The organism is Ensifer sp. Root558 (assembly GCF_001427045.1).
Classification (GTDB): domain Bacteria; phylum Pseudomonadota; class Alphaproteobacteria; order Rhizobiales; family Rhizobiaceae; genus Ensifer; species Ensifer adhaerens.
This window is the reverse complement of sequence record NZ_LMGC01000036.1, coordinates 286,900-339,457: the sequence shown is the minus strand read 5'-3', so window position 1 is coordinate 339,457 and position 52,558 is coordinate 286,900. Positions and strand designations below refer to the sequence as shown.

Genomic DNA, 52,558 nt, shown 5'->3' with positions numbered 1-52,558 from the left:
ACAGGTCCGGAAAGAACTGCGCAAGTGGCTGCGCGACATTCACGACCGCACCGGCCACACGACGATCTTCGTCACCCATGACCAGGACGAGGCGCTGGAGCTCGCCGACCGCGTCGTCGTCATGAGCAAGGGYGTGATCGAACAGGTCGGCACCCCCGACGAGATCTACGACCATCCGGTCTCGCCCTTCGTCTACGGCTTCATCGGCCAGTCGAACTGCCTCAATGTTACGCTGCAGAACGGCGAGATCTGGTTCGAGGATCGGCCGATCGGGCTGCGYGCSCCGTCCGAGCCCGACGGCCCGGCGAAACTGCACTTCCGCCCGCACGACATCGAGCTGATCGACGGCTGCGGCGGTTGCCTTGCCGGCCTCGTTGCCGCCAGCCGCCGCGTYGCCGGCACCCGCCATCTCGAACTTGACCTTGGCCGCAACCATCCGCATGTCGAGATCGAACTCTCGCCCGAACGCGCCGCTGCCGGCGACCACAGCCGCATCGCCTTCCGACCGACAAAGTGGAAGATCTTCAGGGANCTTGCCGGCCTCGTTGCCGCCAGCCGCCGCGTCGCCGGCACCCGCCATCTCGAACTCGACCTTGGCCGCAACCATCCGCATGTCGAGATCGAACTCTCGCCCGAACGCGCCGCTGCCGGCGACCACAGCCGCATCGCCTTCCGACCGACAAAGTGGAAGATCTTCAGGGAAGGTCGACCGGAGATGAAGATCGCTCCGGCCGGAGCCACGGAATCCCAGCGCCAGACGGCCGATGAGGCGGAATCCGTGCTCGCCGCTCAGGTCTCCTGGGCGACTCCCTAAGGAAGTTCAAGCGGCCAGACTTCGACCACGCCCTGAGCAACGGCGCAGGGTGTCTGCGAAACCAGGGCGATGGCTTCGTCGAGATCGGCCGCTTCGATCACCGCGAAACCGGCCACCGGCAACGGGGATGACAGGAACGGACCATTCTTGGTTTCGACCCGCGCCGCATCCGCATTGCGCACCTGCACGGGCGCGCCGGCAATCCCCATCAACACGCCATCGGCCTGAAGTCGCGCGTCATGCGCATGCGCCGCATCGCGCACCACCGCCGCCGTGCGATCGTAGCCGGCGCGATCGCCGTATCCGATGGTGATGAATTTCGGCATGAACCTCTTCCTTCAAGTTGCTCGATGAGAAACGCGTCTAGCTCTGACGGGCTAATTGACAGCCCGGCCTTCAGGCCGTTCCTTTGAAGGAACGCGGATGCGCCGGGAAAGTTGCGACGCCGGTGCACCGCGTCAAAAGAGGGAGGATCCGATGCCAACCATCATCGCCCATCACAACATTACCAAAGGCGCCGATCACTGGCTGAAATCGCCGAGACGCAAGGAACTCTTCGGCGCGCTCGGCATCACCAACATCCGGACCTTCGTCGATCCAAAGGACCCGACGCGCGTGGCCGTCATGATGGATGTTCCCGATATCGGCGCCCTCTCGCAGGCGATGCAAAGCCAGGCTGCGGCGGACGCCATGGCCTATGACGGGGTTGTGCCTTCGTCGCTTGTGATCCTGGTTGAATCGTAGCGCGCCTTCGCGCGGCGTGCCTCTGTACCTTGCCATGTAGGGTGAAAGACCGCGCTTCGGCCTCTCGCCATGGCGTCGAGATTGAGCCGCTACAATGCGGTACATATTGCGGCGAAGACCAACACATCCGGGATACCTCGCCTGAACAGATTGCGATCGTTGCCTCACGAACAGAAGAAGGAACGATCGCATGAGCCACCGCATCCTCCCGACCATCGCGCTTGCCTTGGCGACAAGCGTCGTCGCCTTCGCAGCGCAAGCAGCCGAGATCAAGAACATCGTCATCGTCCACGGCGCTTTCGCAGACGGTTCCGGCTGGAGAGAAGCCTCCGAAATCCTCGGGCGCCGCGGCTTCAACGTGACCGTCGTCCAGGAGCCGCTGACGTCGCTCGGCGCGGACATCCAGGCGACGAACCGCATCCTCGATCTCCAGGACGGCCCGACCCTGCTCGTCGGCCACAGCTATGGCGGCATGGTCATCACCGAGGCCGGACACCATAGCAAGGTCGAAGGCCTGGTCTATGTGGCCGCCTTTCAGCCCGACAAGGGCGAAAACCTTGCAACGCTCGCCGGATCGAAACCTGCGGCCGCCATGAGCGTGCGCGAAACCCCGGACGGCAAGTATCTCTATCTCGACCCAAAGGCGTTTCCGGCCGACTTCGCCGCCGATTTGCCTGCGGCGGAGGCGGCCTTTGCGGCGAAATCGCAGGTCCTTGCCGCCAAGGAGGTCTTCGCCGCCAAGGTCGGCGACCCCGCCTGGCGCACCAAGAAAAGCTGGTCGATCGTCGCGACCGATGACCGCGCCATCAACCCGGACCTGGAGAGAAGCATGGCCAAGCGCGCCGGCAGCCAGGTGACCGAAATCAAGGCCAGCCACGCTGTCTTTGCGTCGCAACCGGAGAAGGTTGCGGGCGTCATCGAGGCCGCAGCCAACGAGGCCGGCAAATAGCCCGAATGCCGTCCTCCGCGACCTGAGTGTGACCTTCGGCACTCAGGTCGCTTCCTTAACGGTAACCGAGATCTGACGCCAAAGACCTGTAACAATCCTTCGGTAGTTTGCCTCGGATCACGCCTCAGCGCGAAGCGCTTTCGCCATGTCCCGTAAAGTCGCCGCCGAAGCGCGGCTTGACAGCGTGCGGCCAACGGCGGCAAACTTTGCTGATGGGGGTGCGATCACCCCATGAGGCGCCAGCCGAAGCATCGCGTCCATAGAACCGCTCATCCGGAGGACGCGTCATGTCGTCGTATCTCGAAATATCATCCGAAAAACTCGCTCGCCTCATCGGCACGCCGAACTGTCCCGCGCTGATCGACGTTCGCGTCGACGAGGACTTCGACGCCGATCCACGTCTCGTCCCGGGATCCGTCCGGCGCGACTATCGCACTGTGCAGGACTGGACACACGACGTCGACAAAGCGTCGGCGATCGTCATCTGCCAGCAGGGCAAGAAGCTCAGCCACGGCGTTGCCGCCTGGCTGCGCAATGCCGGCATCTCCGCCGATGTGCTCGAAGGCGGGTTCGAGGCGTGGGTCGAAGGCGGCAGCCCCGCCGTGCCGTCTTCGGCTCTACCGGAACGGAACGCCCAAGGGCACACGGTCTGGGTCACCCGGGCGCGGCCGAAGATCGACCGCATCGCCTGCCCCTGGCTGATCCGGCGCTTCGTCGATCCGCATGCCGTTTTCCTTTACGTAGCGCCGTCGGAAGTGGAGATGGTCGGCGAGCGCTTCCGGGCGACACCGTTCGACATCGACGCGTCCGTGCGCTGGAGCCACCGCGGCGAGCGCTGCACCTTCGACGTCATGGTCGAGGAATTCGGGCTTGCCACGGCCCCGTTGCTGCGGCTCGCCACGATCGTGCGTGCTGCCGATACCGCCCGCCTGGAACTCGCGCCGGAGGCATCGGGCCTGCTTGCCGCCTCGCTCGGGCTCTCGCGCATGTATGCGGACGATCTGGAACAACTGGACGCCGGCATGCTGCTCTACGACGCCTTCTATCGCTGGTGCCGGGATGCTACCAACGAGACCCACAACTGGCCCTCGGCCAAGAAGGACGCCTGAGATGACCGACATTGCGGACAAGGCCGCGCCGGGACCGGCGCGGCAACGGGAAAGCCACGGCATCTCCTTCGGCGAAGCGGTCCGGGTCTGGGCGCGGATTGCGGCGCTGAGCTTCGGCGGGCCGGCTGGACAGATCGCCGTCATGCACCGCATCCTGGTCGATGAAAAGCGCTGGATCGGCGAACACCGTTTCCTGCACGCGCTCAACTACTGCATGCTTCTGCCGGGACCCGAGGCGCAACAGCTTGCCGTCTATATCGGCTGGCTCCTGCATCGCACCGCCGGCGGCCTTGTCGCCGGCATCCTCTTCGTGCTTCCGGGGTTCCTCGCGATCCTGGGCCTGAGCTACATCTACGCCGCCTTCGGCAATGTCACGGTCGTCGAGGGCCTTTTCTTCGGTCTGAAGGCCGCGGTGCTCGCGGTCGTCGTTCAGGCCGTCTTCCGCATCGGCGGGCGAGCACTGAAGAACAAGGTGATGATCGGCATTGCCGCAGCCGCCTTCATCGCCATCTTCGTTTTCCGGGTCCCCTTCCCGCTCATCATTCTTGCAGCCGGGGTGCTTGGCTACATCGGTGCACGTTCCGGCTCGGATTTCTTTCGCATCGGCGGAGGCCACAAGGCCGGCACGGGTCCGGTACTCAAGGACGAAGACTCCGCGCTCGGCGACGAAATTCCCGCGCATGCGCGCCCGAACCTCGCCTGGTCGCTGCGGATCTCGGCGATCCTGCTTGCCCTGTGGCTGGTGCCGCTGGCGTTGCTCGTCGCCATTCTCGGCACGGGCAACGTCTTCAGCCAGATTTGCCTCTTCTTCAGCCAGATGGCGGTGGTCACCTTCGGTGGCGCCTATGCCGTACTTGCCTATGTCGCCCAGGAAGCGGTGCAGCACTACGGCTGGCTGAAGCCGGGCGAGATGCTCGACGGGCTCGGCATGGCCGAGACGACGCCTGGGCCGCTGATCATGGTCGTCCAGTTCGTCGGCTTCATGGGTGCCTATCGGGATCCCGGCACGCTTTCGCCCATGGCGGCCGCGACCCTCGGAGCGATGCTGACGACCTGGGTCACCTTCGTTCCCTGCTTTCTCTGGATCTTCCTGGGCGCGCCCTTCATCGAGCGGCTGCGCAACAACGTCGCGCTGACCGGCGCCATGTCGGCGATCACCGCCGCTGTCGTCGGGGTCATCCTCAACCTTGCGGTCTGGTTTGGCCTGCACACGCTGTTTGCCGAAGTCGCCCCCTGGACGCTCGGGCCGTTGGCGCTCGATATTCCGGTCCTAGGGTCGCTGGTATTGCCGTCGCTGCTGCTGACGCTCGCGGCCGGCGTGGCGATCTTCCGCTTCAATGTGTCGGTCATAACCACGCTGCTTGCCTGCGCGCTCGCCGGCATGGCCTGGACGCTGGCAACGAACTGAGGGCGGAGCCGGCGCTCAGTCGTCGTAGACAGATTGCGGCAGGTGAAATCCCTCCGGCAATTGCGATCCGTATTGGCGCTCTTCCGGTGGCGGCGGCGGAGGCTCGCGGTGCTTTATTGCGCGAGCCGCAAGCACGGCCTTCAGCTGCACGGGCCGGTAGTGTTCGACAAGGCTCGGAAGTGTCTCTTGCTTGTCCGTCTGTCGCGACATCGCGGGCTCCTTGGAAAGGTCTCTCGCCACCGAGCGACAGTGCCAGTCAACCGACTGTGTTGCAACAGTTGCCGCGCGATCGACGGTCCCGAGGGGGCCATCGCCTCCGCCATACCAGCCGCGAGCGACCCACAAGATATTCGGGTAAACTGTGGCGCCTGCCCTTGCGTCCGTAACCGCTCACCCTACCTCTGCAGCGCTGCCAGATGGCAGGCAACACGCAGCGAGGACACGACTATGCAGGGCACCCTTTCGAAACTCGGCCTGAGACATCCCCTGATCGTCGCGCCGATGGCCGGAGGTCCTTCGTCGCCGGCGCTCGTGGCAGCCTCTTCCGCCGCCGGCGCGCTCGGCTCGATCGGCGCGGCCTATTCGAGCCCGCTGGCGATCGCAGAGTTCGCCCAGGCCGTGCGTGCCCGGACAGATTGTCCCTTCGCCATAAACCTCTTCATCCAGCATCCGCAACCGAAGATCGACGCCGCGGCGCTCGAGCGCGCCCGGCGCGCGACGGCGGGATACCGCGTCGAACTCGGCCTGCCCACGCCGGAATTTGCAGCGCCCTACGAAGAGGATTTCGACGCGCAGTTCGAGGCGGTGCTGCGGGCAAAGCCTGCGGCGCTGAGCTTCGTCTTCGGCGTTCTGCCCGCCGAGCACATGCGCGCTGCTCGTGACGCAGGAATGCTGATCATCGGCACGGCAACGACGCCCGAGGAAACCCTGGCACTCGAAGAGAGCGGCGTCGATGCCATCACGCTGCAGGGATACGAGGCCGGCGGGCATCGGGGCATCTTCGACCCGTCCGCGGAAGACAGCGAAATCGGCCTTGAAGACCTGCTCGCCTGGAGCCTGGGAAAGGTCAAGGTACCGCTCATCGCCGCGGGGGGGATCATGACGGGTTCCGACATCCAAGCCGTTCTGACAAAAGGCGCCAGCGCCGTGCAGATGGGTACGGCCTTCCTCGCGACCGCCGAAGCTGGGACGTCGGCCCCCTATCGCGCGGCGCTAGAGGGCACGGAGCGGAAGACGCGAACGACGCGGGTCTTTTCCGGCCGGTTTGCGCGCGGCGTCGAAAACCGTTTCATGAACGAGGTGGATGCCGCCGCCGTAATGCCCTTTCCGGCCCAGAACAAGTTCACGCGTGACATCAGAGCGGCGTCCACGGCGAAGGGGTCGCCAGACTTTCTGTCCTTGTGGTCGGGAACCGGCAAGGGCGAGCTTTGGCAGGGCTCCGCGTCCGATTTGATCGCTCGCCTCTTTCCGGCTTAGCTCAGAAGTTACAGCACTCTCCTATGCAGTGCTGTCGGCCCTTTACTTCCGCCGTCTTGCAGACGAATTCTTGCTTATTGACGTCATCTCTTGCGAAAGTCGGCAGAATGGATCGTATCGATGCGATGAAGGTCTTCGTCACGGCGATTGACGAAGGCAGCCTTGCGGGTGCGGCCCGTCGGCTGAAGCGATCGCCAACGGCCGTCAGCCGCGCGCTGAACCTGCTCGAAGCCCATGTCGGTGTCGAACTGCTGCACCGGACGACCCGCTCGCTGAAACTCAGTGAAGCGGGCCAGCGCTATGCAGCAGCCTGCCGGCGGGTGCTGGTCGATCTCGAAGAGGCCGATATGCTCGCAGGCGGCGAGCGCGCGGCTCCGCGCGGCACGGTAACGATCTCCTCGCCGCCGATCCTCGGCGAAGAGATGCTGCGCCCGATCCTCGACGACTTCCTCAATCTCTACCCGGCGGTTTCGGCCAGGTTGCTGCTGCTCGACCGCTTCGTGAACCTTGTCGACGAAGGCGTCGATATCGCGCTGCGCATAGGGCACCTCGCGGATTCTTCGCTGATCTCAACACGCATCGGCGGCGATATCAGGCGCGTCGTCGTCGCTTCCCCACGCTATCTCGCCAGTCATCCCCGCATCGACGAGCCGGCAGACCTCGCCAAGCACCAGATCGTCGCCTTCACCAATTTCGGCCTTGATTCCTGGGCCTTTACGCCGGCCGAAGGTTCGCTGATCCCGCGCACGGTACAGTTCACGCCGCGCTACATCGTCAACAGCGTGCGCGCAGCGGTCGATTCCGCCGTTGCGGGCACCGGCCTTACCCGGCTCTACTCCTACCATGTCGCGCGCCATATCCACGACGGACAGTTGAAGATCGTGCTGGCCGATGCCGAGCATCCGCCGATGCCGGTTCATCTTCTGGCACCGCAGGGCCGCATGTCGGTTCCCAAAGTTCGCGCCTTCGCGGATTTCGCCTTGCCGCGGCTCAGGACCGAGTTCGCACGCATGGCGATGGAAGCTGGTACGCTTGACTGATTATGCCGAATTTCGGTTGATTGACCGCCTATTATCGTCAATTCTCCCACAGCTCGGATGGGTCTAAATCTGATTGCACCAACGCCGAGGGCGAAGGACGGGCTGGACGAACGCCCGTTGCAATCGAAGAAGGATCACATCCATGAGCAACGAACAGAAGGTCGCCATCATCACCGGTGCATCGCAGGGTATCGGCGCCGCGCTGGTGCAGGCCTACCGCGATCGCAGCTACCGTGTCATCGCCACGTCGCGCTCGATTAGGGAGAGCGCGGACGCTGGCATCCTCGCCGTTGCAGGCGATATCGGAAATCCCGAGACCGCCGAGCGCGTCGTGCGCCAGGGCCTCGAACGGTTCGGCCGCATCGACACCCTGGTCAACAATGCCGGCGTCTTCACCGCCAAGCCGTTCACGGACTTCACCCAGGAAGACTACGAGCTGAACATGAGCGTCAATGTCGCCGGCTTCTTCCATATTACCCAGCACGCCGCCCGCGAGATGCTGAAGCAGGGCTCCGGCCACATCGTCAGCATCACTACCAGCCTCGTCAACCAGCCGATCGCCGGCGTGCCCGCCGCGCTCGCCTCCATCACCAAGGGCGGCCTGAATTCGGTAACCCAGGCGCTCGCGATCGAATTCGCGACTTCAGGAATTCGCGTCAACGCGGTTTCGCCCGGCATCATCAAGACGCCGATGCACGCGCCGGAAACGCATGCGGCGCTTTCGACACTTCACCCGGTCGGACGAATGGGCGAGATCCGCGATATCGTCGACGCCGTTCTCTACCTGGAGGGTGCCGGCTTCGTAACGGGCGAGATCCTGCATGTGGACGGCGGCCAGAACGCCGGACGCTGGTAGGCCCGTAACTCTCCAAACAAACGCGGCACCTTGGGTGCCATCAAGTTCCAGAAAGGAGACGGCAATGCCGATCGTAACAGTTCAGGTGACCCGCGAGGGCACCACGCCGGAGCGTCAAACGGTGACGGCGGAGGAAAAGGCCGAGATCATCAAAGGCGTCAGCCAAGTGCTGCTCGACGTGCTCAACAAGCCGCTGGAATCGACCTATGTGGTCATCGAGGAAGTCGACCTCGACAATTGGGGCTGGGGCGGCCTGCCCACCGCCCAGTATCGCGCGCAGATTGCTGCAAAAGCTAAAGCCTGACGCGATCAGCCACAGTTCCTACGACCCGCCGCTTGACAGCAAGCGGCGGGTTTCCTTTGTGAAATTGTGTCGAAATGTGTCTGCAGGCGCTTGCATTACATTCGCATGCAAGTCTGGATGTTGCGAACACACCGACGACATATCCAGAGCGTCAACCAGACGGAGCAAGTGGCACAGCCCCCTCGCCCAGAAGCGGCGGCACCATGCGAAGACCAAACCGACTTGAGGAGTTTGCTCGATGGAGCATATCGACCATGTGCTGATTGTCGACGACGACCGAGAGATCCGGGAACTCGTGTCGAGCTACCTGAAGAAAAACGGCCTGCGCGCGACCGCGGTCGCCGACGGGCGACAGATGCGCAGCTTCCTCGAAGGCGATACCGTCGATCTGATCGTCCTCGACGTGATGATGCCGGGCGACGACGGGTTGGTGCTCAGCCGCGAGCTGCGCGCCGGCAAGCATAAAGCGATCCCGATCATCATGCTGACCGCCCGCTCGGACGAGATGGATCGCATTCTCGGGCTCGAAATGGGTGCCGATGATTATCTCTCCAAGCCATTCTCCGCGCGCGAACTGCTGGCCCGTATCAAGGCCGTGCTTCGGCGCGCGCGCATGCTGCCGCCCAACCTGCAGATTTCGGAGGCCGGGCAGTTGCTGCGCTTCGGCCGATGGAAGCTCGACACGACGGCGCGGCACCTGATCGATGCTGATGGCACCGTGATCGCGCTGAGCGGAGCGGAGTATCGGCTGCTGAAGGTGTTCATCGACCACCCCCAGCGCGTGCTCAACCGCGACCAGCTGCTCAATCTCACGCAAGGCCGCGAGGCCGATCTCTTCGACCGCTCGATCGACCTGCTCGTCAGCCGGGTCCGCCAGCGACTCGGCGACGACGCCCGCGAGCCGGCCTACATCAAGACGGTGCGCAGCGAAGGCTATGTCTTCTCGGTGCCGATCGAGATCGTGGAGGCGCGCGAATGACCGCGAACGCTGCTGAAAGAGGCTTTCGACTATGGCCGCGCACGCTCAGGGCGCGGCTCTTTGTTATTCTGCTGGCCGGCCTCGCCATCGCACATGTGATGTCGTTCACAGTTCTGTTCTTCGAGCGCTACATGTCAGCCAAGTCTGTCATGTTCAACACGCTCGAAAACGACATAGCGACCTCGATCGCAATCCTCGACCGCCTGCCCGCGGACGAGCGTGCCTCCTGGCTCAATCGCCTCAGCCGCGACAACTACGGCTTCATTCTCGGACCGGGCGTGCCCGGCAACGCGTCGGTCGATCCGGCCACCGCGGAGCTCTCCGCCAACATCCAGCGCGCGACCGGCCCGAAATATCCGGTCACCGTCGAGACGATCCCCGGCGATCGCCGCCACGTGCAGGCGCATCTGACATTGAGCGACGGCTCGCCGCTGACGATCGACGTCTATCCCAAGGGGGTAATGCCGCTCGCCGATTGGCTGCCTTACGTGCTGCTGGCGCAACTCGCGCTTCTGCTTTTCTGCAGCTGGTTTGCCATGCGGCAGGCCGTCCGCCCGCTCGTCAACCTTGCCGCAGCCGCCGACACGCTCGACCCGAACCGCAACACGCCGCGGCTCAGTGAAACCGGCCCGATGGAGGTCGCCTATGCGGCAACCGCTTTCAATGCCATGCGCGACCGCATCGCCCAGTATCTTGAAGAACGTGTCCAGATCCTTGCAGCCATTTCCCACGACCTGCAGACGCCGATCACCCGCATGAAACTGCGCGCGGAGATGGCCGAGGATTTCGCCGATCGCGAGAAGCTGATCCAGGATCTCGGCCAGATCGAAAACCTGGTGAAAGAAGGCGTTGCCTATGCCCGCAGCGCCCACGGCAATGTCGAGAAATCGACGCGCGTCGACCTCGCCTCATTTATTGAAAGCCTCGTCTACGATTATCAGGACACCGGCAAGTCCGTCAGCGCCAGCGATATCGATGGCGGCACGGTCACAACCCGGCCGCAGGCGCTCAGGCGCATTCTCACCAACCTCGTCGACAACGCGCTCAAATTCGCAGGCAGCGCCGAGATCGAGGCACGGCGGCTTGCTGACGATACGGTGGTTATCAGCGTGCTCGACCGCGGGCCGGGCATCCCGGATGATCAACTGGGCGCCGTTTTGAAACCCTTCGTCCGGCTGGAGGATTCCCGCAATCGCGAGACCGGCGGGACCGGACTTGGTCTCGCCATCGCCCAGCAGTTGGCAGTCTCCATCAACGCGTCGCTGACCTTGCGCAATCGTGACGGCGGCGGCCTTTTGGGCGAGCTGGTGATCCGCCCTCAGTAGAGAGGAGTTTCATAAAACGCCGTATAATGCGATATAAAACAATCGAATATTTTATTTTCCTAATGTCACGATTGAGATCAAAAGCTCAAGAAGCCAAGGCTTACCGGGCTCGGCCAGCCCATGGCCGATGCAAAGAGCGGCGACCCTGATGGTCGCCGCTCCGGAGGTGACAAGAGGTAGTGCTGATCAGACGAGATTGATCGTCACGTCAATGTTCCCCCGGGTCGCCTTGGAATAGGGGCAGGTCTGGTGCGCGGCATCGACGAGCCGACGCGCGACGTCGGCGTCGATCCCCGGTAGGCTGACATTCAGCCGTGCCTTCAGGAAGTAGCCGCCGTCGCGATTCAGCAGATCCACTTCGGCATCAACGGCGACGTCGGCGGGAAGCGCGACCTTCGACTGGCCGGCCGCCAGACCGATCGCGCCGATGAAACACGCGGACCAACCGGCGGCAAAAAGTTGCTCCGGGTTCGTCCCCGGACGGGAACTGCCGGGCGTGGAAAGCTTGGTGTCCAGACGTCCATCGTCGCTGCGGGCAGCGCCGTCGCGGCCGCCGGTCGTGTGGGTCTTGCCGGTGTAGAGTATCTTTTCAGCGGCGCTCATGGTGTTTTCCTTTCGACAGGTTTGCCGTCCGGGCCCGATTGCCCTGCGACTGTCGAGACGCATCTAGCGCCCTCAAGATGTATCGGATGTTTCACCGACGCCCGAAAATGTATGGAAACCTGCCCAGGTGCCGGCGCCGATACACGCTGATACGAAGTTCATCCGAAAGTGGCTTGTCGCCCATTGCGCCACACCAGCATGACGCGGCGCCGCATCCGGCGGGCCCTGTCTCCAATCACCGCGCACAAAAAAACGCGGGGCCGGCGAACCGGAGCCCCGCGCCTCCACGCAATCTGCGGGAGAAAAACTAGAAACGATCGACGGCGACAATTGCCTCGGCAAAAGCGAGCGGCGCCTCCTGCGGCAGGTTATGGCCGATGCCGCCGGCAAGCAGCCGATGCTCGTATCTGCCGGAAAAACGCTTGGCGTAGGCGGCGGGATCGGGATGCGGCGCGCCATTGGCGTCGCCCTCAAGCGTGATGGTCGGGACGGTAATGGTAGGGAACTGCGCCAGCCGCTTTTCGAGGTCGTCGTACTGTGCTTCCCCCTCGGCCAGGCTGAGCCGCCAACGGTAGTTGTGGATCGAGATATCGACATGATCGGGGTTTTCAAGCGCCTCGGCACTCCTGTCGAAAGTGGCGTCGTCGAAGTTCCACTTGGGCGAGGCAAGCTTCCAGATCAGCCGGGCGAATTCCTTTCGGTTCTGCTTGTAGCCCTCATAGCCCCGCTCGGTGGCGAAGTAGAACTGGTACCACCAGGCAAGCTCGCCCTGCGGCGAAAGCGGCTTCCTGTTCACCTCCTGGCTGCCGATGAGATAGCCGCTGACGGAGACCAGCGCCTTGCAGCGCTCGGGCCACAGGGCCGCGATGATGTTGGCGGTTCGCGCACCCCAGTCGCAGCCGCCGATGACCGCCTTCTCGATCTTGAGCGCGTCCATCAGGGCAATGATATCCGTTGCGATCACAGCCTGCTGGCCGTTCCTTGGAGTCTCGGCGGACAGGAACCGGGTCGTGCCATAGCCGCGCAGATAGGGAACGATGACGCGATAGCCGGCATTGGCGAGCACCGGCGCCACGTCCACATAGGTGTGAACGTCATAGGGCCAGCCGTGCAGCAGGATCACGGCAGGAGCATCGCTGGCGCCAAGTTCGGCGTAGCCGACGTTGAGCACGCCCGCATCGATCTGCTTGAGGACGGGGAAGGACTTGTTCGTGCCCGGGGCGACGGCGGGTAGGCGCGGCGCCTCACCGGCTCCCGCTTGCGCTCTCACCGCGCCAGCCGATGCGAACTGCGTTGCCGCCAGCGAGAGTGCGATTGCGCCGATGAAACGACGGCGCGGGTGGTTGATTTCGTCCGACATTGACTACCCTCCGGGGAACTGAACTGGCATCACGAATGGAGTGCTGGTGTATCTGGGGCGTGTGCTTGGCGGCGTCCTATTGAAAGCACGTGTAGAAACCGCAGGGGCTGGATACACGGCGATACAATCGCATTTTCAAGGCAGGTTATTGCCGTCAGGCAACGCCTTCGCGCGCATTGCGTCGGATCGTCTGGGGCGGCTGCCCGAGCGTGCGCAGGAAGGCCCGGCGCATGCGGTCGCTATCGGAAAAACCGGTCTGCTCGGCAATCACGTCCATCGAGTGACGCCCCTGCTCCATCAAGAGCCGCGCGGCTTCCACCCGCAGATGCTCGACCGCTTTTGCCGGCGACTGGCCGGTCTCCGAACGGAAGGCGCGACTGAACTGGCGCGCACTTAAGCCCGCGGCGTCCGCGAGTTCGTCTACCGAGAGGACGTTTCGCAGGTTGGCCTTGGCGTAATTGACCGACTTCTGAATGCGGTCCGACTTCGGATCGAGTTCCAGCAGGGCGGAAAACTGCGACTGGCCGCCGGCGCGCCGGTGATAGACGACGAGCTTGCGTGCCACCTGACGGGCGACATCCTCGCCATGGTCCTTCTCGATCATCGCCAGCGCGAGATCAATGCTTGCCGTCATGCCGGCCGAGGTCCACACGCTGCCATCGACGATGAAGATACGATCCTCCTCGACCTTGACCTCGGGAAATCGCTCGCGCAGTTGACGGGCGAACACCCAATGGGTCGTGGCGCGACGACCGTCGAGCAGTCCGGACTCGGCGAGGATGAAGGCGCCTGTGCAAGGGGCTGCCACCCGGCGCGAGACCTCCAAGGCATGGCGCGCGAAGGCGGCGAGTCCCGGCGTTACCGGCTCGATCACGGTGCCCGCGCCGAACATGACGGTGTCATAGACCGCGTCGTCGAAGGCCTTCGTGAGCACGCCGAAGCCGGCGGACGCCTTGATCTCGCCGCCGGCCTCCGACAGCAATTCGATCGCATAGGCTGGTTCGCCAAGCGTCAGGTTGGCGATCTCGAAGGCGGTGACCGCCGCGAACCCCATGAGCTGAAATCCCGGAAAGACGACGTAGCCGATCCTGTGCATCTCACACCACCCCTGTCCGACTCTGTCTGGAATGGCCGCTTATAGCAGATTTACGCCATGGAGGAAACGCGACGGTCATGGCCGGCGCTCATTCGGGAAGCGGCTTGCCCGCATGTTCGGCCACCATGTAGGCCGCATACCAATCCGGCCAGTTATGGTCGTGCTCACCACCGTTGCGCTTCTCGTGCTCGCCATGGGCGGCGGCAGCGCGACGCAGGGCCGCCGCAAGGTCACCGACGGAAGCAAAGTCCGTCACCTCGGTATCCACACGCCCGGGCAGACGTTCGGTCACCTCTTGCAGCAGCCAGCCGTTGCCGTCGGGGTCGCTGAAGGTGGCATAGGAGCGGTAGCTGCGGCGCGCGGGATCGCGTCCGCTGATCGCTGGCTTTCCGGGGCCCTCGCGGTGGAAGATGTCGCTGACCTCGGCGCCCCGTTCGACGAGTTCCGCACGCGCGGCTTCGATATCCGAAACGACCAGATAGAGGCCGCTCGCCGAACCGGGCGTAGCCGAGGTCAGCCCGGTGCCGAAGTGGATCGATGCCGGCGAGCCCGGGGGAGTGAACTGCACAACGCGAAACGCATCGCCGACGGGAAAGTCGGCATCGAGCCGCCAACCGAGGCGACCGTAGAAATTTTTGGCGCGATCGACATCCGCGACCGGAATGACGGCGACCTCGAACTTCAGATCGACCGATGGTGCTCTGTTGTTGCTATCTGCACCTGTCATGACACTTCTCCTTTGTTGCGACGGTGGGGCGCGCTTTCGCACGCCTCTTCCTGTCAGCTCGGTTGACGCAGTGACTTGAATGAAGCCCTCAACTCGTCGACTAGGGCTTGCGGCTGTTCCCAGGCTGCAAAGTGCCCGCCCTTGGCGAGACGATTATAATGGATGAGCTTGGGGAATGCCTTCTCCGCCCAGGATTTTGGTGCCTGATAAAGCTCGTCCGGGAAGGCGCTGACGGCCACCGGGATCTGCACGCCCTTCGGCTGGAAGAAGGCAAGCTTGTTTTCCCAATAGAGCCGTGCCGACGACACGGCGGTATTGGTCAGCCAGTAGAGCGTGACATTGTCGAGCACGTCATCGCGCGTCAGCCCTTCCGGCTTGCCATCGAAGACGCGGGCGATCAACTCGTAGCTGCGGGCATCGTGGTCGAGCATCCAGCTCGCAAGCCCGATCGGCGAATCCTCAATCGCATAAAGCGTTTGCGGACGTTTGCTCATCTCCTGCGCATAGGACAGCCCGTTCCGGTAGAAGAAGTCGAGCTGCTCATAGGCGCGGCGCTCGTCGGCCGAAAGGTTCGCTGGTGCCGGCTGGCCGGCATCGAGGCTCTTCTGGATCTCGTCAGGCACGGTCGCCGGCATGTTGGTGTGGATCCCGAGCAAGCCCGCCGGCTGCTGCAGCGCCATCTGCTCGGTAACAGCGTCGCCCCAGTCGCCACCCTGCGCGACGTAATGGGAATAGCCGAGACGCTGCATCAGCACTGCCCAGGCGCGCGCGATCCGGACAGGGTCCCAGCCGCGCTCCGTCGGTTTGCCGGAGAAGCCGTAGCCGGGAAGCGAGGGGATGACCACGTCGAAAGCATCGGCTTCCGTGCCTCCATGCGCGTTCGGATTGGTCAGGGGATCGATGATCTTCAACTGCTCGATGATCGAGCCCGGCCAGCCGTGGGTGACGATGAGTGGCATCGCGTTCTTATGCTTGGAGCGCACGTGAATGAAGTGGATGTCAACGCCGTCGATGTTGGTCACGAACTGCGGCAGGTCGTTGAGTGTCTTCTCCACGCGGCGCCAATCGTAGTTTGTTGCCCAATAGTCGGCGAGCTTCTGCATGGTGGCAAGCCGCACGCCCTGGGTGCCGTCCGCCACCAGTTCGCGATCCGGCCACTTGGTCGCCGCGATGCGCTGCTTGAGGTCGGCAAGTGCGGCATCACTGGCGTGGAATTGGAAAGGGCGGATGGATTCGTCCGTGGCCGGTTTGGCAGCCGACGCGATTTGGACGTCGCCGCCGGCGGAGACGCCCGCCGCTTGAGCGGCGAGCGGAGGAAGCAGGATCGCGATCGCGCCCGACAATGCCAAGGCGGCCAGTCGGCGGTTTTGGACAATGGGCATGGAACGTCTGAACATCATCATTCTCCTGGTTCGATTGGCGAGGCGAGGAACCGCCTCGAAAGTCCGGGTTGGGAGGTTGCCGGAAGGTGAGCGGGCGCTAGCTCCCGATACGGTAGCGAGCGGCCGGCGTTTTCCTGGAAAGGTTCGGCATCAGCTTCTGCCGTGCGGCCTCATAGGCTGCCCAGTCAGCGGCATCCGGCAGCGCTGGGATAGTGATCACTTCGCCCTGGTCGAGGCCGGCAAGTGCCGCGTCCACCATGTCCTCGGCGCGCATGACGATCTCGCTCGGCACGTGTTCGATGGGGGTGCCGGCAATGCCCCAGAAATCGGTGGCGGTCGCACCCGGCAACACGGCCTGGATGCGGATATTCTTCTCGGCAAGTTCCTTTTGCAACGACAGGGTGAAGGCCAGGACGAAGGCCTTGGTGCCGCCATAGACGCCGTTCAGAACTTCCGGCGCCACGCCGACGATTGAGGCGATGTTGATGATCGTGCCAGTGCTGCGCGCCGCAAATCCTGGTGCCACCGCATAGGTCAGCCGCATCAGCGCGCTGACGTTGAGCGTGATCATCTCGTCCATCTTGTCGACATCGGAGGCGAGCAGCGGCGCCGTCGCGCCGACCCCGGCATTGTTGATCAGCATCGTGATGCTCGCATCGCTTTCGAGGATCTTCTCGACCCGCCTGACATCATCCCTGTTGCCGAGGTCCGCGGCGACGACTTCGATGGCGCGGCCGGTTTCGTCCGCCAGCCGGCGGGCTAGATCGTCGAGGCGTACGCGGTTACGCGCGACGAGAATGAGGTCATATCCGCGATGTGCCAGGCGGTCAGCATAGATCGCGCCGATACCGGACGAAGCACCGGTGATCAGTGCAGTGCCTTTTGATTTGCTCATTTCAAGCTCCTTTGCTTGGGTTGGAGCCTCAATGGTACGGCCGAAAGATCGCGTCTCAAATGTCGTAATTCCGTCTTTTCAGGACATAACCCGCCTGGGCGGACGCGAACCAAATTTCGCCGTGACCATGCGTGTGCTGTGTATCCGCGATGTGTTCGGAAGCGGCGTCTGTGTATCGCAATGTTTGAACGGCCGCGGACGGCGGCAAACCGATACGAAATGCCTTGGGGTTTCTGCCACTGCGCCTTAGCGTCAGAAAGCGAAACGGGGCCGACATGACGTCGGCCCCGCTATCGTCTGCAAGCAACTCCTTGAAAATACAGGAGGCTCAGAGATTGTAGAGACTGCGCGCGAACGCGCCGATGCCCTTTGCGTCGAGCAGGTTGAGCGGGGCACGAAACGTTACCCGCGCCACGCCCGGATGGCGGCCGATCTCGATTGCACCTGCGATCGTTGCCCGGTTCATCACTTCGGGAACGCTGAGACCGAGCAGGTCCGCCGCCCGCTCCAGCCCGTTCGTGGTCGCATCGTTGAGGTTCGCGCCCGTGCCGATGAAGGTGACCGGGGCGTCAGCTTCGACCTCTCGGACACCGTGCTTGCGGGCAAGTGCCGCCACCCGCGTTCGTTCCGCCTCGTCAAGCGGACGTGCAAGGAACGGTACATCTTCCAGCACCGGCAGAAGGATCGGCCCGTCGATATTGAGCCCCTTGATGACATGGACCTCCAGCGTCACCGTGCCGGCGACGTCGCAGGTATGGCCGGCAATTTCGCCGTCGCCCTGCAGGGCATGCATGTCCCCCATATAGATGCCACCACCCGGTACCTTGACCGGGCAGATCAGGATCGCGCCTTCCCGCACGGTATTCACGTCCATGTGGCCGTCAGTCTTATGCTGGACGAGTTCGTCCGCGGTCAGGGAATAAGCATGTGGTGCGTCGGTCAGAAACTGGCCGAAATCGCCGGCATTGTGCGAGTCCGGCATCGCCTTCGACGGCGTCGTGCCCAATTGGCCGAGGAATGGCCGAAGCCTTGTGGCAACACCGATGAGGTCCGCTGGCGCGAAGGTCAGGATCGGATGCTGGATCGAGCCGTCCGGCAGGGCCAGCAGCCGTTCCGCATCCGTGGCAAAGGTCTCGGCAGTCGCTTTGCCGACGGTCAGCCCCACCTGGCGCTCATCGTCGAAGGCGATCGTGTAGCCGTTGGTGAAGATGAAGGGCGTCGCGTCCGCGCCGCACTTCTCGCAGCGGATCGCAGTCTGGCCGATGCCCTCCACGCGCGTGCGCGGCCATTCCGTGCCGCAGCCCGGGCAAACGGCCGCGCAGAAGGGATCACCGTTGAAGCGACCAGCCACCACCTCGTCGTTGCCCGAGGCCGTCGCCGCGGACGTGACGATCAGCGATCGGATCCGAATGGCAACGGCGTCGCCGATTTCAGCGCCCGCGACCGCCACAGGGCGCGTCACCTCATGTCCGCCGCGGATCTCCGGCGTGATCATCGGCCCCCAACATCCCGGCGCCGTGTTCGCGATGATGACACCGCCATCGGCGACAGGCCCCAGCATCGGCTCGGCGGGGTCGAGTATCCCGTTGGTCAACTCGTTGACAAATACTGTCCGAGCCCCGGTCGTCTGGCGCTCTCTCGTTTTCTCCAGCATGTCACTTTCCTCCAGGTTGATTGGCATCAAAGGTTCGGGCCGCCCGTCTCGGCGGTACTATCGTCAGTCGAAGAACGGATCGGCAAACTCCTCGTGCGGCGCCTCTTGCAGCAATCCTGCTCCCTTCTCAGCAACCGTTGCAGATCCGGAACCGGAGACGAGTGCGGCAAGAAGCGAGGGTTCTCTCGGGTCGCTATCCCAGGCGCATGGTGCCGCCGCGAGCGCGGCGATGGCGAAAACTGTCGCGAAGATACGCATGATGGCTCCTTCCGTTATTGATGTCAGCAGCGGCGTTTCGTCGCCGAAGGCTCGAAACGTGCTCGCGGCCAGAGTGTCTCTTGGGCGTATCGCGGATGTGTGCAGCAGGCCGCGAAACTGTATCCTTTGTAAAAGGCGGATCTGGCTCGGTCCTCTGGGACGCCTCACGGCGCCTCATCAGCTAAGAAGCGCTGTCCGCCACAAGCACCGGCTTCTGCCGATAGAGGCCCGGAAACAGACGATGCAGCGCGCCGATCTTCGGTTTCTCGTAGATGACCACATAGGGCTGGCCGGGATTGTTGTAGACGTAATCCTGGTGATACGCCTCGGCCGGGTAAAAGGTCTTCCCGTCCTCGATGGTCGTCGCAATCGAGCGGCTGAAAACGCCGCTCGCATCCAGTTGCGCGATATAGTCGGTGGCAACCTTCGCCTGCTTTTCATCGCGCGGAAAAATCGCCGATCGATATTGCGGTCCGCTATCGGGTCCCTGCCCACCAAGCTGCGTCGGATCATGAGCGACGGAGAAGTAGATCTCGAGCAGCTTGCCGTAGCTCACCTGCTTCGGGTCGAACGTGATCTCCACCGCTTCGGCATGCCCTGTGGCGCCGGTCTCCGTCTCTTCGTAGGTCGCCGTCGCGGCGATGCCGCCCGCGTATCCTGACGTGACGCTCGCGACGCCAGCCACGTGCTGGAACACCGCCTGCACGCCCCAGAAGCAACCGCCGGCAAAGACCGCCGTCTGGCGGCCGGCCGTCGGCGCGATATCGTGGAGCGCCTTCGGCACAGGCCTGGTCTCCTGTGCCGCCGACGGCGGCCCGTTGAAAACGAAGGTCAATCCGCCACCGACCATGGTCGCGGCGACGAGAAGGCGTCGCGTGAAGGCGGACCAGGTGCGCCTGCGCCGTTTTTCATTGTCGCTCATGGCAAACTCTCATCCAAAGGTGAAAACGAAGGCTTCTGCGCCGGGTGCGAGAAAGCGGATCTCGAAGGTCCGCTCCCGGGCTGATCCGGACTGGCGGACGAGTTGATAAAGGCGGGTCGCCGTAACGGTACCTTTGCCGGCCGCATCGATATCCGCGCCATGGTCCGCGCCCGGCGCCACCCCATCGATGGTTATCTGAAACGGAACCGGCCTGCCGCCGGCGCCAGTGCCGAGCACCAGGTGCAGGTCCCGCGCGCGGAACCGGTAGGTGATGCCGCCGCCGGCCTCGTTGAGGCGCGCCTCTTCGGCGCCGACCGTCCAGTTGCCGGTCAGCCCCCATTCATTGAGCCCCGGTTTGCCGACCGTGTACCGCGCGGACGTATTGGCCGAGACGCCCTCGGGCGAGACGAAGTTTGCGGCTCGCGCATAACCGACATAGGTCTCGCCGGATCCGAGGCGTGCCAGGTCCGGCGAGGCCTCGGCACCCTTTGCCTCCGGCTTGACCAGATCGCCTTCGGCATTCTTCTTGCCGGCGGCTTCCGCCAGCAGGTCCTGGATCACCCGCTCGGATCCTTCATAGTCGCCCTCGCCGAAATGGGTGTAGCGGATCTGCCCCTCGGCATCGATGAAGTAGTGGGCCGGCCAGTAGCTGTTGGAGAAGGCGCGCCAGATGGCGAAGTTGTTGTCGATCGCCACCGGATAGGTGATCTTGAAGTCGCGCACCGCCTTCTCGACGTTGCCGATCTGCTTTTCGAAGGCGAATTCGGGGGCGTGCACGCCAATGACGACCAAACCTTGGTCGCGGTACTTCTCCGCCCAGGCCCGAACGTAAGGGATGGTGCGGATGCAGTTGATGCAGGAATAGGTCCAGAAGTCGACGAGAACGACCTTGCCGCGAAGCTCGGCCGGCGTCAGCGGCTTCGAATTCAGCCACTGAACCGCGCCGTCGAGCGACGGAAATTGCCCTTCCACCGGAAGATCGCTGCGATAGGCCGCCTGTCGCGTATCCTTTGCGGCAAGGGTCATGCGGGTGCTTGCGACGTCCACGGGCGAAGCACCGCTGCGCAGGCGATCGAGGATCGACTGTTCGACGCCCGACGTGCTGGCATAGGAAAGCTGCGCCAAAAGACCGGTGTCGAGGCCCAGCGCGATCGCGCCAACACCGGCGAGCACCGCAACGCCGAGACCCTGGCGGATGCGGTCGCCAAGGCCGAGGAAGCGCTTCATCGCCGCGAATACTCTGGCACCGGCCAGGACGGCGAGCGCCAGCGAGGTCGCAGCACCGGCCGCATAGGCCACAAGCAGCAGCGTGGTCTGCGCATTCGCGCCGTTCAGCGCCGCCCCGGTCAGCACCAGACCGAGCACCGGTCCGGCGCAGGGCGCCCAGAGCAATCCGGTCGCAACGCCAAGGAGGATCGAGCCGCCGATGCTGCCCTTCTCCCCGGTCGCAGCCTTTCTCGACAATCGGTTGCCGAGTTCCACGAGCGGACCGGTCACAAAGGCGGCAGCCCGCGTCGAGAGCAGCGTCACGCCGAAGACTGCGAGCATCGCGATCGCTGCGTAGCGGCCATAGGCGTTCGCCTGCACCGCCCAGTTGCCGCCTAGGGCTGCAAGCGAGGCGATACCCGCAAAGGTCACGATCTTGGCGAGCAGCATCGGAAGAATGCTGGTGGAAAAGGGTTGGCCGGCGCGGGCAAACACGAATGGCAGCACCGGCAGGATGCACGGGCTGACGATCGTCAGCACGCCGGCAAGATAGGCTACAACAAAGAGGATCATCACCGTCTCTCCGCATGGGATCAATGCCCGAGGCACAGATCGCTTGTCACGTGCGGCAGAGGACCATCGCGACGTATCGCGGATGTTTCCGACAGGAGCGGAATTGTATCTCAGTGCATCAGGGTGGCTCCCGATCGTCGCAAATCGCGCAATCAATATATTCCATGAAATATAACGACATGCCATAGTGCGGCCTGACCGATCCCTCTCGCTATCGTGGCCTTCATGTTGAAATCTCTTGCGATAATCTTCTCAGCCGTGCTCGGCCTTGCCTCAGGCGCAGCCGAGGCGCGTACGATCACCGATGCCGCCGGGCGGACGGTTGAGGTTCCCGATACCATCACCCGCGTGCTTGCTGCCGGCCCGCCGGCCTCGGTGCTCACCTATGTTCTGGCACCGGACAAGCTCGCCGGCTGGGTGCGCGAGCCGACGGAGGAGCAAAAAGCATATCTGCTACCGTCGGTCCGCGACCTGCCGACCTATGGCCAACTCACGGGCAAGGGCGGTAGCGCCAATGTCGAGGCGGTGCTTGCCGCCAAGCCGGACATTATTCTCGACGTTGGAACCGTCAACGACACCTACCGCTCGCTGGCCGATAAGGTGCAGGCGCAGACCGGCATTCCCTACGTGCTGATCGATGGACGCTTCGCCGATAGCGGCAAGACGCTGCGCGACGTCGGCGCGCTGCTTGGCGTGGCCGAACGCGCCGAAACGCTCGCAACCTATGCCGACCAGCGGATCAAGGATCTGAACGACAGTCTCGCCATGATACCGGCCGATCAAAGGCCGCGCGTCTATTATGGCCGCGGCCCGGAAGGGCTAGAAACGGGGCTTTCCGGCTCGATCAATGTCGAGATCCTGGAAGCCGTCGGCGCCGAAAACGTCGCGGCGGCAGCCGGCAAGGGCAGCCTGACCCAGGTGTCGCTCGAACAGATTCTCTCCTGGAACCCGGACGTCGTCATCGCAGCAAGCGGAAAGTTCGCAGCCTCGGCAAAGAAGGACCCGCTCTGGGCCGACGTGAAGGCAATCACGACCGGTCGAGTCTTAACCGCGCCGTCCCTGCCTTACGGCTGGTTCGACTCGCCGCCTGCGATCAACCGAGTGATCGGCGTCGTCTGGCTGCAGAACCTGTTTTATCCCGACCGCTTCAAGGGGGACCTGAAGGCTGAGACCCGCGATTTCTACAAGCTGTTCTACCAGGTCGACCTGACGGACGAACAAGTGGCCACGCTCCTGAAGGGGGCGGTGCCGGCTTCGAAATGAATCGGAGGCAGGAAACATCGGACATGCTAGCCGAAGGGCGCAAAGGCAATCTCTGGCTCCTCGTCGGCCCCCTCCTCCTGCTCGCCCTGGTGTCGATGTCGGTCGGCAAATATGCCGGCCCGTCGGAGATCGCCGGGGCGCTGCACGCGGCCCTATCGGGACAGCCGAGCGACCCCGTTCTTTCAACCGTGCTCTGGAACGTGCGGCTGCCTCGGGTGGGGGGTGCGATCCTGATCGGCGCAGCACTTGCCGCAGCCGGCGCCACCTATCAGGGGCTTTTCCGCAATCCCCTCGTCTCGCCGGATATCCTTGGCGTTTCCGGCGGTGCCAGTCTCGGCGCCGTCATCGGCATCTTTCTGTCGCTGCCGGTCCTGGCAATCCAGGCGATCAGCTTCGCAGGCGGGCTGCTCGCCGTCGCCGCAGTCTATGCCGTCGGCATGGCAATCCGCGGACGCGATCCGGCCCTGACGCTCGTTCTGGCAGGGATCGCCATCGGCGCTCTCGTCGGTGCCGGCATATCGCTGATCAAGATCCTCGCCGATCCCTATGACCAGTTGCCGGCGATCACCTATTGGCTGCTCGGCAGCCTCACTGCGATCACGCGTCTCGACGTCGTTTCGATCCTGCCGTCGCTTTTGATCGGGCTGGTGCCGCTGGTGCTTTTTCGCTGGCGCATGAACCTGATGACGCTCGGCGACGAGGAAGCCCAGACCTTGGGCGTCGACACGCGTCTTACCCGCGCATTGCTGATCGCGGCGGCAACGCTGATCACGGCGGCGGCCGTCTCCGTCAGCGGCGTCATCGGCTGGATCGGCCTCGTGATCCCGCACATCGCGCGCATGCTGGTCGGCCCGGACTTCCGCCGCCTGCTGCCGGCCTCGATGATATCTGGTGCTGCCTATCTGCTTGTTGTCGACATGCTGGCGCGCAGCATTGCGCTCATCGAAGTGCCGCTCGGCATCCTGACCGCTGCCGTTGGCGCGCCCTTCTTCCTGTGGCTGCTCGCCTCCGGCCGGAGGGCCTGGCTATGACGCTGGACATCAAGAATCTCGCCTTCGGCTATGGCGGACGCACGGTAGGCGAGAATGCCTCCCTGTCGCTTGAGTCCGGCGAGGTTCTGGCCCTGCTTGGCCCCAACGGCGCCGGCAAGACGACGCTGTTCAAGACCGTCCTCGGTCTCCTGCCGGTCAAGGCCGGCGATATTATCCTGGACGGTCGACCGCTTTCCGCCTGGTCGCGGCGCGAACGCGCCAGGCAGATCGCCTATGTTCCGCAGGCGCATGCGGCACTTTTCCCGTTTACAGTGCTGGAGGTGGTGTTGATGGGGCGAGCCCCTCACCTCGCGCCGTTCTCATCGCCTGGCGCTCGCGACCGTCGGATTGCCATGGAAGCGCTTGGCGGCCTCGGCATGGCCCACCTTGCCATGCGCCCCTATACCGAGACCAGCGGTGGCGAACGCCAGATGGCGTTGATCGCCCGCGCACTGACGCAGGAACCCGCCATCCTCGTCATGGACGAGCCGACCGCCAATCTCGACTATGGCAACCAGATGCGGGTGCTTTCGCATCTCCGAGCGCTGGCGGCACGCGGGCTTTCAGTCGTGCTTTCGACGCACAATCCGGATCACGCCTTCCTGGTCGCGGACCGCGTCGCCCTTCTCCACGCCTCGAAACTCATCGGGCTCGGCTTACCCAAGGACGTGTTGACGCCCGCCGCTCTCAAACAACTCTACGACATCGATGTGGTGATCGGCTCGATCGACGGCAGCGACGCCCGTCTCTGTGCGCCGCGCCTCACGACCCCCTCTATAAGGAAAGGAACTGACCATGGTCCGCCAGAACGAAATCCGTGAGAACGAGGTGGCCGTGGTACCGCCCGCGGCAACCGACGCCGGTCTCGTCTTTATCGGCCGCATTTCCACGCCCTGGACCTCGCGCATGGAAACCCCTCGCCAGGGTCGGCATGACGGCCCGGTCTGCCGTATCGAAATCTTCGAACCCTGGGTCCTGGCGCTGAAAGGCGTGGAGGCGTTCGAGCGGCTGGAAATCCTCTACTGGCTCGACCGTTCGCGGCGCGATCTGGTGTTGCAAAGCCCAGCCAGCAACGGCGAAGTGCACGGAACATTTTCACTGCGCTCGCCGGTTCGGCCGAACCCGATCGGCACCTCGATCTTCAAGCTCGAAGCCGTGGAAGGCTCGAGCCTTCTCGTGCGCGGCCTTGATTGCCTCGACGGTACGCCACTCATCGATCTGAAGCCCGACCGGACGCTGTTCAAGCCGATTGCGCCGCCGCAACGCGGCGACTTCGAGACCGGCGACGGCAAAGCGCATTACTGCCAGAAGGCGTGATCCGGTCGCGATTTGGCAGGGCGCGACGGTCGATCCACGCGCCCTTGCCGCAAGCGTATCAGTCGATGCCGACCATGACATCCGAGGCCTTGATGACCGCATAGGCTTCGCCACCGACCTTCAGGCCAAGTTCGTCGACCGACTCGTTGGTGATCGCTGCAGTCACGATCGAGCCGCCGACGTCGATCCGGACATGGGCGGTGGTGGCGCCCTTGATGACTTCGACAATCTTGCCCTTGAGGCGGTTGCGCGCGCTGATTTTCATGCGGTTCTCCTTCGTGTTGACCAGGCTGAATGTCGCGGTCACCGCATTCAGCCGCTAGGCCGGACGGGGTTTACCCCGGATCGCGGCTGCGAATAGCGGCGTTCGAGGCGAAACAGTATCACCGTCGCGCATGGACGTGCAGTCTCCCCGCAGCATTGTCAGGTCAATCGCGGAGCGTGATCCACACCGGCGCATGATCGCTCGCACCCTCCATGCCACGAACCTCCCGGTCGATGCCGGCACCGGTAAGCTTGCGAGAAAGCTTGCGGCTGAGCAGCATATGATCGAGCCGAAGCCCCGCGTTGCGCTGCCAACGGTTCCGGCGATAGTCCCAGAAGGTGAAAAGCTGGTCCTTCGGGTGGATCTTGCGCAGCGCATCGAGCCAGCCCTGGTCGAGAAGTTCGCCGAATGCGGCGCGGCTTTCGGGCTGGACCAGCGCATTGTCGTCGTAGGAGGTTGTCGGGTAGATGTCGCGCGGCTCCGGAACTATGTTGTAGTCGCCGGCAAGCACGACAGGCAGATCTAGGGCGAAGAGTTCGGCGGCATGTTTGGCCAGACGCTCGTGCCAGGCAAGCTTGTAGACGAACTTGGGGCCTGGCTGTGGGTTGCCGTTGGGCGCGTAGAGACAGGCGACCAGGATGCCGCTGACGGCAGCCTCGATATAGCGCGCCTCGGCATCCGACGGGTCGCCGTCGAGCCCGACACGGGTCAGCACCGGCTCGCTGTCTCGGGCGAGGATCGCCACACCATTCCACGCGGATTGTCCCTGCCGCACGGCGCCGTAGCCGGCCGCTTCGATCGCCGAGCGCGGGAACTGCCGATCGGGCGCCTTCAACTCTTGCAGACAGACGATGTCCGGCTCCGCCTCGCCCAGCCAGGCGATCAGGTTGTCGAGCCGCCTGTTGATGCCGTTGATATTGAAGGTGGCGATCTTCATTCCGGCGATCGGATCAGCGTGTCAGCCGGGCAGCCCAGGCTGCCACCGCATCGGCCAAGGTCCTTAAATGATCGGCGGTCGAAAAGCCGGAAATGCTCTTGCGCGGTTTGAGATCATGGTCTCCGTCCTCGAGCCACAGGACTTCGATCGCATCGGAAAGCCCGTAGTTCTGCACTTCCTCGCGCGTGCCGAATTCGTCGCGGGTTCCCTGGCAGATCAGCGTCGGCGTCTTGAGGCCGGCCAGGTGCTTGGTGCGCAGTTGCTCGGGCTTGGCTGGCGGATGGAAGGGATAACCGAGGCAGAGCAGCCCGGTGATCCTGCCGGCCGCATGCAGCGGATCGGCGATCATGCTCGCGACGCGTCCCCCCATCGACTTGCCGCCGATGATAAGTGGGCCTTTGACGTCCAGATCCTCGATGGCGGCGAGATATTCCGGATTGAGCGTGTCGGCGCGAGGCGGCGGCTTGCGCCCCTCAACGGTGCGCCTTGCCGCCATATAGCCGAACTCGAAGCGTGCAACGCGAAAGCCTGCCGTCGCAAGCGCCCCTGCGGTCGCGGTCATCGAAGCCGAATCCATCGGCGCGCCGGCGCCATGGGCAAGAAGGATGGTGACCGCGGCATCGTCGGGTCCGTCGAAGAGAAATTTGTCGCCCATATCAGCCTGTTCTCGGGCGGCTCTGCAGGTCGACATATTGCACGCCGCGCTCCGCCGTTCGCGCCCATTCGCTATCGCTATCGAGTTCGAGATAGCGGGTCCACCAACGCTTCGCCTCCGCGAGATCGCCGGCATCGAATTCGAGTTTCGCCAAGTTGAAGACGGCGTCGGCATAGTCGCCGTCGATCTCGATCGCCTTCCCGAGATGCCTGCGCGCGGCGTCGATCCGCCCCCGTTCGTTCATCAGCCCCGCGAGGTTGAACCAGGCCTCGACGAAGGATGGATCGAGCTTGATGGCGCGGGCGTAATCATGGGCCGCATCTAGCTCCCGTCCGGCTGCCTTCAGGCAATTGGCGCGGTTGAAGGCCGCGACCGAATCCGTCCGGTCCATGGCAAGATAGCGTTGATAGAAGGCCGCAGCCTCCAGGTAGTCGCCATTGGCTTCCGCCTCCTCGGCCAGATCGAAGAGATCTTCCAGGGCGGCATCGTCGGGTGTGTCGAGATCGAAGAGCAATTGCCCATTCAGCTCGCTCAGGCCCTCGGCGCTGCGGGCATAGATCGCATCGGTGCCACCGTGGTGCAGCGAAAGCGCCGTCAACGAGGCGACCGGTCCGGAGCGATGAACGGACCGGGCGATCGCGCTCCAACTCGCGCCGCTGGCAATCAGCTCGGCATATTTCCTGGCGAGGATGAGGTCGCGGAACGAGTAGGGCTCGCTGTCATGCTCGAAAGCGTCGAACAGCGAGAGCAGGTCGAAGATGCGCGGCGAGAGCCTCGCCTGATCGATCAGCGACTGGCGACTAAGCGCGGACGCAGCCGGCACCGACATCAACCCCAATAGGCGAAGAAAGCCGTTCTCGCTGATAAGCCACCGCCCGGACGAATGTTCGGCATCGAAGCGGGCTTCGATCTCCGCCTCGCTCGATTTGGCAAGCAGGCTGCGGCCGAACACCAGATAGGTCGTCTGGCGCGTCACGCCGCGACGCACGTGGCCGTGCTGGCGCTCGACCTCGCGCGCCACAAGCCGGCGCGGGAAGGCCGACAACGCCCCGACGATACCGAATGTCTGGCCTGCAACAGCCATCAGGCTTTCTTCTTCGCGGCCGGCTTTGCCGCCGTCCGCTTGGCTGGCGCTGCCGCCTTGGTGGTTTGCTTGGCTGCCGGCTCGGCCTTGGGCTTGCTCTTTGCAGGCGGCTTCGACTGCGACAGGCTCGCCTTCAGCGCATCCATAAGGTTGATGACATTGCCGCGCTCAGGGGCTGCCGCAATGATCGGCTTATGACCTTTGAGCTTCTCGCGGATCATCTTCATCAGCGCGATCTCATAACGATCCTCATAGTTCTTCGGGTCGAAGACCGTCATCTTCTGCTGGATCAAGGCTTCGGCAAGCTGCAGCATTTCAGGGTCCGGATGACCAACGGGTACATTGCCGAAATATTCAGCGGTTCCGCGCACTTCGCTCGGGTTTCTCAGCGTACAGACGAACATTCCGGTTTCGCGCGCGCCGATGGTCACGACGCGTTCACGGCTCGAAAGCACCAGGCGCGCGATCGCCACCTTGCCGCTCTTTTTCAGCGCTTCGCGCAGGACGACGAAGGTTTCCTCGGCCATCGCGCCGTCGGGCGCGAGATAATAGGGTGCGTCCTGGTAGATCACGTCGACGGAGCCTTCATCGACGAAGGCCTCGATGTTCATCGTGTGATTGGATTCGATCCTGACGCTGTCGAGATCGCTGTCCTCGATGATGATGTACTTCTTGTCCTCGTACTCGTAGCCCTTGACCAGATCCGAGCGCTCGACGAGCCCGAGTTCTGGATCGACCGGCTTCATGTTGATCCGGTTGTGGGTGTCCTTGTGCAGCTGGTTGAAGCTGATGCGCTCGCTCGAACTGGTCGCCGGATAGAGCCTGACGGGGCAACTGACGAGACTGAGTTTGAGATAACCTTTCCAACTTGCCCTGGGCGCCATTGATGTCTCCTACGCGGCCAAACGCATTACGTCCTCGTTTCGGACAGAAGCGGCAGATCCTTGGCAAAGTCGTCGATATCCGCCCAGGGATCGCCGAAAGTATCCAGAAGTCCAGGCAGCGAAGAATAGTTCAAATCCTCCGGAGCGTCGATAGTCTCCAGATCCGCCCACTGAAGCGGGGCCGAAGCCGGCAGATTGGTGCGTGCCCGCAGCGAATAGGGAGCGGCCGCCGTATGGCTGCGCGCATTGCGATGGAAGTCGATGAAGATGCGCTTTTTGCGGTTTTCCTTGCCCATGGTCGTGGTGAAGGTCTGGGGTGCGGTCGCCGCCAGCCGCGTCGCTATCGCGCTCGTTGCCTGGTGTGTCTTCTTCCAGTCCAGCTTCGGTTTGACCGGCACCACGACGTGGATGCCGCTGCCGCCAGACGTCTTGACGAAAGGAACGAGGTCGATTGCTTCTAGCTCGCCGCGAATATGGACCGCTGCCTCGACCACGTCGCGCCATGAGATCCCCTCGCCGGGATCAAGATCGAAGACGACGCGATCGGGCTTCTCCAAGCGCGTGCGCCGCGAACCCCAGCTATGAAGCTCGATCACGCCGAACTGAGCGAGCGCCAGATAACCCTTCGTGCCCTCGATCGAGAGGAAGGACTTGCTCTCGCCCTCGGAATTGGTCGCGTTGAAGCTGACGATGGAGGGCGGCATGCCGGTGAAGGGATGGCGCTGGAAGAAACAATCGGCCCGCTTCCCCGTCGGGCAGCGGAAAAGCGACACCGGGCGACCGAGGATATGCGGCAGCATGAAATCGCCGACGAGCGCATAGTAGACGGCAATGTCGAGTTTGGTCGGTCCGGATCTTCCGAACACCCGGCGGTCGGCATTGGTCACCTGGATCGTCGCCAGGTCGGCGTCCGTGATCAGCCGCTTGCGCGGCGCCGTCGCCGTCGCCGGGGCCGAAAGCTCGACATCGCGAAGCCCCTTGAACACCGCATGCCGCAAGACATTGTCGGTCGTGCGGTTGGAGTAGTGGATGCGGGCGGATAGCACCGGCCGCACCCAGAGGATTTCCTTGGGCGCACCGTCCAGCGCGGTCTCACCCCCGCGCAAGGCTTGCAGCCGGGCGAGTAATTGCTTGGCTGTCGCCGCATCGAAGCCGGTGCCGACCTTGCCGCGGTAGTGCAGCTCGCCGCCCACCCACTCCCCGAGCGCCAGTGCCGCCAGCCCCTCGGCAGCCTCGGAGACGGTGTAGCCTGCGATCACGAAGTCTTCGCTTTTGAGCGCTTTGGTCTTGGTCCAGGTCTGGGTGCGTCCGCTGCGGTAGGGTGCGGAGGCACGCTTTGATACGATCCCTTCCAGCCCCAGCTCGGCGGCCTGATCGTAGAGCCCGCGCCCGTCACCTTCCACATGGTCGCTGAACTGAATGGCGGAACGGCTCGATATCTGCTCTTCAAGCAGCTGCGCCAGCAGACCCTTGCGCTCTTCCAATGGAACTTCGGCGAGATTCCAGCCGTCGAGATGGAGGATGTCGAAGGCATAGAAGACGAGCTTGCCATCGGTCCCGGATGAAAGAGCCTCCTGCAACAGGGAGAAGCGGCTGATGCCCTTGTCGTCGAGAGCGACGATCTCGCCATCGATCATCGCTTCCCGACAAGGCAACTTGCGGAATGCGTCTGGCAGATCGCCGTAGCGTTTCGTCCAGTCGAGCCCGCTGCGCGTGATCAGCCGTACGGAACCATCCGAGAGATCCGCCATCGTGCGGTAGCCATCGAACTTGATTTCGTGCAGCCAGGTCTGTTCTCCCGGTGAGGCCCCGGGCGGTTTCGGGATAGGGCTGGCGAGCTGCGGCTCGATCCGCTGCGGCTTCGGACCTTTCACAGCGCCCGGCAGCGAACCAGGCTTGAGGACGGCCGGTTTCGCCGCTTTAGCCGGTTTCCTTGGCGGCTCGACCAACTCTTCGATGCGCCGCCCGCTTTTCACGCTCTCCGGGCGTGCCGTCAGAATGTCGACATCAGGATCGGCGGCTGGATCATGCTCTTTGAACAGCAGCCAGTTGCGCGTATCGTCGTCTCCCGGTTTCGGCTTCAGCCGCGTCAGCATCCAGCCGCCATTGAGCTTCTCGCCGGCTAGACGGAACTTGAACGCGCCGGTTCTCAGGCTCTTTTCGATATCGTCCATCGGTGCCCAGACGCCGGTGTCCCAGACGATCATCGGTCCACCGCCATATTCGCCTTCCGGGATGACGCCCTCGAAGTCGATGTAGTCGAGCGGATGATCCTCGGTCTCGACAGCCAGCCGTTTGTCAGCGGGGTTGAGCGACGGCCCCCTGGGGACCGCCCAGCTTTTCAGCACGTCGCCGACCTGTAATCTGAGATCATAGTGATCGGCAGTGGCATGGTGCTTGTGCACGACGAAACGATTGCCCTCCGCGCCACTTCTTCCGGCAGGCTCCGGCGTCCGGGAAAAGTCCCGCTTCGCACGATAGGTCGTGAGTTTCGACGTCGCCATGCAGCAAAGCTAGAACGTGTTCGCAAAGGTCGCAATATCCGCCACGGCCAGGACACGCGGCACAGAAATTTCGGAAAACAATTGCTTTCTCAACTCGGCTCACCTAAAAATTCGATGAATTTGGAAAGCCGCCATGATCGAAAAGCAGAAGACGCCACGCTCCCGTGGCCGTCCCCAGGTCCGACCGGACGACGAGACGCGCCAGGTGATCGTCCTCGCCGCCGAACGGCAATTCTGCGACTTCGGCTACGAGGCGGCGAACATCAACGTCATAGCTCAGAATGCCGGCGTTTCCACCAAGACGCTCTATCGGCTGTTTCCCACCAAGGCCGATCTCTTCGAGCGCGTCATCTCCCTCAGGATCGCCGAGTTCGTAGTGGAAGCCGATGAAGAGAACCTGGAAGATCTGGGCGTAAGGGGTGGCCTGGTGCACCTGCTTGCCGCCTACGGACATCTCGTGCTCTCGCACGACACGATCTCGATCATCCGCCTGGTGCTCGCCGAGGCAGAACGCTTTCCCGAAGTTGCTGCCACATTCTGGGAACAGGCGATCCAGCGGACAAGTGCCACCTTGGAGCGATGGCTGAGGACGCAGGTGGCCCACGGCCGGCTCGCGGTGGCAGACCCGCGTCTGACCGCAGGCATGCTGCGCGGCATGATGGCGATGGAGCCGCAACGCGCCGTCATGATGGGTTGCCTTGGCACCATCGACGAGGCGACGATCACGGCGCGAGCAGAAAGCTGCGCCGACATTTTCCTGACAGGCGCCTTGCCGAGATAGAGCCGTCGCTCTCCACGGCAAACTTTGGCGATGTCATCCAGCTGTCATCAAGCTGTAACGTGAGACCGTATAACTCTCCGCGCGGAAGCCCTTCCGCCGGACGCATGAGGCGTCGCGACCAGCCTTCGGCATGGCCTCCTCCCCTTGCACGTCCGGTGATTGTTATGCGTTTGTCCGCGAAGCTTCCTCTCGCTGCGGCGGCTCTGGCCGCTTTTTCCATTGCTGCCACCAGTCTTGCCAGCCTGACCGTCAGCGGCAATCTCTCGTCACGCGCGGCAATTGAAAAGCTGGAGGCGCTCGCCGATGCCCGCCGCAACGAGCTACGCCATTACCTCACCACCGTGGAAAACGACCTGCGCAATCTGCAAGCACAGAAGTCCGTCGCCAAGGCGCTAACCGACCTCAATGGCGCAGCCGCCAAGTTCGGGGAAAAGACCGAAAGCGAATTGCAGCGCCGCTACCTGGCGGAAAACCCCAACGCCGAAGACAAGCGCGCCCTCTACAGCTCCGCCGGCGTCGACGACTACGACGCGCTGCATGCGCGCTATCACCCGTTCTTCCGGCGCTTCGCCGAAGCCCACGGCTATCGCGACGTGCTGCTCGCCAATCTCAGCGGCGATGTCGTATACGCCCTCAACAAGAAAGGGGATTTTGGCGTCAGCCTCAAGGACGTGGCCTGGAAGGACACCGGGCTTGGCCGCGTCTTCCGGGAAACGGCCGAGGGAACGGACAAGAGCAAGCTCGCCTTTGCGTCCTACGAAGCCTATGCCCCGCTTGGCGGCAGCCCCGCTGCGTTCGTCGCCATCCCCCTGGAATCGATTGACGGCAAGATCGGCACGCTGATCCTTGAAATGCCGGATGGGCGCATCGGCGAAATCGTCGGCAACCGCACGGGCCTTGGCGAAACCGGCGAAACGATTTTGCTCGACAGTAACGGGTTCTTCCTCGCCGACAGCGCCGCCACACCCGGCAACGATATGCTGAAGGCCCGGATCGTGGTTGAGCAGCCGGCGGAAGACGGCATCGTCAGCAGCAGGCTTGCGGATTTCCGCGACGAGGAAGCCCAGATGGCGGCCACCAACCTTGATGCTTTCGGCACGCGCTGGACCATTGCTGCGGTCATGACCTCGCGGGAGGCCTTTTCCGCGGTTACCGCCTTGCGCAACTGGACGCTCGCGACCGCGCTTGCCGTCCTCGCGGCTGCGCTGGCGATCTCCATCTGGTACTCGCGCCGACTGACGCACCCGATTACCGGTCTCGTCCGCGACATGAGCCGGCTCGCCGATGGCGACACGACGATCAGCGGTGTTGGCGGTACCCGCAAGGACGAGATCGGTGACATGGCCCGCTCCGTCCTTGTTTTCCGCGACGCTCTTCGCGACCGTGCCCGCCTCGAAACCGAGGCAGCGGAGACGCAAACCATGATCGAGGAGGAACGGCACGGCCGCGAGACGACCCAGGCCGAGGTATCGCGCCAGATCAACGAGGCCGTCGAAATGCTGGCCTCGGGGCTCGAACGTTTGTCCCACGGCGATCTGACGGCCCGCATCGACCGCCCCTTCGGCGCCGGCTTCGATCGCCTGCGCTCGGACTTCAACCTGTCGCTGGAGAGCCTGGCGGTTACGCTCGGTGACGTGAAGGCGAGAAGCGCCGAGATCGACGGCGAAACCGGCGAGATGCGCGACGCCATCGGCCAACTCGCCAAGCGCACCGAACATCAGGCGGCGACGCTGGAGGAAGCGACCGCGGCGCTCGGCGCAATCACCGCCACCATCGGCCGCACCGCAGAACACGCCACATCCGCAACCATGATCGCCGCCGCTGCCAAGGCGAGTTCCGATCGTTCGGGTCAGGTGGTGATGAACGCCGTCTGCGCCATGGCCCAGATCGAGAAGGGATCGGTCGCCATCTCTCAGATCATCGGCACGATCAACGATATCGCCTTTCAGACCAACCTCCTGGCGCTGAACGCAGGGGTCGAGGCGGCGCGTGCCGGCGAAGCGGGTAAGGGCTTTGCGGTCGTTGCCCATGAGGTGCGGGAACTCGCGCAGAAGTCGGCGCAGGCCGCCCGGGAGATCAAGGCGATCATCACCGCGTCGGCCGAGGAAGTGGCGAAGGGCGTTTCTCTCGTCAGGGCCGCTGGCGACGCGCTCGACGAAATCTCCGGTCAGATCCACGCGATCAACGAGCAGACGCTGCAGATCGCGGGCGACGCGCGCAACCAGGCAACCGACCTGCAGCACATCAACCAGACCATGCTGTCGCTGGACGCCGTGACCCAGCAGAACAATGCGATGGTCGAGGACAGCACCGCCATGACCCACAGGCTCTCAGGCCAGGCATCCGCCCTGTTCGATCTGGTCGAGCGCTTCCGCACGACATCCAGCGGACGTCGATCTGAAACGGCCGCGGTGGAGCGGGCTGGCCTTCGCCGCACGGCCTAGCACCGCACATCGGCGCCGCCATCCAGACGCATGGCTGCCACCGCTTTGGCGCCGCGACCACGGCCTTGACGCTTCGCCGAACGCATTTTACGCCATGGCGGGAGTGCTCATGGAGCGCGGGGAAATCATGCGGATAGCCAGCCTTGCGATGTATGTCAGCCCTCAGCCGCTCGCGGCCGCAACGGCAACGCTCTGGGCGTTCCTGCGCGACGACCTGCGGCGCGAGGGCCTGACGGATGTGCCCGACCGATTGGACGCCGTCCTCCATCATGCCGATGCCTGGCTTCATCCGGCGCTGCTGCTCGCGCAAACCTGCGGTTATCCCTACGTGCGGCATTTGCGCGGCAAGGTTCGCCTTGTCGCTACGCCGGTCTACGGGCACCCGGGCTGCGACGGGCCCGACATGTGCAGCTTCGTCATCGTGCGAGCAAACGCACCGGTCCGTTCCCTCGAAGATCTCCGGGGGACACGGGCTGCCATCAACGATCCGATCAGCAATTCCGGAACCAACCTGTTGCGCGCCGCGATCGCGCCCCGCGGCCGCAATGGCCGGTTCTTCTCCTCTGTTGCCGAAACCGGCAGCCATTTGGCAAGCATCGATGCGGTTGCATCGGACACTGCCGACGTGGCCGCCATCGACTGCGTGACCTATGGCAATACGCAACGTTTTGATCCGGAACGCGTGGCCGGTCTGCGGGTCTTGACCGCCACTGCCAGCACGCCGGGCCTGCCTCTCGTCACCCGCGGCGACGCCTCGGACGACGAGCTTTTGCTGCTGTGCAGTTCACTCGGACGGGCGATTACGGAGCCCAATTTGGCTGAGGCCCGCGCTGTGCTTTCCCTAAAAGACTTCGCGGTTCTGTCGGATGCCGATTACGAGCCTGTGGCGGAACTGGCGCGGTTCGCGCATCGTCTCGGCTACCCCGAGATCGCCTGAAGACGCGCAGTTGAGTTCAGGTACGTCAGCCTGCCTGTGCCAGCGCCACCGCATCGTCGCCGGCCGGGAAATGGAGCTGGCCGGACAAATCGTTCGCCGCTTGCCAGACGGCCTCCGCGACGTCGGCCTCGGTCGTCACCAGAGACGGTGCTGCAAATTGGGCGAAGATCGGCGCTGCGAATTCGGCATAGGCCTCGGGGATCAGGTCCTCGACCCGCATCGTCGTGTTGTGAGCAAAGCGCGTGGTTGGCGCGTAACCCGGCTCGACCAGCTTGACACGGATATCGAAGGCGGCAAGCTCGTGGGCAAGCGAACCGGTGAAGCCAGTGATCGCCGTCTTGCTGGCGGTATAGGCGGCAGCCAGCGGCATGGAAGCAAGCGTCACGCTGGAGGTGACGTTGACGACGACGCCGGACCGGCGAGCACGGAACTGCGGGATCACCGCCTGGGTCATCGCCATCACGCCGAAGGTATTGGTGTCGAAGACCTTGCGGATATGGGACATCGGCGTTGCCTCGAAGGCACCCACCACGCCGATGCCCGCATTGTTGACGAGCGCATCGATCGGACCGCTTTCCGCGATGGCGGCTGAGACGCTGTCGGGATCGGTGACATCGAGTGCCAGCAAACGAAGCCGCTTCGAATTCGGCAGAATATCGTGTCGGGGCGAGCGCATCGTGGCAATCACGCTCCAGCCTTCGGCATGAAAGCGGCGCGCAGTCTCCAGCCCGTAGCCGGAAGAGCAGCCAGTGATCAGTACGGTCTTCATAGCGGTATCCTTCGTGGTTGCGATGGAAACGGAGTACTGCGCGGACTGCGGACGTTCTACGGCTTGAAGTCCTGATTTTATTTGCTAGCATCCTGAAATGACCGATCCCCTCTCGCAGCTTATTCAGCTTCTCCGCCCACGCACAGTGTTCACCAAAGGCATCAGCGGTGCCGGCCGCTGGGCGGTTCGCTACTCCGAATTCGGTCATCCGAGCTTTTGTACCGCCATCGAGGGATCGTGCCGGCTGGCAGTCGATGGCGAGGCGCCGGTGACGCTGCAGGCGGGCGACTTCGTGTTGTTGCCTCGCACGCCCGGCTTCACCATCTCGGGCTTCGATCCGGTTCAGCCGACCTTCATCGATCCCAAGGCGGCGCCGTCACCGGTCGGCGAAGTTCGCCATGGCAGGCAGGACGGCGAACCGGACGTGCGCCTGCTCGGCGGCTATTTCGTCCTCGACTCGTCCGACGCCGGACTGCTCGTTTCGCTGCTGCCGGCATTGATGCATCTGCGCGGGATAGAGCGGCTTTCGACGCTCGTCCGCATTGTGGGCGAAGAAGCACGCGACGAACGCCCGGGCCACGACCTGGTTCTCGCACGTCTTGTGGAAGTGATGCTTGTCGAGGCGCTTCGATCAATTGAAGGGGAGAGCGCGGCACCCGGCCTGTTGCGCGGGCTGGGAGATGCGCGGCTGGCGGTGGCCATTCGCCAGATCCACGCCGATCCCGCCCATCCCTGGACCGTGACTGAGCTGGCGCACGAGGCCGCACTGTCGCGCTCCGTCTTCTTCGAGCGCTTCACGCGCGCCGTCGGCGTGCCACCGATGGAGTATCTGCTCGTCTGGCGCATGGCGATCGCCAAGGACCTGCTGCGGCAACGCGAACTGGATCTTGCCGCCGTCGCCGAACATGTCGGCTACAGCTCGGCAAGCACCTTCAGCACGGCCTTCAGCCGCCATGTCGGGCAACCGCCAGGGCGCTACGCGCGCATGGCGGCTGCCCAATAACGCCGGCACGGCTTCTCGTGAGAATTGTCTCAAATACAGAAGTCAGCCACATTTACACCCTGCTCTCTGGCCTATAGACGAGCTTTGGGGGCCGTAAACGGACCCCGGGCCAACAGAGAACCGCACCTCATGCTCCGACGCCTGTACGATTGGACAATGTCGCTCGCGACACGGGAAACCGCCATTGTCTGGCTTGGCATCATTGCCTTTGTCGAAAGCTCGATCTTCCCGGTTCCGGCCGATCTTCTCTTGATCCCTATGGCGCTGGCGCGCCCGGAACGGGCCTGGCGCTATGCGCTCGTGGCGACGGTCTGCTCGGTACTTGGCGGCATCGCCGGCTGGTATCTCGGCCATTATGCCTTCGACACCATCGCAAGGCCATTGCTCGAGTTCTACGGCAAGCTCGACACCTTCGAGCATCTGAAGTCCTCGGTCGACAGTGAGATGCTGGCATTGCTGCTCGTCACCTCGGGACTGGCGCATCTGCCGCCGATCAAGGTCGTGACCATCCTTTCAGGCGCCGCCAACATCAATCTCGGCCTGTTCATCGTCTCGGCGATCATTGCCCGCGGCGCGCGATTCTTCCTGCTCGCCTGGCTGCTGCGCCGTTTCGGCGAAGAGATCCGGGATTTCCTCGAAAGGCGTCTTGGCGCGCTGGCGGGCGCGGCGGCGACATTCCTGATCTGCCTCTTCGCCGCACACCGCTTTCTGTCCTGACGGACCGCGGCCGGAATTACCTGCGCGGCAGTGAGAGCGGCGCAAGTGTCCCCATTGCGCGACCCTTCGTGTCGTTCTCAGCCGCCTTGCGGCAAGCGTAGTCCTGCGCTTCCTGGAGCTTTGCGAGCGCGCCGTCATAATCGATCAAGGTCGGGCGGCCATCACTGACGACGCAAGTGCCGTCCACGTGGACACGCTCGATCGCCCGCTCCGCCGCGCAATGCAGGAGATTGCGCAAGGGGTCGTAGACCGGCTGCATGGCGTGGTGCCTGAGATCGACCACCAGGAAATCCGCCTTCGAGCCGACGGCGATCCGGCCGATGTCGTCCCGGCCAAGTGCCCGCGCGCCGGCGGTCGTCGCCGCCTCGAAGATGTCGCCGGTGGATACGTCGAAGACGGACTTGCCCGAGAGCCGCGCGCAGATCATCGCCTGGCGCATTTCTTCGAGCATGTTGAACGGATAGCTGTCGGTTCCGAGCGCGACGTTGACGCCGGCGCGGCGGTAGCGGCCGACCGATTCCAGCGCCATGCCGCTGCGCGAGAAGGTGACCGGGCAATGGGCGACGGTCGTCTGGCGATCGGCGAGCAGACGCAAGTCGATCTCCGTGCGCTGTCGCGTCCAGGAATGGCTGTCGACGAAGATGCAATGACCAAGGATCATGTCCTTGCCGAGCAGACCCAGCTTTTCGAGATATTGTACGGCCGTCAGCCCGTTCCGGCGCAAGAGTTCTTCGTGCTCGGTCATGGTCTGGGCAGCATGAATGGTGATCGGCATGCCGCGCTGACGCGCTGCCGCCACCGCATCCTGCAGCAGTTCCGGCGAGCAGGTCTCGATCTGCGACGGTGCGACGACGCCGCCAAGGCGGCCCGATGGGTGTGCATTCGCAGTATCGACGACCTCAAGCGCTCGCGCAAAGGCATCGCGTCCCCGCGCCCTGTCCCAACGGAAGTCAAGACGATGGCTGTCTTCGACGTGCCATTGCGCTTCGCGGAAACCCGGCGCGACGAAGGCGCGTGCACCACTTTTGGCAAGCGTCGGCAGCCAGCTCGTATGCGGGCCGGCAATATCGAGCAACGTGGTGACGCCACTACGCATCAGGTCGCCGACCATGACCGTCAGCGACGCCTCGATCGCATCGTCATCGATTTCCAGAAGGTTGGAGTATTCATAGAGCGCATTGCCCCAGAGCGCTGCCGTCCCCATGTCCTCGAAGATGCCCTTGGAGATCGGCTCCTCGCCGGAATGGCAATGCACGTTGACGAAGCCCGGCAGGATCATGCGATCGCGGCCGGAGCTTTCGCTGACGAACGGACCGTCATAGTGGCCGCCGACATGCACGAAGCCTTTCTCGTCATAGGCGACGTCGGCGTCGTTGAGATAGACATTGCCATTAAGCTTGCGGTCGAAGGCGACAAGCGTATGCGCTTTGCGGATGACGTGGATCTCTTTAGTCATGCGTGGTCCTGAAATATTGCTCGAGGAAACGGCTGTAAGCCCCCATGAGAGCGCTGAAAACGAAGTATACAACAGCCGCGAAGACATAGCCCTCCACCACCGCGATGCCCTGCCATTGCGGGTCGCGCATGGCGGAGCGGACGGTGTCGAGGAAGTCGAGCAGACCGACGATCGTCACCAGCGTTGTATCCTGGAAGAAGCCGATGAACAGGCTGACCAAGGGCGGAATGACCTTCTTCAGCGCCTGCGGCAGCACGATTTTACGCATGATCTGCCAGTAATGCAGACCCAGCGAATGGCCGGCCTCGACCTGCCCGTTGGGAACCGCCTGCAGGCCGCCGCGCACGATCTCGGCGATATAGGCGGCGGCAAAGAGGATGATCGCCACCTGCGCCCGGACGAGCTTGTCGATGGTGATGCCATTGGGCATGAACAGGGGCAGCATGACCGTCGCCATGAACAGGATGCTGATCAGCGGCACCCCGCGTACGATCTCAATGAAGCCGACGCCGAGGACGCGGATTGCCGGAAGGCTCGATGCGCGGGCGAGCGCCAGCGCAATGCCAAGCGGGAGCGCGCAGGCAAGCCCGATGAAGGAGAGCATGAAGGAAAGCGGCAACCCGCCCCATTGCGTCGTGGGCACGACCGTGAGCCCGAAATAGCCGCCCGCCATCAGCACATAGAGCACCGGCAGGACGACGGCGACCCAGGCGATCAGCAGTCCCCGCCCCCAGACCTTCGGCATCATCGAGACGAGGCAGGCGCCGAGAAACAGAAGCATCGCCGTCAGCGGACGCCATTGCTCTTCAAAGGGATAAAAGCCGAAAAAGATGTAGCGCATCTTCGCCGACAGGAACGGCCAGCAGGCGCCGCTCGTCGCCTTGCATTCCGCCGGCGTGCCGACAAAGGTGGCGTCGACGAAGAGCCAGCCGATTGCGAGCTTGGCGAGCGCAAAGACCGTGCCGAGGCAAAGGATGGTGATCAGCGCATTGCCGGGCGTGCCGAAATAGGCGCTGAACCAGCGGCTGCGCGATGCCGGTGGCGCTTCGCGGCTCGGCGCAAGCGTCGCATTGCTCACGAGGGTGTCGACCTGTGTCATGGCTCAGCGCTCCCTCAGCGCGACCCGCGCATTGTACCAGTTCATCACCAGCGAGATCAGGATCGACAGGCCGAGATAGACGCCCATGAAAATGGCAATGGCTTCAATCGCCTGGCCCGTCTGGTTCATAATCGTGTTTGAGACCATCACCAGATCCGGATAGCCGATGGCGATCGCGAGCGAGCTGTTCTTGAACACGGTCAGATAGGTGTTGGTGAGCGGCGGAATGATGATGCGTAGCGCCTGCGGCAGGATCACGAGCTTCAGCGTGCGTGCGCGCGACAGGCCAAGTGCCGTCGCCGCTTCCCACTGCCCCTTGCTGACTGCCTGGATGCCGGCGCGAACGATTTCCGCGACATTGGCCGACACGCTGAGCGTCAGCCCGAGCAGAAGCGCCACGAATTCGGGGCGCAAATGATAGCCGCCGCTCAGGCGGAAGCGGCCGAGTTCCGGCACGTCCCAAGTGACCGAGATGTTTGCGAAGAGGATGGTTGCGGTAAGCGGCAGCAGAAACCCGATCGTCGCGAACAGGGCAATCGGCCGCTCCTTGCCGGTTGCGATGCGGCGGCGGCCGAGAATGCGCGCGGTAGCGACGGCGGCAGCGACGCCGACAACAAAGGCCGTGACCAGCGCAGCGAAACCGCTCTGCCAGTGCAGCGCCGGCGTGACCAGACCGCTGTTCGACAGAAAGACGCCGGGAAGCATCTCGATCGCCTGCTTGACTGGCGGAAACACGGAGATGATCAGCGAATACCAGAGCAGAAGATAAAGCAGCAGCGGCACGTTGCGCAGCGCTTCCACATAGGCAAGCATCAGCCGCGACAACACCGGATTGTGCGACAGCCGCCCGATGCCGACCAACAGCCCGAGAACAGTGCCGAACAGGGCAGCGAGCAGCGAAACCTTGACCGTGTTGGTGATGCCGACGAGGATCGCGCGGCCGATCGTATCCGTCGGCTCATAGGTGATGGCAGATTCGGTAATGACAAATCCGGCCTGGCGCGCCAGGAAGCCGAACCCGGTCGCAATATCCTGCTTGGCAAGATTGGCGCTTGCGGTGCTGAACATCACCCAGGCGATGAGCAGCACGACGCCGACGGCGATCGCTTGATAGAGATAGGCGCGAATGCGCGCGTCATAAAACAGGGGCATCGGCACCCGTCCCTTGGAGCACAATGATCTCGGGCCGGCGCGACCCAAGATCATAACTTGATCGATTTCTATCGTTTATAGTACGGCGGCATACCGCGCGCACTCTCCACGGGCCGATTAGGCACCATGTGGAGACGTGGACCCGCGCGAAACGCGCGGGCCCGTCAATTCTCAACGGAACGGCGGTGCGTAGAGCAGGCCACCTTCGCTCCAGCGTGTGTTCGGGCCACGCGTCAGGCCAAGCGCGGTCTTGGTGCCGAGGTTGCGCTCGAACACTTCGCCGTAGTTCCCGACGCCCTTGATGATGTTGTAGCCCCACTTGTTGTCGAGGTTCAGCATCTTGCCGAGTTCTTCGCTGACGCCGAGCATGCGCTGGATCTCCGGATCCTCGCTCTTGGTCATCTCGTCGACATTGGCCTGGGTGATCCCACGCTCTTCGGCAGCCATCAGCATCCAGGCAGACCAGGAGACGATGTCACGCCAGTTGGAATCGTTCTGGCGAACGGCCGGCGCCAGCGGCTCCTTGGAGATCGTTTCCGGCAGCACGACGTAATCGTCCGGGTTGTTGGCAACGGCGCGGATCGAGGCAAGGTCCGAACGGTCGGACGAGATCGCCTCGCAGCGGCCGGAGAAGAAGGCGTTGCGGTTTTCGTCCGGGCTTTCGAAGACGACCAGCTCGAACTTGCCGCCGATCGTACGGAAGAAGTCGCTGAGGTTCTGGGCGGTCGTGGTGCCCGGCAGCGTGCAGATCGCCGCGTCGGTCAGTTCCTTGGCGCTGCTGACGCCGAGCGACTTCGGCACCATCAGACCCTGGCCGTCGTAGAACACGGTCGGGCCGAAATCGAGCCCGAGTGAGGTTTCGCGCGAAAAGGTCATGGTCGTCTGGCGCGACAGCATGTCGATCTCGCCGGACTGAAGCGCCTGGAAGCGCGTATTGATGTTGGTCAGGACGAAGTCGACCTTTTCCGGATCGCCGAATACGGCAGCCGCCACGGCGCGGCAGACATCGACGTCGAAGCCCTCCATGTGACCCTTGGCATCGGCCGTCGCAAAGCCCGGCGTGCTCATCGAGACGCCGCAGATCAGCTTGCCGCGGGCCTTGACGGTTTCGAGCGTCGTCGCGGCGTTGGCAGTGGTCGTGGCCACCAGGCCGACGGCGATGCCGGCAACTGTCGCACAGAGCTGCAGAATCCTGCTGTTCATGAATTCCCTCCCATTGGCTGTTCCCTTTCAGGCCTTCTCAGGTCGCGCGGTCCTCTCCGCACGCCTCCTCCCGAACCGGCCGGCACCGGCCTTTTTTTGTCGGCGCCTGCAATTGCATACGACAAGAGAATACAAACATCAACATTATTGTATACAATATTGACGACCATTTGGACGGGCGCTATCGAAGACAAGGGACATGTTCGGCCGGTCCCCGATCGGCCCGTTGGGGAGGCAACCTTGTCTGAGAAATCTAGCCGCAGCGAAGTGGTCTACAAGCTTTTGCGCCAGGCGATCCTGGAACAGGCCCTGAGGCCCGGAACGAAACTTTCCGAAGATACGATCGCCGACCATTTCAAGGTCAGCCGTACCAGCGTTCGGGCGGCCCTGGTCCGGCTCAACGCAGAAGGCATTGTCGATTTACGCGCCAATAAGGGCGCCTGCGTGGCCGAGCCGACATTGGAGGAAGCCCGCGACATCTTCGCACTGAGACGCATGCTCGAAGCCGAGGTGATCCGACGGCTCGTCGCCGATCTCGACGCCGCCGGCGTCAAGCGGCTGCAGCAGCATGTCCGGCAGGAGGAGACGGCACTTACAGATCACGGCCCGCTTTCGATCCGGCTCGCTGGCGAGTTTCACATCCTGCTTGCCGAGCTTACGGGCTCACAGGCGCTGACGCGGTTCGTCCGCGAGATCGTCTCACGCTGTTCGCTGATCCTCGCTCGCTTCGCGCGGCTGCATTCGCCGGAATGTGCCGTCGACGAGCATGTCCAGATCATCCGCGCCCTGCAATCGCGCGACACCGCCACGGCGGAACGGATCATGCTCGAACACCTCGACGCGGTCGAGCTTCGCGCCGAACTCGACACCGACAAGACCGAGCCGGATATCTCCGCGATCCTGCAACGCTACGCCCGCAAGGGGTGACGGCGCCTCAACTATTCGGTCGAGAATACGACTTTCTTTCGCCGATCTGCGCCACCATCTGTCGCGCGGCAACACACCAGGCGCGGCATCTGTCTCCAATATCTGCAACGATACCGGTTACACCGGGTGGGTCTTGCAAGAGAGGGAGTAAGACATGCCAATTGAACTGGAATTCATGAGCAAGCAGGTTGCCGCGGGCCGGCTGTCGCGACGGGAGTTTCTCGGACGCGCCGCGGCACTCGGGATAACCGCCGCCTCGGCGAACCTGCTGCTTGGCCAAGCGGCCCGCGCCGCAGGGCCGGTCAAGGGCGGAACACTCAAGGCGGGCCTCGTCGGCGGGGAATCGACGAACAGCCTGGACCCGGCAACCTGGGCAAGTCAGGTCCCCTACACGCTCGGGCGCTGCTGGGGCGAACAGCTCGTCGAAGTCTCGCCGACGGGCGAGATCGAGTACCGGCTTGCGGAAGCCTACGAGGCGACGCCGGACGCCAAGACCTGGCGCTTCAAGATCCGCAAGGACGTGACCTTCCACAACGGCAAGGAGCTGACCCCGGCCGACGTGGTGGCGACGTTCGAGCGTCATGGCGACGCGGACTCCAAGTCTGCGGCCCTGCCCTTCGTTCAGGACTTTGAGACGATCAAAGTCGATGGCGACAGCGTGGTCATCGCGCTGCGCGCGCCCAATGCCGACCTGCCCTATATCGTCAGCGATTACCACCTGATGATCCAGCCGAACGGCGGCAAGGACGACCCGACGGCGGGCATCGGCACCGGCCCCTACAAGGTCGTGTCCAACGAGCCGGGCGTCAAACATATCGCAGAGCGGCACGAAGGTTATTGGGGCTCGGCCGAGCGCGGCCATGCCGATCAGATCGAAATCGCTGTCATCAATGACTCGACCGCTCGAACCGCGGCCCTCCAGAGCGGCCAGATCCACATGATCAACCGCATCGAGCCCAAGGTGGTCGCCCTGATCAGTCGCCTTCCCGGCGTCGTCATACGGAATGTGCCGGGCAAGGGTCACTATGTCTTCATCGCCCATTGCAACACGGCGCCCTTCGACAACAACGACCTGCGCCTGGCGCTGAAATATGCCGTCGACCGCGAGGAGATGGTGGCAAAGGTGCTCGCCGGCTATGGCACCGTCGGCAACGACACGCCGATGATCAAGGGCTATCCGCTGTTCGACAACGATATCGAGCAGCGCGTCTTCGATCCGGACAAGGCGAAGTTCCACTTCAAGAAATCCGGGCACAGCGGCTCGGTTCTGCTTCGGACCTCCGATGTCGCCTTTCCCGGCGCTGTCGATGCGGCACAACTCTTCCAGATGAGCGCCGCCAAATGCGGGATCACCATCGACCTGAAGCGCGAACCGGGCGACGGCTACTGGTCGGACGTCTGGAACAAGCAGCCCTTCAGCATGTCCTATTGGACCGGCCGGCCGACGCAGGACCAGGTCTATTCGATCGCCTATCTCTCCAAGGCCGAGTGGAACGACACCCGCTTCCTCCGGGAGGACTTCGACAAGCTGATCTTTGCGGCGCGTGGTGAACTCGACAACGCCAAGCGCAAGGCACTCTATCATCAGGCGGCGATGATGCTGCGCGACGAAGGCGGCGTCATCGTACCGATGTTCAACAACTATATCGACGCGACCAACGACAAGGTCGGCGGTTGGATCGACGATCCGAACGGCGAACTGATGGGCGGGCACGCGCTGACGAAATGCTGGCTCAACGCCTAAACCAGCGACGCGAATGACGGGAGGTCGGCACGCGGCCTCCCGTTCTCATCGACGGGTTTTCAAGCGGTCCGGCGCAGTGATACCGTGCCGTCTGTTGCGCGCTCCACCGCGATGTCGTGGTAGCGGGCAAGCGTCATGTGCGGCGTTCCCTCGGCGGCCGCATGCGCACCGGTGACGACGACGACATCGGCCCCGGCTGCGAGCCCGGCCAGAATTCCGGCCGGCGCGTCCTCGAACACCAGGCAATCCTCCGCACGCACGCCCAGCCGCTCGGCCGCCATCCGGTAGCCCTGTGGATCGGGCTTGCCGATGGAAACATCCTCACCGGTGATCATCAGTTGGGGCATCGGAATGCCGGCGGCCGCGAGACGGCGCACGGCGAGATCCAGCGGCGCGGACGTTACGATCGCCCACCTTTCCGGCGGCAGAGAATTCAGGAAATCAACCGCACCGGGGATCTCGACAATACCTTCAACGTCGGCGATCTCGGCCAGCGCCAGGTCGTAGGCTTCCTTCTCCGGATCGATGTCCGGCAGCTCGAGATTGCGGATCGTATCGACGGCGCGCACGCCATGTACGGTTTTGGTAAACTCGACTGGGTCGAGACCATTGCGCTCCGCCCATGCGCCCCAGACACGCTCGACCACGGCCATGGAGTTCAGCAACGTGCCATCCATATCGAACAGGAGGGCAGCAAAATTCTTCGTGAAAACGGATGAAGGCGCGGCGTCCAAGGCAATCCCCTGAGATGATGAGACGGGCGGCAAAGGCTTCGCCCAGCGGAGAAGCCACACCTACTACCGGAGAGCCGCCCGCACAATGCCATTTACGCCACCGATGCTAACGCTCACTCGACGCGCCAGGCAGCCTTGCTCGCCGTCAGGAAGTCGATCGGCCCACCCGCCTGATCGTCGTCGAAGATGGCGCAGGAGAGGATGCCGCTGAACACCGCGCCGGAATCGACATTGGTGCGGTTTCCGACCGTGCGCGGATTGGCCGTGCTCGGCGTGTGGCCATGACAAAGGTGCCGGCCCCAGTACTCGCCGGAATAGTCGTCGGGCGGCCGGATCCAGAGGAAAACCCCGTCGTCCTGCTGTTCCAGCGGCCGCGTGTCGTCGACGCCCGCATGAACGAAAATGCGAAAGCGCTCGACCAGGATCGTCGGCAGCTCCTTGATCCATTTCAGGTGCCGCCCGGGAACCGTGCCGTCATAGGAGATCAGCGTCTCGCGGCCACCGTTGACCAGCCACCAGTCGACATCGCTTTCACCACTGCTGGCACCCCAAAGCATTTCCTCGTGGTTGCCCTTGAGGGTCAACCAGGTCCAGCCGGGCTTCGTCGGGCCGGCCATGATCAGTTCAATGACGGCGCGGCTGTCCGGCCCCCTATCGATCAGGTCGCCGAGAAAGATCACCCGCCCCGTTGGCGCATAGTCTTCGATTTCATCCAGCAGCGCGCGCAGCTGGTCGAGGCAGCCGTGAATATCGCCGACGGCGAACGTCAGATGCCGGACGGCCATGCATTCACTCTCCAAATTCCGATAGCGGGCGCCGGCCGCTTCGAGGCCGAAAATATCGCCAGATCAAGGCGCTATAACATGCCTTTTGCGGAAAGGATGCAAGATGCCGCGGCCGCGACGCGGACCCGTGCGACAATTAAGAATGAGGGCCGCCGTGTAAGGAGCGACGGGCAAAATGCCCGCACTTGGGAGCCACTATTGTGCCGTCCTGATGTCAGCGTCGGGAATGGCCCTTGGCGATGGTCGAGCTGGCGATCGACACCGGGTCGCTTGCCGGAAAAGTATCCTCGAGCCCTTCGTCGAGTTGCTCTTCCATCGCATCGCGATCATGCGCCCGGCGCGCGTTCGGCAGGGTGCCGCGACGCACCCCTGCCTGGTCGCCGGCGGCCGCGACCGTTTCGTCGGCCGCAATGGCCGCATGCAGAATTTCCTTTGCCTTCGCGATCGCGTTCAGCCGGTTAAGGGATCCGGCCTTGTCCTGGGGACACATCACTGTCACCACCTCATCGCCGTCGCCTATGAATTCGACGGTAAACCCTGAACGACCGGCTCTTTCGGCAGTGACCTGCAGACCGACGATGCGCATCGGACCTCTCCTTCCTTGGGCTGTCCCGAAGGGCCGAGGCCGCGTTGGCCGTCTCGGCCGTGGCGGGAACGAAATCGGGGTGTGTTTTCAAGGAAGCGTCGAGGCCGGGTTTTGTTCCGACCGTGGGCAAATTTACGGGCCGTTAAAGGGCGCCTGGAAACCCTGAGGAACGCACGGGGCTTGCCGGCAAGTCGTTGGTCGTATCCGCGGCCTGGAACGCCGACCCGCCGCCCGGCTTCTTCGTGCAGCTCGCAAAGGCATCAAGGCCCGGCTTGTAGACCTTGGTCTCGACATTCATCATGCCGAGCACGGTATGAAACAGGTTGTCGTGGGATTTCGGCTGCGCCGTATCCTTGGCGAGGCACGCCGTATCGACACCCATTGCCGCCTGGTAGGGCTTCGAGAACCACGCAATAAACGGCACCTGCGTCTGTTCGCGCGGGGCGATGGCATAGGGCGCGCCGTGCAGATAGATGCCGTTCTCGCCGAGCGACTCGCCGTGATCGGACATATAGATCATCGCGCCGGCGATCTGGTCCTGATGCTTTTCCAGCAACCGGGCGACACTCGCCACCACGTAGTCGGTGTAGAGTATCGTGTTGTCATAGGCGTTCGTGATTTCTTCAACCGAACACTTCATCAGTTCGGCCGTGCGGCAATCGGGCGTGAAACGCCGGAACTTCTCGGGATAGCGCAGGTAGTAGGACGGTCCGTGGCTGCCGAGTTGGTGGAGCACGATCACGCTGTTCTTCTTGGTCGCCGAGAGCTTCTTGTCGAGCTCACCGAGGAAGATCTCGTCCAGGCATTCCCCGTTTTTGCAGAGCGGGCTGTTCTTCTGGTCGGTCATGCTGGCGAAGTTGATGAGGTCGGCAATGCCCTTGCTTCCGGTGTTGTTGTCCCACCAGGTGGTCGAAACACCGGCGCGCGTCAGCACGTTCATGAGGTTTTCTGTCGAGCGAGCCTTCCAGTCGCTGTACTCATCACGCGGGTAGACGGAGAACATGCAGGGGAGCGACGTTGCCGTCGCCGTGCCGCAGCTCGTGGTGTCGGTGTAGTTGACGACGCCCAGAGCCTTGAGTTCCGGATTGGTCTCGCGCCCGTAGCCGTTCAGCGAGAAGTTCATCGCGCGCGCGGTTTCGCCGGCAACGACGACGACAACCACGGGCTTGCCGGCAGCTTCAATCCGCGCACCCTGTCGGGCATCGGTTGCGAGTGGCTGCACGACGATGTTGCGCTGCTTATAGGTCGAGGATGCATATCGCACGGCAGCCGAAACCGGCCCCGTCGGGTTGAACCGCTTCATCAGGTCCTTGTGTTCGCGGATCACGTAGGCGACGTTTGCAAAGTTCGCGTAGACCAGCCCCCCGCTGACCAGGAGGCAGGGAATGATCACCGCCAGGTTGACCGCAGCATTCGACAGGAAGGGCCGGTAGCGGAGCTTGAACCAGATCACCAGCAGCGACGGAAGTACCCCGTAAAGCAGCAGATGCGTCGCCAGACTGCCGGTCAGGAGGTGGCTGGCTTCGGCCTGCGTCGTCACCGCCGCGTTGCCGATCATGTCCTTGTCGATGATGACGCCGAAAGTATCGATGAAGTAGGAGGCGGCGGCCGATACCATGATCAGGAAGATCATCACCGGCTTCATCACATATTTGACGGAGGCCAGCGTCAGGCCTGCGAAGGTCAGCAGACACAGAGCCGCGCTGAAAGACAGACGCGCCGTGAGGGAATCGTCGAAATAGGCGACCGTGTGTGTCCAGAAGGATTTGTTGGTGGCAAGGAGCAGATAGGCACTGACAAGAGCGCTGAGCGCAATACTGCCGATTTCGGGGCGGCGAATACCTGAAAATCTCAAAACTGTAGTCTCCTGCGGTGACTGCAAGAGCGCCTGGGAGGGGCGCTGCAGGCACGGGCATTCAATCGAGATGGAGGCCGCGTGGCGGCCACCTGCTAGGTTGCAGCCTCCCCCTCAGCCGTTGAGATACGACGGACAAGCTGTCCAAACCCCGTCAAGATTGCTCATTGTTGCGCCGATACGCGCGCTGGTAGGTGTCGCGCAGGCAGTTGGCAGTCCCGGCGAAAGCCCATATGGTCGGCGGTGGCCCTGTAATATCGAGACGAATCAATGCGCCTGCTCCTGGTCGAAGACAGTCCGCGACTGGTTGAACTGGTCGGTGAAACCATGCGGGATGCGGGCTGGCGCCTCGATGCGGTTTCAAGCGTGGCCGATGCCGAAACGGCGATCGCGGCGCGCGAGCATGACCTGGTGCTGCTTGACCTCGGGCTGCCCGATGGCGACGGCCTGTCGCTGCTTCGCCGCGTCCGCCTGGAGTATCCCGGGCTGCCGGTGCTGATCATCACGGCCAAGGGCTCTGTCGACGAGCGCATCGCCGGGCTCGACGCCGGGGCCGACGACTATCTCGTAAAACCGTTCCACCATCGCGAGCTGCTGTCGCGCTGTCGCGCGATGCTGCGGCGCAATCCCCAGGCCGTACAGCCGGTACTGGAAGCCGGGACATTGCGCTACGACCCGGCAACCGCCGACCTCACCTGCGACGGCACGGTGGTGCCTTTGCCGCCGCGCGAGCGGTCGTTGATCGAGATCCTGATGCGCGAGGTCGGTCGCGTCGTGCCGAAGCGGAAGCTCGAAACGGCCCTTTCGGAATATGGCCAGGAAGTCACGCCCAATGCCCTGGAACTGGCTGTTTCAAGGGTGCGCAAACGCCTGCAGCCGCTCGATAGCGGCGTTCAGATCGAGACGGTGCGCGGCATCGGCTACCTCCTCAGGCAAGCTCCATGAGGAGCCGAAACCCTTCCCTGATCGGTATCGTAGCCCGCCGCATCATCGCCTTCTCGCTGCTGGCCATGGCGATCCAGATCGGCGTCGTCTTCGCCGACTACTGGTTCGACGACGACAAGCTGAGCGTGCTCATGCTGCAGCAGGAAACCGAAAACCTGATCGAGTATGTCCAGGTGCGCGACGGCGTGGCGCGTTACGAGCCCAATCGCGACGTGCGCGAACGCTATCTCGACCGGTCCGACGACAACGGCGCGATTTTCCTGCGTATCCGCACTGCGTCCGGCGAGATGATCCATTCGAACTGCACGGCCGAATGTGCCCAGCACTTCCTGCCGCTCAACGTCGACGCGCCGCAATTCTGGAAACGCCTGATCGCGCCGGGCAAACCTTTCAGCGTTGCCGGCGGCCAGACTTTCGAACGGGGCGGCCTGGTCGTCCTGGTCGAACTCGCGATCCTCAACGATCCGAACGGCTTCATGTACGGCGCCTTGCTGCACGAGATGTTCGATTCGATGATCGTGCCGATGACGCTAATGTTCTGTCTCGTGATCGGCGCGACGATCTGGTCGGTGCGCAGCGCCTTGCGGCCGGTCGCCATGGCCGCGCAGGCCGCCGACGCCCTCGACCCGCGCGACAGCAATGCGCGCCTGCCGTTGACGCGGATGCCGCAGGAAATCGCCCGTCTCGTCACCGCAGTCAATCGGATGCTGACCCGGGTTGCCGATCTCATCCAGTCGCAAAAGCTGTTCTCGTCGTCGATCGCCCATGAAATCCGCACGCCGGTGTCGATCGCCAAGATGGAACTGAGCCGCATCGACGACCCGCGGGCGCGCAATGCGGAGCGCGACCTGGACGCACTCACCCATATTCTGGAGCAGTTGACCTCGCTCGCGCGCGCCGATGCCGTCGATCCCTCCGCCTACCAGCGCACCAGCCTGTCTCAGATCGGCGCCGCCGTTGCGGAGGCGATTGCACCTTTCGTCTTCGACCACGACAAGTCCCTCGAATTCGTAGACGAAGGCACGCCACAGATAACCGCCATTCCGGCGCTCGTCGAAAACATGCTGCGCAACCTCATCGAGAACGCCGTCAAGCACAACCCGCCGGGAACCCGGATCGTCCTGACCTGTGGCCCCGGCCCGGTCGTCTGTGTCGAGGATGACGGCAAGGGGCTGATCGACCTTCCGGAGCACAACGAAGACCTCGGCTATGTAAAAAGCTCCGGGCAGCTCGGCCTCGGCCTGAAGATCGTGCGGCGTATCAGCGAATTGCACCAGGCAACCGTCGCGGTCGATACGACGCCTGGCCGTGGCACCCGGTTCTCGATCGATTTTTCCGCCGCCCTGTCGGGCTGACGAGCCCGACTATAGGGACAGCACGCGCCCGCGTGTGCATCGCACATTTTTTAGGCGCGATGCATATATTTCAATCCAACGCCGGTTTTTGGATGCGGATTTCATGCCCAATGCTGCGCCATGTGCTAATGGCGTGCCCAAGTCCGTACCTCCCCTCCCGAGAGGCTCCATGTCGAAGGCCCGCGCGTACATCAAGCGTTTCATCCCATCGCTCGTTCCGATCAGCCATCTGGAACGCCTGCGTGCGTCTTTGGGCGCTCTTCTTGGCATCCTGCTTACCGGCTTGATCAGCAGCTATGCCCTCGGGGCGGGCGCCAGCCTGCCGCTGCTGATCGCGCCAATGGGCGCCTCGGCCGTCCTTCTCTTTGCCGCCCCGGCCAGCCCGCTCGCCCAGCCCTGGTCGATCGTCGGCGGCAACACCATCTCTTCGCTGATCGGCGTGACCG

Annotated in this window: 52 protein-coding genes and 1 pseudogene (1 of these 53 cut by a window edge); 26 read left to right on the top strand and 27 right to left on the bottom strand. The window is 63.4% G+C overall.

The features are described from left to right. Both ASD63_RS36415 and ASD63_RS35815 read left to right on the top strand, forming a co-directional pair. Positions 1–531 (top strand): annotated as a pseudogene (locus tag ASD63_RS36415) (TOBE-like domain-containing protein); the annotation flags it as partial. Position 532: 1 nt separating this feature from the next. After that, positions 533–814: TOBE-like domain-containing protein (locus ASD63_RS35815; RefSeq protein WP_210174264.1), on the top strand; the 282-nt coding region annotated here is incomplete at its 5' end. On the opposite strand, the gene ASD63_RS31050 is transcribed toward ASD63_RS35815, so the two are convergent. Next, a complete protein-coding gene (locus ASD63_RS31050; protein WP_060530361.1) occupies positions 811–1,140 on the bottom strand; it encodes a YciI family protein in 330 nt (109 codons plus the stop codon). The genes ASD63_RS35815 and ASD63_RS31050 overlap by 4 nt on opposite strands. A gap of 151 nt (positions 1,141–1,291) precedes the next feature. On the opposite strand from ASD63_RS31050, the gene ASD63_RS31045 reads away from it, so the two are divergent. The 4 genes from ASD63_RS31045 to chrA all read left to right on the top strand — a co-directional run bounded on the left by ASD63_RS31045 (position 1,292) and on the right by chrA (position 5,024). Further along, positions 1,292–1,558 carry a hypothetical protein gene (locus ASD63_RS31045; RefSeq protein WP_060530360.1) on the top strand — a complete coding sequence of 89 codons (267 nt, stop codon included), beginning with the start codon at positions 1,292–1,294 and terminating at the stop codon, positions 1,556–1,558. A 190-nt stretch (positions 1,559–1,748) separates the two neighbouring features. After that, on the top strand, positions 1,749–2,507 hold the full coding sequence (locus ASD63_RS31040) for an alpha/beta hydrolase (protein ID WP_060530359.1): 759 nt from the start codon (positions 1,749–1,751) through the stop codon (positions 2,505–2,507). A 287-nt stretch (positions 2,508–2,794) separates the two neighbouring features. Continuing rightward, complete coding sequence (locus tag ASD63_RS31035) at positions 2,795–3,616, top strand: sulfurtransferase/chromate resistance protein (RefSeq protein ID WP_060530358.1); 822 nt, start codon at positions 2,795–2,797, stop codon at positions 3,614–3,616. 1 nt (position 3,617) lies between these two features. Continuing rightward, positions 3,618–5,024 (top strand): chromate efflux transporter, encoded by a 1,407-nt coding sequence (gene chrA, locus ASD63_RS31030; RefSeq protein WP_060530357.1) that lies wholly within the window; start codon positions 3,618–3,620, stop codon positions 5,022–5,024. Positions 5,025–5,039: 15 nt separating this feature from the next. On the opposite strand, the gene ASD63_RS31025 is transcribed toward chrA, so the two are convergent. Then, positions 5,040–5,234, bottom strand: a complete 195-nt coding sequence (locus tag ASD63_RS31025) for a hypothetical protein (RefSeq protein ID WP_060518114.1) — start codon at positions 5,232–5,234, stop codon at positions 5,040–5,042. Positions 5,235–5,471: 237 nt separating this feature from the next. Between ASD63_RS31025 and ASD63_RS31020 the strand changes: the two genes are divergently transcribed. The 6 genes from ASD63_RS31020 to ASD63_RS30995 all read left to right on the top strand — a co-directional run bounded on the left by ASD63_RS31020 (position 5,472) and on the right by ASD63_RS30995 (position 11,004). Then, a complete protein-coding gene (locus ASD63_RS31020; protein ID WP_060530356.1) occupies positions 5,472–6,500 on the top strand; it encodes a nitronate monooxygenase in 1,029 nt (342 codons plus the stop codon). A gap of 107 nt (positions 6,501–6,607) precedes the next feature. Further along, positions 6,608–7,540, top strand: coding sequence for a LysR family transcriptional regulator (locus tag ASD63_RS31015; RefSeq protein ID WP_060530355.1), 933 nt, complete (start codon positions 6,608–6,610; stop codon positions 7,538–7,540). 142 nt (positions 7,541–7,682) lie between these two features. Continuing rightward, the gene (locus tag ASD63_RS31010) at positions 7,683–8,396 is read left to right on the top strand and encodes an SDR family oxidoreductase (protein WP_060530354.1); all 714 of its coding nucleotides are present in this window, start codon (positions 7,683–7,685) and stop codon (positions 8,394–8,396) included. Between the two features lie 64 nt (positions 8,397–8,460). Beyond that, positions 8,461–8,700, top strand: a complete 240-nt coding sequence (locus ASD63_RS31005; protein ID WP_060530353.1) for a 4-oxalocrotonate tautomerase family protein — start codon at positions 8,461–8,463, stop codon at positions 8,698–8,700. A gap of 238 nt (positions 8,701–8,938) precedes the next feature. Then, positions 8,939–9,679 carry a response regulator gene (locus tag ASD63_RS31000; protein WP_034799675.1) on the top strand — a complete coding sequence of 247 codons (741 nt, stop codon included), beginning with the start codon at positions 8,939–8,941 and terminating at the stop codon, positions 9,677–9,679. Continuing rightward, positions 9,676–11,004 carry a HAMP domain-containing sensor histidine kinase gene (locus ASD63_RS30995; protein ID WP_060530352.1) on the top strand — a complete coding sequence of 443 codons (1,329 nt, stop codon included), beginning with the start codon at positions 9,676–9,678 and terminating at the stop codon, positions 11,002–11,004. Before ASD63_RS31000 ends, ASD63_RS30995 begins: the two co-directional genes overlap by 4 nt. Positions 11,005–11,190: 186 nt before the next feature. Here ASD63_RS30995 and ASD63_RS30990 read toward each other — a convergent pair whose 3' ends face one another. The 10 genes from ASD63_RS30990 to ASD63_RS30945 all read right to left on the bottom strand — a co-directional run bounded on the left by ASD63_RS30990 (position 11,191) and on the right by ASD63_RS30945 (position 21,680). Further along, positions 11,191–11,607: an organic hydroperoxide resistance protein gene (locus ASD63_RS30990; RefSeq protein ID WP_060530351.1), complete on the bottom strand. Its 417-nt coding sequence runs from the start codon at positions 11,605–11,607 to the stop codon at positions 11,191–11,193. Positions 11,608–11,914: 307 nt separating this feature from the next. Then, positions 11,915–12,967: an alpha/beta hydrolase gene (locus ASD63_RS30985; protein ID WP_034799669.1), complete on the bottom strand. Its 1,053-nt coding sequence runs from the start codon at positions 12,965–12,967 to the stop codon at positions 11,915–11,917. A gap of 154 nt (positions 12,968–13,121) precedes the next feature. After that, a complete protein-coding gene (locus ASD63_RS30980; RefSeq protein WP_034799667.1) occupies positions 13,122–14,063 on the bottom strand; it encodes a GlxA family transcriptional regulator in 942 nt (313 codons plus the stop codon). A gap of 88 nt (positions 14,064–14,151) precedes the next feature. Next, entirely contained in the window at positions 14,152–14,790 is a 639-nt protein-coding gene (locus tag ASD63_RS30975; RefSeq protein ID WP_060530350.1) for a VOC family protein, read from the bottom strand. Between the two features lie 53 nt (positions 14,791–14,843). Continuing rightward, positions 14,844–16,187, bottom strand: coding sequence for an epoxide hydrolase family protein (locus ASD63_RS30970; RefSeq protein WP_060530349.1), 1,344 nt, complete (start codon positions 16,185–16,187; stop codon positions 14,844–14,846). Between the two features lie 82 nt (positions 16,188–16,269). Continuing rightward, complete coding sequence (locus ASD63_RS30965; RefSeq protein ID WP_060530348.1) at positions 16,270–17,067, bottom strand: SDR family oxidoreductase; 798 nt, start codon at positions 17,065–17,067, stop codon at positions 16,270–16,272. Between the two features lie 328 nt (positions 17,068–17,395). Beyond that, positions 17,396–18,721, bottom strand: coding sequence for an acetamidase/formamidase family protein (locus ASD63_RS30960; RefSeq protein WP_060530347.1), 1,326 nt, complete (start codon positions 18,719–18,721; stop codon positions 17,396–17,398). 63 nt (positions 18,722–18,784) lie between these two features. Then, a complete protein-coding gene (locus ASD63_RS30955; protein WP_060530346.1) occupies positions 18,785–18,979 on the bottom strand; it encodes a hypothetical protein in 195 nt (64 codons plus the stop codon). Between the two features lie 181 nt (positions 18,980–19,160). Then, positions 19,161–19,901 (bottom strand): peptide-methionine (S)-S-oxide reductase MsrA, encoded by a 741-nt coding sequence (gene msrA, locus ASD63_RS30950; RefSeq protein WP_082573031.1) that lies wholly within the window; start codon positions 19,899–19,901, stop codon positions 19,161–19,163. Between the two features lie 9 nt (positions 19,902–19,910). After that, entirely contained in the window at positions 19,911–21,680 is a 1,770-nt protein-coding gene (locus tag ASD63_RS30945; protein WP_060530345.1) for a cytochrome c biogenesis protein DipZ, read from the bottom strand. A 225-nt stretch (positions 21,681–21,905) separates the two neighbouring features. Here ASD63_RS30945 and ASD63_RS30940 point away from each other — a divergent pair, with 225 nt between their 5' ends. From ASD63_RS30940 to tsaA, 4 genes are read left to right on the top strand one after another with little or no spacing between them, the layout of a single operon-like run. Continuing rightward, positions 21,906–22,943, top strand: coding sequence for an iron ABC transporter substrate-binding protein (locus tag ASD63_RS30940; protein WP_060530344.1), 1,038 nt, complete (start codon positions 21,906–21,908; stop codon positions 22,941–22,943). 23 nt (positions 22,944–22,966) lie between these two features. Next, the gene (locus ASD63_RS30935) at positions 22,967–23,974 is read left to right on the top strand and encodes an iron ABC transporter permease (RefSeq protein ID WP_060530343.1); all 1,008 of its coding nucleotides are present in this window, start codon (positions 22,967–22,969) and stop codon (positions 23,972–23,974) included. Then, positions 23,971–24,795: an ABC transporter ATP-binding protein gene (locus tag ASD63_RS30930; RefSeq protein ID WP_060530342.1), complete on the top strand. Its 825-nt coding sequence runs from the start codon at positions 23,971–23,973 to the stop codon at positions 24,793–24,795. The genes ASD63_RS30935 and ASD63_RS30930 overlap by 4 nt, the downstream gene beginning before the upstream one ends. Continuing rightward, the gene (tsaA, locus tag ASD63_RS30925; RefSeq protein WP_060530341.1) at positions 24,770–25,291 is read left to right on the top strand and encodes a tRNA (N6-threonylcarbamoyladenosine(37)-N6)-methyltransferase TrmO; all 522 of its coding nucleotides are present in this window, start codon (positions 24,770–24,772) and stop codon (positions 25,289–25,291) included. Before ASD63_RS30930 ends, tsaA begins: the two co-directional genes overlap by 26 nt. Positions 25,292–25,349: 58 nt before the next feature. Here the strand turns inward: tsaA and ASD63_RS30920 are convergent, their stop codons facing one another. From ASD63_RS30920 to ligD, 6 genes are all read right to left on the bottom strand, one after another. Next, positions 25,350–25,556: a molybdopterin-binding protein gene (locus ASD63_RS30920; protein WP_034799649.1), complete on the bottom strand. Its 207-nt coding sequence runs from the start codon at positions 25,554–25,556 to the stop codon at positions 25,350–25,352. Between the two features lie 163 nt (positions 25,557–25,719). Next, a complete protein-coding gene (gene xth / locus ASD63_RS30915) occupies positions 25,720–26,493 on the bottom strand; it encodes an exodeoxyribonuclease III (RefSeq protein ID WP_034799648.1) in 774 nt (257 codons plus the stop codon). A 13-nt stretch (positions 26,494–26,506) separates the two neighbouring features. Next, on the bottom strand, positions 26,507–27,148 hold the full coding sequence (locus ASD63_RS30910) for an alpha/beta family hydrolase (RefSeq protein ID WP_060530340.1): 642 nt from the start codon (positions 27,146–27,148) through the stop codon (positions 26,507–26,509). A gap of 1 nt (position 27,149) precedes the next feature. After that, positions 27,150–28,232, bottom strand: a complete 1,083-nt coding sequence (locus ASD63_RS30905) for a tetratricopeptide repeat protein (protein WP_060530339.1) — start codon at positions 28,230–28,232, stop codon at positions 27,150–27,152. Then, a complete protein-coding gene (locus ASD63_RS30900) occupies positions 28,232–29,116 on the bottom strand; it encodes a Ku protein (RefSeq protein WP_034799645.1) in 885 nt (294 codons plus the stop codon). Before ASD63_RS30900 ends, ASD63_RS30905 begins: the two co-directional genes overlap by 1 nt. Before the next feature lie 26 nt (positions 29,117–29,142). Further along, entirely contained in the window at positions 29,143–31,620 is a 2,478-nt protein-coding gene (gene ligD, locus ASD63_RS30895; RefSeq protein ID WP_060530338.1) for a DNA ligase D, read from the bottom strand. A gap of 133 nt (positions 31,621–31,753) precedes the next feature. On the opposite strand from ligD, the gene ASD63_RS30890 reads away from it, so the two are divergent. The 3 genes from ASD63_RS30890 (at position 31,754) to ASD63_RS30880 (ending at position 35,782) form a co-directional block, all read left to right on the top strand. After that, on the top strand, positions 31,754–32,401 hold the full coding sequence (locus tag ASD63_RS30890; RefSeq protein WP_060530337.1) for a TetR/AcrR family transcriptional regulator: 648 nt from the start codon (positions 31,754–31,756) through the stop codon (positions 32,399–32,401). Between the two features lie 164 nt (positions 32,402–32,565). Further along, positions 32,566–34,845 carry a methyl-accepting chemotaxis protein gene (locus tag ASD63_RS30885; protein ID WP_060530336.1) on the top strand — a complete coding sequence of 760 codons (2,280 nt, stop codon included), beginning with the start codon at positions 32,566–32,568 and terminating at the stop codon, positions 34,843–34,845. A 127-nt stretch (positions 34,846–34,972) separates the two neighbouring features. Further along, on the top strand, positions 34,973–35,782 hold the full coding sequence (locus ASD63_RS30880) for a PhnD/SsuA/transferrin family substrate-binding protein (RefSeq protein ID WP_060530378.1): 810 nt from the start codon (positions 34,973–34,975) through the stop codon (positions 35,780–35,782). 25 nt (positions 35,783–35,807) lie between these two features. Here the strand turns inward: ASD63_RS30880 and ASD63_RS30875 are convergent, their stop codons facing one another. Then, entirely contained in the window at positions 35,808–36,551 is a 744-nt protein-coding gene (locus ASD63_RS30875; RefSeq protein ID WP_034799642.1) for an SDR family oxidoreductase, read from the bottom strand. 97 nt (positions 36,552–36,648) lie between these two features. Here ASD63_RS30875 and ASD63_RS30870 point away from each other — a divergent pair, with 97 nt between their 5' ends. After that, positions 36,649–37,554 carry an AraC family transcriptional regulator gene (locus tag ASD63_RS30870; RefSeq protein WP_060530335.1) on the top strand — a complete coding sequence of 302 codons (906 nt, stop codon included), beginning with the start codon at positions 36,649–36,651 and terminating at the stop codon, positions 37,552–37,554. A gap of 129 nt (positions 37,555–37,683) precedes the next feature. Continuing rightward, positions 37,684–38,271: a YqaA family protein gene (locus tag ASD63_RS30865; RefSeq protein ID WP_060530334.1), complete on the top strand. Its 588-nt coding sequence runs from the start codon at positions 37,684–37,686 to the stop codon at positions 38,269–38,271. Between the two features lie 16 nt (positions 38,272–38,287). On the opposite strand, the gene ASD63_RS30860 is transcribed toward ASD63_RS30865, so the two are convergent. From ASD63_RS30860 to ASD63_RS30845, 4 genes are all read right to left on the bottom strand, one after another. Beyond that, complete coding sequence (locus ASD63_RS30860; RefSeq protein WP_060530333.1) at positions 38,288–39,727, bottom strand: amidohydrolase family protein; 1,440 nt, start codon at positions 39,725–39,727, stop codon at positions 38,288–38,290. Continuing rightward, positions 39,720–40,826: an amino acid ABC transporter permease gene (locus ASD63_RS30855; protein WP_082573030.1), complete on the bottom strand. Its 1,107-nt coding sequence runs from the start codon at positions 40,824–40,826 to the stop codon at positions 39,720–39,722. The genes ASD63_RS30860 and ASD63_RS30855 overlap by 8 nt, the downstream gene beginning before the upstream one ends. Positions 40,827–40,829: 3 nt before the next feature. After that, on the bottom strand, positions 40,830–41,978 hold the full coding sequence (locus ASD63_RS30850) for an ABC transporter permease subunit (protein WP_060530332.1): 1,149 nt from the start codon (positions 41,976–41,978) through the stop codon (positions 40,830–40,832). Between the two features lie 171 nt (positions 41,979–42,149). Next, positions 42,150–43,181, bottom strand: coding sequence for an amino acid ABC transporter substrate-binding protein (locus tag ASD63_RS30845; protein WP_060530331.1), 1,032 nt, complete (start codon positions 43,179–43,181; stop codon positions 42,150–42,152). Positions 43,182–43,421: 240 nt separating this feature from the next. On the opposite strand from ASD63_RS30845, the gene ASD63_RS30840 reads away from it, so the two are divergent. Continuing rightward, positions 43,422–44,108 carry a GntR family transcriptional regulator gene (locus ASD63_RS30840; protein WP_034799636.1) on the top strand — a complete coding sequence of 229 codons (687 nt, stop codon included), beginning with the start codon at positions 43,422–43,424 and terminating at the stop codon, positions 44,106–44,108. Positions 44,109–44,262: 154 nt separating this feature from the next. Beyond that, positions 44,263–45,852, top strand: a complete 1,590-nt coding sequence (locus ASD63_RS30835) for an ABC transporter substrate-binding protein (protein ID WP_060530330.1) — start codon at positions 44,263–44,265, stop codon at positions 45,850–45,852. A 59-nt stretch (positions 45,853–45,911) separates the two neighbouring features. Here the strand turns inward: ASD63_RS30835 and ASD63_RS30830 are convergent, their stop codons facing one another. From ASD63_RS30830 to ASD63_RS30815, 4 genes are all read right to left on the bottom strand, one after another. After that, complete coding sequence (locus ASD63_RS30830) at positions 45,912–46,586, bottom strand: HAD family hydrolase (protein ID WP_034799634.1); 675 nt, start codon at positions 46,584–46,586, stop codon at positions 45,912–45,914. Between the two features lie 113 nt (positions 46,587–46,699). Beyond that, complete coding sequence (locus ASD63_RS30825) at positions 46,700–47,371, bottom strand: metallophosphoesterase family protein (RefSeq protein WP_034799633.1); 672 nt, start codon at positions 47,369–47,371, stop codon at positions 46,700–46,702. Positions 47,372–47,585: 214 nt separating this feature from the next. After that, the gene (locus ASD63_RS30820) at positions 47,586–47,957 is read right to left on the bottom strand and encodes a hypothetical protein (RefSeq protein WP_034799632.1); all 372 of its coding nucleotides are present in this window, start codon (positions 47,955–47,957) and stop codon (positions 47,586–47,588) included. A gap of 142 nt (positions 47,958–48,099) precedes the next feature. Beyond that, on the bottom strand, positions 48,100–49,812 hold the full coding sequence (locus ASD63_RS30815) for a phosphoethanolamine--lipid A transferase (RefSeq protein WP_060530329.1): 1,713 nt from the start codon (positions 49,810–49,812) through the stop codon (positions 48,100–48,102). Positions 49,813–50,082: 270 nt separating this feature from the next. On the opposite strand from ASD63_RS30815, the gene ASD63_RS30810 reads away from it, so the two are divergent. From ASD63_RS30810 to ASD63_RS30800, 3 genes are all read left to right on the top strand, one after another. Beyond that, on the top strand, positions 50,083–50,757 hold the full coding sequence (locus tag ASD63_RS30810) for a response regulator transcription factor (protein WP_034799630.1): 675 nt from the start codon (positions 50,083–50,085) through the stop codon (positions 50,755–50,757). After that, the gene (locus ASD63_RS30805; RefSeq protein ID WP_060530328.1) at positions 50,754–52,112 is read left to right on the top strand and encodes a HAMP domain-containing sensor histidine kinase; all 1,359 of its coding nucleotides are present in this window, start codon (positions 50,754–50,756) and stop codon (positions 52,110–52,112) included. The genes ASD63_RS30810 and ASD63_RS30805 overlap by 4 nt, the downstream gene beginning before the upstream one ends. A gap of 169 nt (positions 52,113–52,281) precedes the next feature. Then, positions 52,282–52,558 carry the 5' portion of an HPP family protein gene (locus tag ASD63_RS30800; protein ID WP_034799628.1) on the top strand. It continues 890 nt past the right edge of the window, so only the first 277 of its 1,167 coding nucleotides appear in the window; it begins with the start codon at positions 52,282–52,284; its stop codon lies off the right edge, out of view.

Excerpts from the sequence above, each read along its gene's own strand:
- ASD63_RS31050 (WP_060530361.1), bottom strand. The coding sequence starts at position 1,140 with ATGCCGAAATTCATCACCATCGGATACGGCGATCGCGCCGGCTACGAT.
- ASD63_RS31045 (WP_060530360.1), top strand. The coding sequence starts at position 1,292 with ATGCCAACCATCATCGCCCATCACAACATTACCAAAGGCGCCGATCAC.
- ASD63_RS31040 (WP_060530359.1), top strand. The coding sequence starts at position 1,749 with ATGAGCCACCGCATCCTCCCGACCATCGCGCTTGCCTTGGCGACAAGC.
- ASD63_RS31035 (WP_060530358.1), top strand. The coding sequence starts at position 2,795 with ATGTCGTCGTATCTCGAAATATCATCCGAAAAACTCGCTCGCCTCATC.
- chrA (WP_060530357.1), top strand. The coding sequence starts at position 3,618 with ATGACCGACATTGCGGACAAGGCCGCGCCGGGACCGGCGCGGCAACGG.
- ASD63_RS31025 (WP_060518114.1), bottom strand. The coding sequence starts at position 5,234 with ATGTCGCGACAGACGGACAAGCAAGAGACACTTCCGAGCCTTGTCGAA.
- ASD63_RS31020 (WP_060530356.1), top strand. The coding sequence starts at position 5,472 with ATGCAGGGCACCCTTTCGAAACTCGGCCTGAGACATCCCCTGATCGTC.
- ASD63_RS31015 (WP_060530355.1), top strand. The coding sequence starts at position 6,608 with ATGGATCGTATCGATGCGATGAAGGTCTTCGTCACGGCGATTGACGAA.
- ASD63_RS31010 (WP_060530354.1), top strand. The coding sequence starts at position 7,683 with ATGAGCAACGAACAGAAGGTCGCCATCATCACCGGTGCATCGCAGGGT.
- ASD63_RS31005 (WP_060530353.1), top strand. The coding sequence starts at position 8,461 with ATGCCGATCGTAACAGTTCAGGTGACCCGCGAGGGCACCACGCCGGAG.
- ASD63_RS31000 (WP_034799675.1), top strand. The coding sequence starts at position 8,939 with ATGGAGCATATCGACCATGTGCTGATTGTCGACGACGACCGAGAGATC.
- ASD63_RS30995 (WP_060530352.1), top strand. The coding sequence starts at position 9,676 with ATGACCGCGAACGCTGCTGAAAGAGGCTTTCGACTATGGCCGCGCACG.
- ASD63_RS30990 (WP_060530351.1), bottom strand. The coding sequence starts at position 11,607 with ATGAGCGCCGCTGAAAAGATACTCTACACCGGCAAGACCCACACGACC.
- ASD63_RS30985 (WP_034799669.1), bottom strand. The coding sequence starts at position 12,967 with ATGTCGGACGAAATCAACCACCCGCGCCGTCGTTTCATCGGCGCAATC.
- ASD63_RS30980 (WP_034799667.1), bottom strand. The coding sequence starts at position 14,063 with ATGCACAGGATCGGCTACGTCGTCTTTCCGGGATTTCAGCTCATGGGG.
- ASD63_RS30975 (WP_060530350.1), bottom strand. The coding sequence starts at position 14,790 with ATGACAGGTGCAGATAGCAACAACAGAGCACCATCGGTCGATCTGAAG.
- ASD63_RS30970 (WP_060530349.1), bottom strand. The coding sequence starts at position 16,187 with ATGTTCAGACGTTCCATGCCCATTGTCCAAAACCGCCGACTGGCCGCC.
- ASD63_RS30965 (WP_060530348.1), bottom strand. The coding sequence starts at position 17,067 with ATGAGCAAATCAAAAGGCACTGCACTGATCACCGGTGCTTCGTCCGGT.
- ASD63_RS30960 (WP_060530347.1), bottom strand. The coding sequence starts at position 18,721 with ATGCTGGAGAAAACGAGAGAGCGCCAGACGACCGGGGCTCGGACAGTA.
- ASD63_RS30955 (WP_060530346.1), bottom strand. The coding sequence starts at position 18,979 with ATGCGTATCTTCGCGACAGTTTTCGCCATCGCCGCGCTCGCGGCGGCA.
- msrA (WP_082573031.1), bottom strand. The coding sequence starts at position 19,901 with ATGAGCGACAATGAAAAACGGCGCAGGCGCACCTGGTCCGCCTTCACG.
- ASD63_RS30945 (WP_060530345.1), bottom strand. The coding sequence starts at position 21,680 with ATGATCCTCTTTGTTGTAGCCTATCTTGCCGGCGTGCTGACGATCGTC.
- ASD63_RS30940 (WP_060530344.1), top strand. The coding sequence starts at position 21,906 with ATGTTGAAATCTCTTGCGATAATCTTCTCAGCCGTGCTCGGCCTTGCC.
- ASD63_RS30935 (WP_060530343.1), top strand. The coding sequence starts at position 22,967 with ATGCTAGCCGAAGGGCGCAAAGGCAATCTCTGGCTCCTCGTCGGCCCC.
- ASD63_RS30930 (WP_060530342.1), top strand. The coding sequence starts at position 23,971 with ATGACGCTGGACATCAAGAATCTCGCCTTCGGCTATGGCGGACGCACG.
- tsaA (WP_060530341.1), top strand. The coding sequence starts at position 24,770 with ATGGTCCGCCAGAACGAAATCCGTGAGAACGAGGTGGCCGTGGTACCG.
- ASD63_RS30920 (WP_034799649.1), bottom strand. The coding sequence starts at position 25,556 with ATGAAAATCAGCGCGCGCAACCGCCTCAAGGGCAAGATTGTCGAAGTC.
- xth (WP_034799648.1), bottom strand. The coding sequence starts at position 26,493 with ATGAAGATCGCCACCTTCAATATCAACGGCATCAACAGGCGGCTCGAC.
- ASD63_RS30910 (WP_060530340.1), bottom strand. The coding sequence starts at position 27,148 with ATGGGCGACAAATTTCTCTTCGACGGACCCGACGATGCCGCGGTCACC.
- ASD63_RS30905 (WP_060530339.1), bottom strand. The coding sequence starts at position 28,232 with ATGGCTGTTGCAGGCCAGACATTCGGTATCGTCGGGGCGTTGTCGGCC.
- ASD63_RS30900 (WP_034799645.1), bottom strand. The coding sequence starts at position 29,116 with ATGGCGCCCAGGGCAAGTTGGAAAGGTTATCTCAAACTCAGTCTCGTC.
- ligD (WP_060530338.1), bottom strand. The coding sequence starts at position 31,620 with ATGGCGACGTCGAAACTCACGACCTATCGTGCGAAGCGGGACTTTTCC.
- ASD63_RS30890 (WP_060530337.1), top strand. The coding sequence starts at position 31,754 with ATGATCGAAAAGCAGAAGACGCCACGCTCCCGTGGCCGTCCCCAGGTC.
- ASD63_RS30885 (WP_060530336.1), top strand. The coding sequence starts at position 32,566 with ATGCGTTTGTCCGCGAAGCTTCCTCTCGCTGCGGCGGCTCTGGCCGCT.
- ASD63_RS30880 (WP_060530378.1), top strand. The coding sequence starts at position 34,973 with ATGCGGATAGCCAGCCTTGCGATGTATGTCAGCCCTCAGCCGCTCGCG.
- ASD63_RS30875 (WP_034799642.1), bottom strand. The coding sequence starts at position 36,551 with ATGAAGACCGTACTGATCACTGGCTGCTCTTCCGGCTACGGGCTGGAG.
- ASD63_RS30870 (WP_060530335.1), top strand. The coding sequence starts at position 36,649 with ATGACCGATCCCCTCTCGCAGCTTATTCAGCTTCTCCGCCCACGCACA.
- ASD63_RS30865 (WP_060530334.1), top strand. The coding sequence starts at position 37,684 with ATGCTCCGACGCCTGTACGATTGGACAATGTCGCTCGCGACACGGGAA.
- ASD63_RS30860 (WP_060530333.1), bottom strand. The coding sequence starts at position 39,727 with ATGACTAAAGAGATCCACGTCATCCGCAAAGCGCATACGCTTGTCGCC.
- ASD63_RS30855 (WP_082573030.1), bottom strand. The coding sequence starts at position 40,826 with ATGACACAGGTCGACACCCTCGTGAGCAATGCGACGCTTGCGCCGAGC.
- ASD63_RS30850 (WP_060530332.1), bottom strand. The coding sequence starts at position 41,978 with ATGCCCCTGTTTTATGACGCGCGCATTCGCGCCTATCTCTATCAAGCG.
- ASD63_RS30845 (WP_060530331.1), bottom strand. The coding sequence starts at position 43,181 with ATGAACAGCAGGATTCTGCAGCTCTGTGCGACAGTTGCCGGCATCGCC.
- ASD63_RS30835 (WP_060530330.1), top strand. The coding sequence starts at position 44,263 with ATGCCAATTGAACTGGAATTCATGAGCAAGCAGGTTGCCGCGGGCCGG.
- ASD63_RS30825 (WP_034799633.1), bottom strand. The coding sequence starts at position 47,371 with ATGGCCGTCCGGCATCTGACGTTCGCCGTCGGCGATATTCACGGCTGC.
- ASD63_RS30820 (WP_034799632.1), bottom strand. The coding sequence starts at position 47,957 with ATGCGCATCGTCGGTCTGCAGGTCACTGCCGAAAGAGCCGGTCGTTCA.
- ASD63_RS30810 (WP_034799630.1), top strand. The coding sequence starts at position 50,083 with ATGCGCCTGCTCCTGGTCGAAGACAGTCCGCGACTGGTTGAACTGGTC.
- ASD63_RS30805 (WP_060530328.1), top strand. The coding sequence starts at position 50,754 with ATGAGGAGCCGAAACCCTTCCCTGATCGGTATCGTAGCCCGCCGCATC.